The 57,671-nt window shown below is 65.0% G+C and carries 33 protein-coding genes (2 of these 33 cut by a window edge); 13 read left to right on the top strand and 20 right to left on the bottom strand.

Features of this window, described 5'->3' with window-relative positions:
- Together I6F12_RS06650 and rpiA are read right to left on the bottom strand one after the other, a co-directional pair.
- A protein-coding gene (locus I6F12_RS06650) for a DUF2059 domain-containing protein (protein WP_036022233.1) crosses the window boundary here: on the bottom strand, window positions 1-374 show its 5' portion. The gene continues 169 nt to the left of window position 1, outside the view; 374 of the gene's 543 nt are visible here — the first part of the coding sequence; its start codon is at window positions 372-374; the stop codon falls past the left edge of the window.
- Entirely contained in the window at window positions 371-1,102 is a 732-nt protein-coding gene (gene rpiA, locus I6F12_RS06645; RefSeq protein ID WP_036001558.1) for a ribose-5-phosphate isomerase RpiA, read from the bottom strand. The genes I6F12_RS06650 and rpiA overlap by 4 nt, the downstream gene beginning before the upstream one ends.
- Before the next feature lie 183 nt (window positions 1,103-1,285).
- Between rpiA and I6F12_RS06640 the strand changes: the two genes are divergently transcribed.
- The 5 genes from I6F12_RS06640 to I6F12_RS06620 all read left to right on the top strand — a co-directional run bounded on the left by I6F12_RS06640 (window position 1,286) and on the right by I6F12_RS06620 (window position 7,272).
- Complete coding sequence (locus I6F12_RS06640) at window positions 1,286-1,993, top strand: HAD family hydrolase (RefSeq protein ID WP_225155818.1); 708 nt, start codon at window positions 1,286-1,288, stop codon at window positions 1,991-1,993.
- Window positions 1,994-2,259: 266 nt separating this feature from the next.
- Entirely contained in the window at window positions 2,260-3,279 is a 1,020-nt protein-coding gene (moaA, locus tag I6F12_RS06635) for a GTP 3',8-cyclase MoaA (RefSeq protein WP_036001562.1), read from the top strand.
- A 169-nt stretch (window positions 3,280-3,448) separates the two neighbouring features.
- A complete protein-coding gene (locus I6F12_RS06630) occupies window positions 3,449-4,030 on the top strand; it encodes a TRAP transporter small permease subunit (RefSeq protein WP_036001566.1) in 582 nt (193 codons plus the stop codon).
- A 27-nt stretch (window positions 4,031-4,057) separates the two neighbouring features.
- Complete coding sequence (locus I6F12_RS06625) at window positions 4,058-5,713, top strand: TRAP transporter large permease subunit (protein WP_109144150.1); 1,656 nt, start codon at window positions 4,058-4,060, stop codon at window positions 5,711-5,713.
- 269 nt (window positions 5,714-5,982) lie between these two features.
- Window positions 5,983-7,272, top strand: a complete 1,290-nt coding sequence (locus I6F12_RS06620; RefSeq protein WP_225146540.1) for a M20/M25/M40 family metallo-hydrolase — start codon at window positions 5,983-5,985, stop codon at window positions 7,270-7,272.
- Window positions 7,273-7,362: 90 nt separating this feature from the next.
- Here the strand turns inward: I6F12_RS06620 and I6F12_RS06615 are convergent, their stop codons facing one another.
- The 4 genes from I6F12_RS06615 to I6F12_RS06600 all read right to left on the bottom strand — a co-directional run bounded on the left by I6F12_RS06615 (window position 7,363) and on the right by I6F12_RS06600 (window position 10,077).
- Complete coding sequence (locus I6F12_RS06615) at window positions 7,363-7,659, bottom strand: type II toxin-antitoxin system RelE/ParE family toxin (protein ID WP_036034500.1); 297 nt, start codon at window positions 7,657-7,659, stop codon at window positions 7,363-7,365.
- Window positions 7,649-7,924 (bottom strand): type II toxin-antitoxin system ParD family antitoxin, encoded by a 276-nt coding sequence (locus tag I6F12_RS06610; RefSeq protein ID WP_036022224.1) that lies wholly within the window; start codon window positions 7,922-7,924, stop codon window positions 7,649-7,651. The genes I6F12_RS06615 and I6F12_RS06610 overlap by 11 nt, the downstream gene beginning before the upstream one ends.
- 103 nt (window positions 7,925-8,027) lie before the next feature.
- Complete coding sequence (locus tag I6F12_RS06605; RefSeq protein WP_225146775.1) at window positions 8,028-9,317, bottom strand: ATP-binding protein; 1,290 nt, start codon at window positions 9,315-9,317, stop codon at window positions 8,028-8,030.
- 85 nt (window positions 9,318-9,402) lie between these two features.
- Window positions 9,403-10,077 (bottom strand): response regulator transcription factor, encoded by a 675-nt coding sequence (locus tag I6F12_RS06600; RefSeq protein ID WP_225146539.1) that lies wholly within the window; start codon window positions 10,075-10,077, stop codon window positions 9,403-9,405.
- A gap of 252 nt (window positions 10,078-10,329) precedes the next feature.
- Between I6F12_RS06600 and I6F12_RS06595 the strand changes: the two genes are divergently transcribed.
- Window positions 10,330-10,539 (top strand): hypothetical protein, encoded by a 210-nt coding sequence (locus I6F12_RS06595; RefSeq protein ID WP_036001583.1) that lies wholly within the window; start codon window positions 10,330-10,332, stop codon window positions 10,537-10,539.
- A 438-nt stretch (window positions 10,540-10,977) separates the two neighbouring features.
- On the opposite strand, the gene I6F12_RS06590 is transcribed toward I6F12_RS06595, so the two are convergent.
- The 4 genes from I6F12_RS06590 to I6F12_RS06575 all read right to left on the bottom strand — a co-directional run bounded on the left by I6F12_RS06590 (window position 10,978) and on the right by I6F12_RS06575 (window position 15,145).
- Window positions 10,978-12,066 (bottom strand): TRAP transporter substrate-binding protein, encoded by a 1,089-nt coding sequence (locus I6F12_RS06590; protein ID WP_225146538.1) that lies wholly within the window; start codon window positions 12,064-12,066, stop codon window positions 10,978-10,980.
- 155 nt (window positions 12,067-12,221) lie between these two features.
- A complete protein-coding gene (locus tag I6F12_RS06585) occupies window positions 12,222-13,310 on the bottom strand; it encodes a TRAP transporter substrate-binding protein (RefSeq protein WP_036001589.1) in 1,089 nt (362 codons plus the stop codon).
- A gap of 207 nt (window positions 13,311-13,517) precedes the next feature.
- Window positions 13,518-14,654 (bottom strand): Mrp/NBP35 family ATP-binding protein, encoded by a 1,137-nt coding sequence (locus tag I6F12_RS06580; protein WP_036001591.1) that lies wholly within the window; start codon window positions 14,652-14,654, stop codon window positions 13,518-13,520.
- Window positions 14,655-14,707: 53 nt separating this feature from the next.
- Window positions 14,708-15,145, bottom strand: coding sequence for a VOC family protein (locus tag I6F12_RS06575; RefSeq protein ID WP_036001594.1), 438 nt, complete (start codon window positions 15,143-15,145; stop codon window positions 14,708-14,710).
- A gap of 182 nt (window positions 15,146-15,327) precedes the next feature.
- On the opposite strand from I6F12_RS06575, the gene I6F12_RS06570 reads away from it, so the two are divergent.
- From I6F12_RS06570 to I6F12_RS06550, 5 genes are all read left to right on the top strand, one after another.
- Entirely contained in the window at window positions 15,328-16,200 is an 873-nt protein-coding gene (locus tag I6F12_RS06570; RefSeq protein ID WP_036001597.1) for an NAD(P)-dependent oxidoreductase, read from the top strand.
- A 126-nt stretch (window positions 16,201-16,326) separates the two neighbouring features.
- On the top strand, window positions 16,327-17,751 hold the full coding sequence (locus I6F12_RS06565; RefSeq protein ID WP_225126023.1) for a sodium:proton antiporter: 1,425 nt from the start codon (window positions 16,327-16,329) through the stop codon (window positions 17,749-17,751).
- A 162-nt stretch (window positions 17,752-17,913) separates the two neighbouring features.
- Window positions 17,914-19,509: a HAMP domain-containing sensor histidine kinase gene (locus I6F12_RS06560; protein WP_036001601.1), complete on the top strand. Its 1,596-nt coding sequence runs from the start codon at window positions 17,914-17,916 to the stop codon at window positions 19,507-19,509.
- A 44-nt stretch (window positions 19,510-19,553) separates the two neighbouring features.
- The gene (locus I6F12_RS06555) at window positions 19,554-19,757 is read left to right on the top strand and encodes a DUF1289 domain-containing protein (RefSeq protein ID WP_036022214.1); all 204 of its coding nucleotides are present in this window, start codon (window positions 19,554-19,556) and stop codon (window positions 19,755-19,757) included.
- Between the two features lie 28 nt (window positions 19,758-19,785).
- Window positions 19,786-20,340 (top strand): TIGR02281 family clan AA aspartic protease, encoded by a 555-nt coding sequence (locus I6F12_RS06550; RefSeq protein ID WP_036001607.1) that lies wholly within the window; start codon window positions 19,786-19,788, stop codon window positions 20,338-20,340.
- Window positions 20,341-20,445: 105 nt separating this feature from the next.
- On the opposite strand, the gene dusA is transcribed toward I6F12_RS06550, so the two are convergent.
- The 4 genes from dusA to I6F12_RS06530 form a co-directional block, all read right to left on the bottom strand.
- Window positions 20,446-21,432: a tRNA dihydrouridine(20/20a) synthase DusA gene (dusA, locus tag I6F12_RS06545; RefSeq protein WP_225126024.1), complete on the bottom strand. Its 987-nt coding sequence runs from the start codon at window positions 21,430-21,432 to the stop codon at window positions 20,446-20,448.
- A gap of 1,247 nt (window positions 21,433-22,679) precedes the next feature.
- Window positions 22,680-23,978 carry a lysine N(6)-hydroxylase/L-ornithine N(5)-oxygenase family protein gene (locus I6F12_RS06540; protein ID WP_036001610.1) on the bottom strand — a complete coding sequence of 433 codons (1,299 nt, stop codon included), beginning with the start codon at window positions 23,976-23,978 and terminating at the stop codon, window positions 22,680-22,682.
- Window positions 23,979-24,000: 22 nt separating this feature from the next.
- The gene (locus I6F12_RS06535; RefSeq protein ID WP_225112787.1) at window positions 24,001-25,062 is read right to left on the bottom strand and encodes a GNAT family N-acetyltransferase; all 1,062 of its coding nucleotides are present in this window, start codon (window positions 25,060-25,062) and stop codon (window positions 24,001-24,003) included.
- A 179-nt stretch (window positions 25,063-25,241) separates the two neighbouring features.
- Window positions 25,242-26,939 (bottom strand): cyclic peptide export ABC transporter, encoded by a 1,698-nt coding sequence (locus I6F12_RS06530; protein WP_225155817.1) that lies wholly within the window; start codon window positions 26,937-26,939, stop codon window positions 25,242-25,244.
- Window positions 26,940-27,161: 222 nt separating this feature from the next.
- Between I6F12_RS06530 and I6F12_RS06525 the strand changes: the two genes are divergently transcribed.
- Window positions 27,162-28,295, top strand: coding sequence for a siderophore-interacting protein (locus I6F12_RS06525; RefSeq protein ID WP_225155816.1), 1,134 nt, complete (start codon window positions 27,162-27,164; stop codon window positions 28,293-28,295).
- Complete coding sequence (locus I6F12_RS06520; RefSeq protein ID WP_225141397.1) at window positions 28,292-29,146, top strand: ATP-binding cassette domain-containing protein; 855 nt, start codon at window positions 28,292-28,294, stop codon at window positions 29,144-29,146. The genes I6F12_RS06525 and I6F12_RS06520 overlap by 4 nt, the downstream gene beginning before the upstream one ends.
- A gap of 6 nt (window positions 29,147-29,152) precedes the next feature.
- Here I6F12_RS06520 and fhuB read toward each other — a convergent pair whose 3' ends face one another.
- The 6 genes from fhuB to I6F12_RS06490 form a co-directional block, all read right to left on the bottom strand.
- Entirely contained in the window at window positions 29,153-31,159 is a 2,007-nt protein-coding gene (gene fhuB / locus I6F12_RS06515) for a Fe(3+)-hydroxamate ABC transporter permease FhuB (protein ID WP_225141395.1), read from the bottom strand.
- A complete protein-coding gene (locus I6F12_RS06510; RefSeq protein WP_225141393.1) occupies window positions 31,146-31,982 on the bottom strand; it encodes an ABC transporter substrate-binding protein in 837 nt (278 codons plus the stop codon). The genes fhuB and I6F12_RS06510 overlap by 14 nt, the downstream gene beginning before the upstream one ends.
- Window positions 31,983-32,159: 177 nt before the next feature.
- Window positions 32,160-33,140: an alpha/beta hydrolase gene (locus tag I6F12_RS06505; protein WP_225141381.1), complete on the bottom strand. Its 981-nt coding sequence runs from the start codon at window positions 33,138-33,140 to the stop codon at window positions 32,160-32,162.
- A 4-nt stretch (window positions 33,141-33,144) separates the two neighbouring features.
- Entirely contained in the window at window positions 33,145-49,584 is a 16,440-nt protein-coding gene (locus I6F12_RS06500; protein WP_225155815.1) for a non-ribosomal peptide synthase/polyketide synthase, read from the bottom strand.
- Window positions 49,577-56,110: a non-ribosomal peptide synthetase gene (locus I6F12_RS06495; RefSeq protein ID WP_225155814.1), complete on the bottom strand. Its 6,534-nt coding sequence runs from the start codon at window positions 56,108-56,110 to the stop codon at window positions 49,577-49,579. The genes I6F12_RS06500 and I6F12_RS06495 overlap by 8 nt, the downstream gene beginning before the upstream one ends.
- A gap of 2 nt (window positions 56,111-56,112) precedes the next feature.
- Window positions 56,113-57,671 carry the 3' end of a non-ribosomal peptide synthetase gene (locus tag I6F12_RS06490; RefSeq protein ID WP_225155813.1) on the bottom strand. The gene runs 8,173 nt beyond the window's last position, so only the last 1,559 of its 9,732 coding nucleotides appear in the window; its start codon lies beyond the right edge, outside the window; the stop codon is at window positions 56,113-56,115.

Genomic DNA, 57,671 nt, shown 5'->3' with positions numbered 1-57,671 from the left:
TTCAGCTCCTGCTCGGTGAACTCGCTGGCATAAATCTGCGCCATGCCTTCGCCGATCTCGCTCTGGCGGCCGTTGAGCTGCTGGGCCACGATCGGCGCGACCTCGTTGAGGTCCTTCTGGTAATTCAGGTTCTGCTGGATCAGCGCGCCCTTGGTCTTCTCGACCATGCCCGGCACGGCGCCCGCATACATCCCGGCGGCGTTCTTGATCTGCAGAATTTCCTTCGCTGCCGCAATCGCTGCGGGCGACGCCTTCGGCAGGGCCGGCGCCGCGGGAGCCTTCTGGCCCGCCTGCTGCGCGGCGACCGGGGCGGCCGAAAGGGCCAATCCCGCAGCGAGAGCCGCAGCCGGCAAGATTTTCAACACGTTCTTCATTCCTGGTCTCCTTTCGGCTTGCGCCGTTCAATCACGCGGATTCCGCCACCGCCCGCCAGAACGGCCGAGCTGGCCAAGCCGATGAACAGCCCGTGCTCGACCACACCGGGAATGGCGCTCAACGCCTTGGCGAGACCGGGGGGATCCGTAATACGTCCGAGCTGGGCATCGACGATCCAGTGGCCGCCATCGGTGACGAAAACGTGGCCGTCCTTGTCCCCGCCTTTGGCCTTGCGGACCGCCATTTGCCCGGAAACGCCGCATTCGGCAAATGCCTTTTCGATCGCGCGGCGCGTCGCACCGAGCCCGAACGGGATGACCTCGATCGGCAGCGGAAACTTGCCGAGCGTCGGCACCCATTTGCTGTCGTCGGCAATCACGATCATGCGGTCCGAGGCGGCCGCCACGATCTTCTCGCGCAACAGCGCGCCGCCACCGCCCTTGATCAGATTGAGCTCGGGATCGATCTCGTCGGCGCCGTCGATCGTGAGGTCGAGATGGTCGATCTCGTCCAGCGTCGTCAGCTTGACGCCGCAGCGTTCCGCATCGGCCCGCGTCGCCTCGGAGGTCGGCACGCCGATCACCTTGAGCCCGGCGGCAACGCGTTCGCCGAGCAGCTCGACGAAGTGCTTGGCGGTCGAGCCGGTGCCGAGCCCGAGCTGCATGCCGTCGCGCACCTCCTCCAGCGCACGCGCCGCAGCCTGCCGCTTCAACTGGTCCATGGTCACGTGTGCGCCTGCCTTGTGAAGTCTCGAACATGCGGCCGATTCCGGCCGGTTTCGGGCGCCTATGTAGCCTCGTTTTTCCCAGGAGAACAGGGCCTGGAACAGGGTCTGGGAACAGGCCTATAAGGTGATCTTATGGGCCCGCCCCTTGCGCGGATAGGACCAGGCCGGTAGCGCTTGGAAATCATGACCTTCTTCAAGACGACTTTCCCTCACACCATCGTCTTCGATCTCGACGGCACGCTTGTGGATACGGCACCCGACCTGATCACGGCCCTTAATTACGTGCTCGACCGCGAAGGCCTGCCGCCGGTGCCGATGGCCTCGGCCCGCAACATGATCGGCGCCGGTGCCCGCAAGCTGATCGAGCGGGGGCTGGAAGCGGAGGGCCGCACCGTCACGCCCGCGGACATGGACCGGATGACTGCGGATTTCATCGCGTACTATGCCGACCATATCGCGGTGGAATCTCGCCCCTTCGAGGGTCTCGAGGCCGCGCTCGACCAGTTTTCGGCGCAAGGCCACCGCCTCGCGGTCTGCACCAACAAGCTGGAATGGCTGTCGAAGCGCCTGCTGGACCAGCTCGACCTCAGCCGCCGCTTCGCGGCGATCTGCGGCGCGGACACTTTTGGCGTCCAGAAGCCCGATCCGACTATTTTTCGGGAGACGGTGGCCCGGGCCGGCGGCGACGTGAAGGCCAGCATCATGGTCGGCGATGCCGGAACCGATGTCGGTGTCGCCCGGCGGGCCGGCGTGCCCGTGATCGGGGTCAGCTTCGGCTACACCGACGTGCCGATCGCCGAGCTGAAGCCGGACCGCCTGATCCACCACATGCGCGACCTGCCGGCGGCCGCGATCAGCCTGATGACGGCAAGCAAAACAGCAACGCTTTGATAGGATTGCCATTTTCGCCGCCTCACATCCCGAATGGATGCATAGAGGGCTGACTTCACCGGCGCCGCGGGCGTTGCCGGCCGCACGCGGAACCCAGCTGCGAGCCGCACCGAACGAGCCGAAATCCCGCGCCAAGGGGGTCACATGCGTCAGTGCTGCACTCACGTATACCACCCGATTGTCCTTGCCGCGTCCGATGCTTAGATTGCGTCGACCGCACCGCTGCAGCAAAGGTGCGCCCGTCGCCATAAGTGAAGGCCTCTCGCATGACCGGATCCGCCGCATTGTCGACCCCGATGACCGATCCATTCGGGCGGACCATCACCTACTTGCGCGTCTCCGTCACCGACCGCTGCGACCTGCGCTGCTTCTACTGTATGTCCGAAGACATGACGTTCCTGCCCAAGGCGGACCTGCTGACGCTGGAGGAGCTCGATCGGCTCTGTACGGCCTTCATCGCCAAGGGCGTGAAGAAGCTGCGCCTCACCGGCGGCGAGCCCTTGGTCCGCCGCAATGTGATGTCGCTGGTGCGCTCGTTGTCGCGGCATCTGTCGAGCGGCGCGTTGAGCGAGCTGACGCTGACCACCAACGGCACCCAGCTTGCGAAGCACGCGCGGGAGCTCGCCGATTGCGGCGTCCGCCGCATCAACGTCTCGCTCGACACCCTCGATCCCAAGAAGTTTCGCGAGATCACCCGCTGGGGCGAGATCGACAAGGTGCTGGAGGGCATCGAGGCCGCGCGCGCCGCAGGGCTCGCCGTGAAGATCAACGCCGTGGCGCTGAAGAACCTCAACGAGGACGAGCTGCCTTCGCTGATGCGCTGGGCCCACGGCAAGGGCATGGGCCTGACGCTGATCGAGGTGATGCCGATGGGCGAGATCGGATCGGGCCGCATTGACCAATATCTGCCGCTGTCGCTGGTGCGCGCCCGCCTCGCCCAGCAGTTCACGCTGACGGATCTGGCCGAGAGCACCGGCGGTCCGGCCCGCTATGTCGGCGTCGCCGAGACCGGCGGCAAGCTCGGCTTCATCACGCCGATGACCCATAATTTCTGCGAATCCTGTAATCGGGTACGCATCACCTGCACCGGAACGCTGCACACCTGCCTCGGCCATGAGGATGCCTCCGATTTGCGCAAACCTCTGCGTGCATCGAGCGACGATCTATTGCTTGCGGATGCGATCGACCGCGCCATCGGGCTGAAGCCCAAGGGCCACGATTTCATCATCGACCGCCGCCACGACCGGCCCAGCGTCTCCAGGCACATGAGCGTCACCGGCGGCTAACTCCGTATAGTTGCGGCCCTATTCCCCTTAACTATCAACAAACTTCCGATTGACTGGCGGCACGCCCGCTGGTTTGGTGCGGCGGCCTCATGCCTGCGCGGCGAGATAAGCCACGCGCCATCTCGGCGCAGTCAAGACGGCCGGGGCACAATCGGGGGAGGACCTATCGTTGCAAGCGCTCCTTAAGCTGAGCAGCAGGATCGACGCGTTCACGCGCTGGACCGGCAAACGTATTGCGTGGCTGATCGTGCTCGCCGTTGTCATTTCGGCGGTCAACGCGATCATCCGCAAGACGTTCGACACCTCGTCCAATTCGTGGCTCGAGCTGCAATGGGTGCTGTTCAGCATCGTCTTCCTGCTCTGTTCGCCCTGGACGCTGCTCGACAATGAGCACATCCGCATCGACATCGTAAGCAACACGATGCCCAAGAAGGCGCGCAACGTCATCGACATCGTCGGTCACGTGTTCTTCCTCATTCCGATCTGCATCGTCATGATCGTCACGGGCGTGCCGTTCTTCCTGCGCTCCTTCCAGATCAACGAGCAATCCGGCAATGCCGGCGGCCTGCCGCAATGGCCCGCCAAAGCCCTGATCATGGTGGGGTTCGCCTTCCTTCTGGTCCAAGGCATTTCCGAGCTGATCAAGCGGATCGCGGTGATGCGCGGCTTGATACCGGACCCGCACGAATCGCAGGTGTCGGCGCTCGAAGCGGAAGTCGAGCATCTCGTTGAAGCGATCGAGAAGAAGTAGCCGTTGGCGACGGTGTAGGGGGAATCCATGACCGCATTCATCATCGCCAATATGGCGCCCATCATGTTCGTATCGCTGGTCGTCATGCTGCTGCTCGGCTATCCGGCGGCATTCTCGCTCGGCGCCGTCGGCCTGTTCTTCGCCATCATCGGCGTCGAGCTCGGCCAGTTTCACCCCGACTTCCTCCAGGCCTTGCCGGAGCGCGTCTATGGCGTGATGAACAACGACACGCTGCTCGCGATCCCCTTCTTCACCTTCATGGGATTGGTGCTGGAGCGGTCGGGCATGGCCGAGGACCTGCTCGACACGATCGGCCAGCTGTTCGGCACGATCCGCGGCGGCCTCGCCTATGCCGTGATCTTCGTCGGCGCGCTGCTCGCTGCGACCACCGGCGTGGTCGCGGCGTCCGTGATCTCGATGGGCCTGATCTCGCTGCCGATCATGCTGCGCTATGGCTATGATCGCCGCGTGGCCGCCGGTGTCATCGCCGCCTCCGGCACGCTCGCGCAAATCATTCCGCCCTCCCTCGTCCTGATCGTGATGGCCGACCAGCTCGGCAAGTCCGTCGGCGACATGTACGAAGGCGCCTTCATCCCGGGCCTCGTGCTTGCCGCCCTCTACGCCGGATACGCTTTCCTCGTCAGCATGATCTGGCCGAAGGCGGCGCCCGGCCTGCCGAAGGACGCCATCGGCTTCCGCGAGGAGAATGGCGATCGCGGCCTGGTCTCGCTCGGTGTGCTGTTTCTCGCCAGCTGCGCATTCGGATGGCTCATGATGCGCAATTCCAGCACTCGTGGCGCCGATTACGTGGTGCTCAGCATGTTCTACGGCATCATCTTCGCATTCGCCGTCGCCGTGCTGAACTGGGTGGTGGATAAGCTGACCGGATTCCGTTTCCTCTCGAAGATGGCGCAGCAGACCACCTTCGTGATGGTGCCGCCGCTGTTCCTGATCTTCCTGGTGCTGGGCACGATCTTCATCGGCATCGCCACGCCGACCGAAGGCGGTGCGATGGGTGCCGCCGGCGCCCTCATTCTCGGTGCCGTGAAGCGGCGGCTGAGCTGGGACCTGATCCGGCAGGCCACGGAATCGACCGCCAAGCTGTCGGCCTTCGTCGTGTTCATCCTGGTCGGCGCCCGCATCTTTTCGCTCACCTTTTACGGGGTCAACGGTCACGTCTGGGTCGAGCACCTGCTCACATCGCTGCCGGGCGGCCAGATCGGCTTCCTGATCTTCGTCAACGCGCTCGTATTCGTACTGGCCTTCTTCCTCGACTTCTTCGAGCTGGCCTTCATCGTGATCCCGCTACTGGGACCGGCCGCCGAGAAGCTCGGCATCGACCTGATCTGGTTCGGCGTCATTCTCGGCGTCAATATGCAGACCTCGTTCATGCACCCGCCGTTCGGATTCGCGCTGTTCTATCTCCGGTCCGTCGCGCCGAAGGAGCGATACACCGATCGGGTCACCGGCAAGCGGATGGACCCCGTCACCACCGGCCAGATCTATTGGGGTGCGGTGCCCTTCGTCGTCATCCAGATCATCATGGTCGGCCTCGTGATCGCGTTCCCGTCGATGGTGATGCACTACAAGGGCGTGCAGACGAACATCGATCCCAGCACGATCAAGATCGAGGTGCCGCAGATCGAGCTGCCTCCGCTGGATCTCGGCCCTCCGCAGAAGTAGTGCGACAACTGGTTCTAGCAGCGAGCGCCCACACCCTCTTCCCTTCTCCCCTTGTGGGAGAAGGTGGCGCGAACGCAGTTCGCGCCGGATGAGGGGTTTCTCTCCGCGCATTTTACTCGCCGTCGGACTCGCGGAGACAACCCCTCACCCGGCTTCGCTATCGCGAAGCCGCCCTCTCCCACCAGGGGAGAGGGTGCAGCACGGCCGCGTGACAAGCGCCGCGAACACAGGCATATCGGCTCCTTCTTCAACCGAAGGACTGTCCGCTCATGCCCCGATCGCACCTCGCTTCCACGTTCTTTGGAACGTTGATCGCCTCACTCTGGCTGGCATCTGCCGCAACGCTGGTGCACGCCGAGCCGGTCGCCAACGTCCATGCGCTGGCGCAGAAGGAACAGCAGCCGCTGCTCGACACGCTGCGCGATCTCGTCAACATCGAATCCGGCAGCAAGGACATCGAAGGCCTGAACCAGATCGCCGAGCGCATTGCCGGTCAGCTCAAGCAACTCGGCGGCACGGTGGAGATCCTGCAGCCGACTGACATCTATCGCCTCGACGACACCCCCGAAAAGATCGGGCCGGCCGTACACGCCGTGTTCAAGGGCACGGGGTCCAAGAAGATCATGCTGATTGCCCACATGGACACGGTGTACCTGAAGGGCATGCTGAAGGACCAGCCGTTCCGCATCGACGGCGACAAGGCCTACGGGCTCGGCATTGCCGACGACAAGCAGGGCATCGCGCTCATTCTCCATACCGTAGCATTGCTGCAGAAGCTGAACTTCAGGGATTACGGCACGCTCACAGTGCTCACGAACGGCGACGAGGAGATCTCCTCGCCCGGCTGGCGCAGCACCATCACCAAGCTCGCATCGGATCAGGACGTGGTGTTCTCGTTCGAAGGCGGCGGCGCCGACGGCACGCTGCGCCTCGCCACCAGCGGCATCGGCTCGGCCTATCTTACCGTGCATGGCAGATCGTCACATGCCGGCGCACGGCCCGAAGGCGGCGTGAATGCGCTGTACGAGCTCTCGCACCAGGTGCTGCAGATGAAGGACTTGTCCAAGCCCGAGCAGGGCCTGAAGCTGAATTGGACGGTGTCCAAGTCCGGAACCAACCGCAATGTGATCCCTGCCGAGGCGACGGCCCAGGCCGACGCGCGCGCCCTCAAGGTGTCCGACTTCGACGAGTTGCAGAAGGCGCTGCAGGACAAGATCAAAAATCGCCTGCTGCCCGATTCCAGAGTCGAGCTGAAGTTCGAGGTGCGGCGCCCGCCGCTCGAACCCAGTGAGGCCTCGCGCCGGGTGGCGGCCTATGGCAAGACGATCTATGGGGAGATCGGACTATCCCTCAAGGTCGACGAGAAGGCCATCGGCGGCGGCACCGACGCGGCTTTCGCCGCACTGCAATCCAAAGGAGCCGTGGTGGAAGGCATGGGCCTGTCGGCCTTCGGCGCGCACTCCAACGATGCCGAATATGTGCAGGTGGGCAGCATCGTGCCGCGGCTGTATCTGACGACACGCATGATCATGGACCTGTCCACCGGCAAGCTGAAATAGCGGCTCGGTCGCCGCGTTTCACTTTCAGGCTTGCCGCCCTCCACGGCGAACGAGACCGAGCGAAGCTGTTCCGTCAGGAACAGGAAGCGTTCAGAGATCGTCTTCGAAATGACGTCCGGCATATGCGATTGTGACGATCTCGACCTCTGTCTTCAGGACACGGAACGCGATCGTCACGCGCCGCTCGAATCCGACGGTACGCAGACCTGGAAGAAGATCGTCGCGACTGGTCCCACGTTTGGGAAAGGTGGCGAGAGCCATGCATGCCTTCTCGATACGGTCGATATAGCCGCCTGCAATTCGGTAGCCGGCACGTTCTGCGATGTACTCGTAAAGGCCGACCAGATCGGCCTCCGCCTCCGGTCGGAATACGACCTTAAGTGCCACGCTTGGCTGCCTTCACGTTTCTGGCGTGACGAGTCCGCAGGCGTTTGAAAACGTCGCTCGCAGCAACGCTTGGGCGAGGATCCTGGACCGAAGCTTGGACCTTGGCGGCCAGATATTCGTCAAGCGCGGCATCCTGACGATCGAGGGCGCGGAGGGCCGAGCGCATGACTTCGCTGGCAGAGGCATATTCGCCTGACTTCAGGCGGGCTTCCAGGCTCGCGCGCTGCGGGCCAAGAGTCACGGTGATCGGCTTGCTGGTCCGCATGTGGTTCCCCTTCAGTGCTCTACAACGCAAGATATGACAGTGTCATACATACCTCAAGCGCCATCCGGGCCTCCCTGCTCCGCGCACGGGAAAAGGTGCATTGTCATTGCCGGGCCAGTTCCTCCCCCATCGTGACCTTGTCCGCCAGCCGAAACCGCAGCGTGAACTCCGCACCGCCGCCGGGCAGGTTCTCCACCGACACCGTGGCGGCGTGATCATCCGCCACGGCGCGCACGATCGAGAGCCCCAGCCCCGCGCCGTCACTGCGCCGGCGGTCGGCGCGCCAGAAGCGCTGGAAGATCAGCTCGCGCTCAGCCTCCGCGATCCCCGGGCCGGAATCGCGCACCTGCACCGAACCGTCCTCCCCCACCTCGACCTCGACGGTGGTGCCCTCCGCCGTGAACTTGATGGCGTTTTCGGCAAGATTGAACACCGCGCGCTGCAGCATCTCCGAATTGCCGTGGATCAGGACCGGTGCTTCGGTGCCCTTCAGCGCGATGTCCTTGCGTTGCGCGATCGCGAACGGAGCGATCGAGCCGACCACCTCGGCACAGACGGCGCGCAAATCCGCGGTCTCGCCGGGATCGAGCACCAGGGTGTCGAGCTCGGCGATCTCAAGCAGTTGGGCGACGATCCGGCTCATCGCCTCGATGTCGGCATGCAGCGCCCGCCGTTCCGCGCCGTCGCCGAGCGTCTCGATCCGCGTGCGCAGGATCGCCAGCGGCGTGCGCAATTGATGCGCGGCATCCGCCGTGAACTGCCGCTGCACGCGAAAGCCGGCCTCGAGGCGGTCGAGCGCCTGGTTCACGGCGGTGACCAGCGGCACGATCTCGCGCGGAATCTGCTCGGTCGGCAGGCGAATGTCGGTGCGTGCAGGGCCGATGTTGCTGGCCTCCTGGGAGGCCTTCCACAACGGCGCGATCGCGCGGCGGAAGATGATGATGTCGATGGCAAGCAGGACCAGGAGGATCGGGACGGTGATCCACCCGACCCGCCGAAAAAAGTTCGAGACGATATCGTCGATGATGACGTCCCGGTGGGCCAGATCCTCGGCAACCTGGATGCGCACCGTCTTGCCGGCAACGTCTCGCGTGACGCTGGCGCCGGAGACGGTGTCGGAGAAACGGGAGGGCGCCGTCGCGGCGGAACGCCGGTGGGAGGAGAACAGCAACCTTCCGTCGGCATCGCGAATGTCGAACTGGTAGCGGCCGTAGGCGTCCGAATAAAGCCCCTTGAGGCTGTCGGGCAGGTTGAAGGTCAACGTGCCGTCCGGCTGCGCGACGATGCGCTCCGCCAGCACCTCGGCCTGCGCGCGCATGGCATCGCGATGCAGCTGGTCGATCTCGGAGTTGAGCAGCCAGAACAACACCAGCGGCAGGAAGATCGCGACCATCGCGACCGCGACGATGTGCAGAAACACGATGCGCGAGATCAGCGATTTGAAGGTCAGCGATCCGGCACGGCCCGCGGCGGGCACGCTATTTCTCCTCGGTCATGAGATAGCCGACGCCACGGATCGTATGGATCACGACCTTGGCGCCGTGTTCAGTCAGCTGCTTGCGCAGCCGCGACACGTAGACCTCGATCGCATTGGAGGCGACGTCGCCTTCGAGACCGAAGATGTGGTCCTCGACGTTCTTCTTCGGTACCACCCGCCCCTGCCGGCGCAGCAGGATCTCGAGCACCGAGGTCTCGCGCGCGGAGATGATCCGCGGCTGGTCGTCGACGAAGATCTGCCGGCTCTCGGTGTCGTAGACGAGGTTGGCGAGAGTGAGCGAGCGGCCGAGCAACTGGCCGGGGCGGCGCAGGATGGCCTCCAGCCGCGCCACCAGCTCCTCCATCGCGAACGGTTTTGCCAAATAGTCGTCGGCGCCGCTGCGCAGGCCGGTGACGCGGTCCTGCAAGCCGCCGCGCGCGGTCAGCACCAGCACCGGCAGCGGCTCCATCTTGAGGCGCAGCTCGCGCAGCACCGACAGGCCGTCGCCGTCGGGCAGGCCGAGGTCGAGGATCATCGCGGCATAGTTCACGCAGCTCACCGCCTCGCGCGCCTCGGCCGCGCTGCCCACGATGTCGCTCTCATAGCCGGCTGCGGCCAGCCCACCGGCCACGAGCCGCGACAGCTCGGCATTGTCCTCGACGATCAGAAGCCGCATCGCATATCCGCTGGACGTTCCTGATACCGCACCGCTCGCGCCGCATCTGCGCTCTTTTCCAGCATTCGGGGCGCCGCGGCCAGCGAAAAAGCGCCGAATAGCCTCTCCTTGTCAGGTCAGTGTAAGCCAGCGCTGCGCATGAACCCGGTCATCGACCACATGATCATCGCCGGCCGAAGATTGACCCACGGAACATTCGTTTTGGCGTGTCGTTAAATCCAAGCGCTCAGGATGAGCGCCTGGAGGAGCCCGATGTCGTATTTTCCATCTGGCGAAGACCAAGCCTTCCGCATTTGCAAGGTGCTCGCCGACGTCTTCTGCGCGATCCTGCTCGGCACCTTTTCGATCGTGTTCTTCGGCTGGATCGGCGGAATTGTCGCCTTCGTCATTCTCGAAGCTGCCCTGCTCGGGCTCGACTGGCTCATGCCAAGCGCAAGAGACGCAGCAGGCGTCGTTCGCTAGCCGCGCTTCCGATGCTCGGCAGCCGACCGATGGTCCGCCTCTGGCGGCAAATAAGCTCGGCTGCTACGACTCAGCTTGCCCCAACGCGCGGACCTTTCCATTACGACGCGCGCCGGCACTAACGGAAAAGGACATCGACCAGGCCTTGCGCAGCGCTCTTTGAGTTTCATCGGGATCGAAGCGCATCGGGGGCATCGTTCAGCGCCACGATTTCGGATCGGGCGATGATGCATGTCTACCACTGTTTTGCCCGACGGGTCAAAAATTTCGGTAATTTCGCAATCGCTCGTGGTAACGAAGTCAAGTCATTGATGTCGCTGCCCCGGTCTACTGTGCATGGGGTTGTTTTCGATGTTTTGGTTGGACGCCCTCCCAACAGTAGCGACAACGCCCCGGAGTCTTTCGCTCCGGGGCGTGCCGCATTCGATCGGGACGCGATCAGCTCTGCGAGCGCCGCGCCATGAAGATGTCGTAGCCGACCTCGGCCACCTGGAACCAGGAATAGCCGTCGCTCGTGAACTTGGCGAGCGAGTCGTTCACCTTCTTGAAGTTCGGATTGGTCGCAGCGACTTCGGCGTGCAGCTCCTTGGCCGCCTTGTAGCAGGCATCCATGATCGCGGGCGAGAAGGCGTGCAGCTTGGTGCCGCCGGCGAGCAGCTTCCTCAGCGCCAGCGGATTGGCGTTGTCGTAGCGCGCCATCATGTAATTGTTGGCGTAGTGGCCGGCCTGCTCCAGCACGCTCTGGTAATATTTCGGCAGCGCGTTCCACTTGTCGAGGTTGACGAAAGCCATCAGCATCGGACCGCCTTCCCACCAGCCGGGATAGTAGTAGTGCGGCGCGATCTTGTAGAAGCCGAGCTTCTCGTCGTCATAAGGCCCGACCCATTCGGCGGCGTCGATCGTGCCCTTCTCCAGCGCCGGATAGATGTCACCGCCGGCGAGCTGCTGCGGCACCACGCCGAGCTTCTGGAGCACGCGGCCGGTGAAGCCGCCGATGCGGAACTTCATGCCCTTGAGATCGTCGGGCGTGTTGACCTCTTTCCTGAACCAGCCGCCCATCTGGCAACCGGTATTGCCCGCGAGCAGCGAGATGACGTTGTAGCCCTTGTAGAACTCGTTGAGCACATCGCGGCCGCCGCCGAGCATGTACCAGGCCTGATTGATGCGCATGTTGGGACCGAACGGCACGGCCGATCCGAAGGTGAAGGTCGGGTCCTTGCCGAAATAATAATAGGACGCGGTATGGCCGATCTCGCAGGTGCCGTTCTGCACGGCGTCGAGCACCTGCAGGCCCGGCACGATCTCGCCGGCCGCGAAGATCTGGATCTGGAATTTGTTGTCGGTCGCCTCGGCGACCATCTTGCACATCATCTCGGCGCCGCCAAACAGCGTGTCGAGCGATTTCGGCCAGCTCGTCGGCATGCGCCATTTGATTTCCGGCATCGACTGCGCGATCGCGGGAGCCGCGAGCGTGGCGGCGCCGGCCGCGCCAAGTCCTGTGACCTTGATGAAGTCTCTTCTCTTCATGATTTCCTACCCTGATGGATCTGATTGTGGAGCCTTCTTTGCGAGGCTTGCCGACAGCATGGAACATCACGGGACCGAATGCCATCCCGATCGCAAAGAAAAAGCCCGGCCTCCTGGGGAGGCCGGGCTAGTGGTCTTACGACCTAAGCCGGAGATCAGCCGCGGGTGCGCGAGCGGATCATGAAGCTGTCGTAGGTATATTCGGCAACCTGCCACCACAGATATTCGTCGGAGCGGTAGGCCTGCATGGAATCGATGGCCTTCTTGAAGTCGGCGTTCTTGCCGGAGACCTCGGCCCACAGCTCGTTGGTCGCCTTGAGGCAGGCTTCCAGCACCTCGTTGGTGAACGGACGAAGCTGGGTGCCGCCGGCGACCAGGCGCTTCAGCGCCGCCGGGTTCTGCATGTCGTAGCGCGCGGCCATCCAGCTGTTGGCGTTCGCCGTCGCGTTGGTGAGGATCGCCTGGTAGCTCTTCGGCAGCGCATTGAACTTTTCCAGGTTGGCGAAGGCGTGGACGGTCGGACCGCCCTCCCAGAAGCCCGGATAATAGTAGTACTTGGCGACCTTGGCGAAGCCGAGCTTCTCGTCATCGTAGGGGCCGACCCACTCGGCGGCGTCGATGGTGCCCTTCTCCAGCGCGGGATAGATGTCGCCGCCGGCGAGCTGCTGCGGCACGACGCCGACCTTCTGCAGCACCTGGCCGGCGATGCCGCCGATGCGCATCTTGAGGCCAGAGAGGTCGGCAACGGTCTTGATCTCCTTGCGGAACCAGCCGCCCATCTGGGTACCGGTGTTGCCGCAGGGGAAGCCGATCACGTTCGACTTCTTGAAGAACTCGTTCGCGAGCTCGTTGCCGCCGCCCTGATACAGCCACGAATTCTGCTGGCGCGCATTGAGGCCGAACGGCACCGAGGCGAAGATCGCGAAGGTGGGGTCCTTGCCGACGTAATAGTACGAGACGGTGTGGCACATATCGACCGTGCCGTTCGAGGTCGCATCGAGCGCCTGGAGGCCGGGGACGATTTCGCCGGCGGCGAACACCTGAATCTGGAACTTGTTGTCAGTCATCTCGGCGACGTACTTCGCCACCTGCTCGGCGCCGCCATAGATGGTGTCGAGCGACTTCGGGAAGCTCGAAGTCAGGCGCCACTTCACCTCGGGCGAGGACTGTGCGATCGCCGGCGAGGCCACCGCGGTCGCCGCCGCGCCTGCTGCCGACACTTTGAGAAAATCACGACGCTTCATCTTCAGGTCTCTCCTTGCTGGGGCGTTTCCCCTTGACTTCTCTTCTTGCCGCCGCTCGTTCCGGCGACGCGTTGAGGTCGCGTCGAACCGAAGGGGCTTGACTGCGGGGGGCCTTTAACACGGCCAGCCCGGTTTCGGAACGCGACAATGACATGACGGGGCTCTACGAAAGTCGCATGCCCCGGAGCCTGCCGCGGTGCCCCCCATTCAGGCCGCGGCGATGACACCCTTGAGCTGGTCCCGGACCTGGCCGGCAATGGCGCGGTAGATCGCCGCATGAGGGCCGTCCGGCTCGCTGTCGACCACGGGATTGCCGGCGTCCGAGGTGGCGCGAATCGCCATGTGCAGGGGGATCTCGCCCAGGAATGGGACGCCGAGCTTCTCGGCCTCGTGCCGCGCCCCGCCATGGCCGAAAATATCCGACTTGGTGCCGCAATGCGGACATTGGAAGTAGCTCATATTCTCGACGATGCCGAGCACGGGCACGTTGACCTTCTTGAACATGGCAAGCCCCCGCCGCGCATCGATCAGGGACAGGTCCTGCGGGGTCGAGACGATCACGGCGCCCTTGAGCGGCACGTTCTGCGCCAGCGTGAGCTGGGCATCGCCGGTGCCCGGCGGCATGTCGACGACCAGCACGTCGAGCTTGCCCCATTCGACGTCGCGCAGCATCTGCGTCACCGCCGACATCACCATCGGACCGCGCCAGATCATCGCGGTCTCCTCCTCGACCAGGAAGCCGATCGACATGATGGCGAGCCCGAAGCGCCGAAGCGGAATCATCTTGCGCTCGTCGTTCAGCTCCGGCTTGTCGCGCAGGCCCGTCAGGCGCGGCACCGAGGGGCCGTAGATATCGGCGTCGAGCAGCCCGACCTTGAGGCCGAGGTCGCGCAGGCCGAGCGCCAGATTGAGCGCCGTGGTCGACTTTCCGACGCCGCCCTTGCCGGAGGCGACCGCAATTACGGCGGCAACGCCGGGAATTTCCGATTGCCGCGCCATCGGCGACCCCCCGCCCTGGGGCGGCTTGTGGGCATGGGCCGGCTGCACGCCGGGCGTGCCGCGGCTCGGCTGCGGGGGTGGCGGCGGCGCGGAGCCCGGCTTGCGCTCGGCGGTCAGCGCCACCATGACGGTGGTGACACCGGGAATGCTTCGCACGGCGGCTTCCGCTTCGGCCCGGACGGATTCCCAGGCTCTTGCCTCGGCGGCGTCGACATTGATCGAGAAGAATACCTTGCCGTCGGAGGCGCTGATCGCGCTCAGCACATTGGCATGGGGGAGTGCGACCCCGCGGGGCGACTGGACCCTGGCGAGGCTATCGAGAACCTGTTGCTGCGTCACGCTCAAAGCGCATCTCCTGCAGTTGAGGATGCCCCATTAGAGCGGAAACGCCCAAAAGGCTACTGTCTGCCGATATCGTCCGCCTTTTCGGCCGGCGCCGCCCCCTGCTCCAGGGCAGCCTCGTAGTTCAGCTCGATCATGACCCCGTTGGGGTCGTGGACGAAGATCTGCCAGAGATCGCCACCGGGCACCTGGCGGGCCTCGAACTTGATCTTCTTTGACGCCAGCCGCTGTTTCATACCGTCAAAGCCGCGACTGGCGAAGGCGACATGGTGGACAACGCCGGAATCCGGCTTTTGTGGCTCGTCGGTCGGGGAAATGTCGACGAGGTGAACCACCGGCCTGCCCTCGCTGTACATCCAGGCGCCCGGGAAGGCGAAGTTCGGCCGCGCGCCTTTTTCCAGGCCCAGCACGTCCTCGTAGAAGCGGACGGTCTCGGCCAGATTCCGGGTCCGGATGTTGAAATGATCGAGGACGCCTACGCTCACGCCGCCCATGCTCTCGCTCCCTTGTTTTGAAGTCCTTGGGTCGCCACCCTAGCACGGCAGGCCGCCAAACGAAGCCGTTGCCCTCTGGCCTCAAGGGTTTATGGTGCGCCTCCGGTCCGCCCTCACCGCGGAACCCAGGCATCCCTCGCTTGGCAAGAACCGTAAACCCGAACTACGGACAAGGTACCACTATGGCTAAAGTCGCTTTCCTCGGTCTTGGCGTGATGGGCTTCCCCATGGCCGGACACCTCGTGAAAAAAGGGGGCCATGAGGTCACCGTCTACAACCGCACCGCGGCGAAGGCGAAGGAATGGGCGGACAAGTTCGGCGGCAAGACCGCGCCGACCCCGAAGGCCGCCGCCGAGGGTCAGGATTTCGTGATGTGCTGCGTCGGCAACGACAACGATCTGCGCGCGGTCACGATCGGCCCCGACGGCGCCTTCGCCGGCATGAAGAAGGGTGCGACCTTCGTCGACCACACCACTGCCTCCGCCGAGGTCGCCCGTGAGCTCGACGCGGCCGCGACCAAGGCCGGCTTCAAATTCGTCGACGCCCCCGTGTCCGGCGGCCAGGCCGGCGCCGAGAACGGCGTGCTGACGGTGATGTGCGGCGGCGCGCAGGACGCCTATTCCGGCGCCGAGCCGATCATCACGGGCGCCTATGCGCGGATGTGCAAGCTGCTCGGGCCCGCCGGAAGCGGCCAGCTGACCAAGATGGTCAACCAGATCTGCATCGCCGGTCTGGTGCAGGGCCTCTCCGAGGGCATCCATTTCGCCAAGAAGAGCGGCCTCGACGTCGCCGCTGTGATCGAGACCATCTCGAAAGGGGCCGCCCAGTCCTGGCAAATGGAGAACCGCTACAAGACCATGAACGAGGACAAGTACGATTTCGGCTTCGCGGTCGAATGGATGCGCAAGGACCTCTCGATCGCGCTGGCCGAAGCCCGCCGCAACGGCGCCAATCTGCCGGTGACCGCGCTCGTCGATCAGTTTTATTCCGAGGTCGAGAAGATGGGCGGCAAGCGCTGGGATACGTCGAGCCTGCTCGCACGCCTGCAACGCTGACGCTCTGTTGCGGCCTGGTTCGGCGTAGCCGGCTTTGAACGTCGTCGCGACATCCGTCGCGACGGCGTTCCGTAAAGCGCGCCGACCGAAACAATCATAGACTTCCGGGGGGAAGCCTTGCCTAACGTGATCGCCGCCGTCCTTGCTGTTGTTGCGCGCCTGTTCCCGGTCGCGCTCCTGGCCCTGCTGGCATCACCTTCGCAGGCGCTTGCCGCATCGCTCGATGGTGCCAGCATTGGCCCGCAATGGGCACTTCCATTCGCGGGGATGCTGCTCTCGATCGCCATATTTCCGCTCGCCGCGCCTCACTTCTGGGAGCATCACCAAGGCAAGATTGCCGCGATGTGGGCCACCCTGATCGCGCTGCCGCTTGCAATCTGGTACGGCCCGCTTCCAACCGTCCAAGCGCTCGTTCATACGGCGCTGCTCGAATACGTCCCGTTCATTCTGCTGCTCCTCGCCCTGTTTACCGTCGCCGGCGGAATCGTGGTGCGCGGCAATCTTCACGGCTCCCCCGTCCTGAATACGCTGCTGCTCGCTCTCGGCACTCTGATCGCGAGCGTCATCGGCACGACCGGCGCCTCAATGGTCATGATCCGACCGGTGATCCGCGCCAATGACGATCGGCGGCACAACGCGCACGTCGTGATCTTCTTCATCTTTCTGGTGTCCAACATCGGCGGTTCGCTCTCCCCCCTGGGAGATCCCCCGTTGTTTCTGGGGTTCCTGCGCGGCGTGGATTTTTTCTGGACGACGACACACCTGCTTCCCCAGACCACGTTCGCGGCCTGGATTCTGCTCGCCCTGTTCTTTTGCATCGATACTTATCTCTATCGCAAGGAAGGCCGCGTCAAACCGGACCCAACTCCGGACAATCCCTTGCGGATCAGCGGCGGCCTCAACTTCGCTTTGATGGGAGTCATCATCGCTGCGATCCTCTTGAGTGCCAAGCTCGACCTCGGCGGATTTGAAGTTCTCGGCACGCATCTCCAGGTGCAGAATCTCCTGCGCGATGCCGTGATGATCGGAGTCGTGTTCGCATCTCTCGCCGTCACCTCGAAGGAGGACCACGACGCGAACGGCTTCTCTTGGGGCCCGATGATCGAAGTGGCAAAGCTGTTTGCCGCGATCTTCATCACCATCATTCCCGTGCTCGCGATTCTCAACGCCGGCAAATCCGGCGCGTTTGCCTCCGTCGTAAACATGGTCACCAACGCAGACGGCACGCCGAACAATGCTGCATATTTCTGGTTGACCGGCCTGCTCTCATCCTTTCTCGACAATGCGCCGACCTATCTGGTCTTCTTTGAACTTGCCGGAGGCGACGCCAAGCATCTGATGACGAACGGCGCCTTGACCCTTGCCGCGATTTCCGCCGGTGCGGTGTTCATGGGCGCAAACTCCTACATCGGCAACGCGCCCAATTTCATGGTGTACGCAATTGCCCGAGCGAGTGGTGTCGCAATGCCCGGCTTCTTCGGATACATGGCCTGGACCTCCGTCCTGCTGCTGCCGGTCTTCGGGTTGGTCACGCTCGTTTTCTTCAGATGATTGAAGCGCGGGTTGATGAAAGCGGCCGCCCGGACTGCGTATGAATTAACGTTCGGTTAACGTAATTCTTTAGCTCCTTAAGTCAGCTCTTAAGGATTTCTTGCCAGAGATAGACAATGCAGAAAGCCCGCGTCCGGCGTGGGCAGGAATCCGTGTTGCTTGATGAGTAACCCCGCTGAAAAGCCCGAGGTCGTGCAGCTTCCGGCCGAGCCGGTGAGCGCGCCATCGGCGAGCAGCCGAAGGGCTGCGGCGCAGCGGGTGCGCGAGGCGCGCGACAAGTTAACGTCGACCAGTGGAACCCGGCCGGCTTTCGACGCCGAGATGCTGCGGCAATACGCCCAGACCCGGCTGTCCGCCTCCTATGTCGTGATGCTCCTGGTGGTGGCGACCGGCGTGCTGTTCGGGCTATGGATGCAGCCGATCCCGGCCGCGGCCTGGACCGCGGGCATGCTCTGCATCCACAGCGCCATGATCCGCAGCTGCCGGCGCTTCCTGACCGAGCCCGCCTCTCCGGCCGCGACACGCGCATGGCGGACGCGCTTCGTCGTGCTCGACCTGCTCTATGGCCTGTGCTGGATGGCGATCCTGATCCATCCCGTGCTCGACATGGTCACCGAAACGCTGATGATGTTCTTGATGCTGCTGGTGATCGCAGTATCGAGCATGCTCGCGGCCAATCTGCCGATCGCAGCCCTCGCCGCCACGGCGCCGGTCGCGGTTGCGATGGCGCTGAGCTTCGTGACGACCGGATCGCTGGACAATTACATCCTGGCAGCGCTGTCGCTCGCCGCCGAAGGCTATTTCGTGCTGCTGGCGCACCGCCTGCACTCCTCCACCTTCGCCACGCTGGAAGCACGTGCGGAAAAGGACGCGCTGATCGGCGAGCTGGAGCAGGCCAAGGCAATCTCGGACGAAGCGCGCCACCGCGCCGAAGCCGCCAACGTCGCCAAGTCGCGCTTCCTCGCGCAGATGAGCCACGAGCTGCGGACGCCGCTGAACGCCATCCTCGGCTTCTCAGAGGTCATGAAGAGCGAGATTTTCGGCGCGCATGCGGTACCGGTCTACAAGGAATATTCCGCCGACATCCATAATTCCGGCGTGCACCTGCTCAACCTGATCAACGAGATCCTCGATCTGTCACGGATCGAAGCCGGCCGTTACGAGCTCAACGAGGAGGCGGTGTCCCTGGTCGGCATCGTCGCCGATTGCCATCATCTGATGAAGCTGCGTGCCTCGAGCCGCGGCATCACCATCCACGAAGTGTTCGAGCAGGCGATGCCGCGGCTCTGGGCCGACGAGCGCGCGATCCGCCAGGTCGTGCTCAACCTGCTCTCCAACTCGATCAAGTTCACCCCGCAGGGCGGCGAGATCTGGCTCAAGGCCGGCTGGACCGCCTCCGGCGGACAATATCTCTCGGTGAGGGATTCCGGCTCCGGCATACCCGAGGACGAGATCCCGGTCGTGCTCGCCTCGTTCGGCCAGGGCTCCAATTCGATCAAGTCGGCTGAACAGGGCGCCGGCCTCGGCCTGCCGATCGCCAAGAACCTGATCGACCTGCACGGTGGCACGTTCACGTTGAAATCGAAGCTGCGCATCGGCACCGAGGTGATCGTCACATTCCCGCCGGAGCGCGTGATGAGCGCGCTTGCCCCACTCTCGGACGATTCTCCACCGCTCCAGCCGGAGAGCTCCGTCGTGCCGGACGAGAAACGTCGGCCGCGGCACAAGCCGATCATGAGTGCCGGCACAGGCTCTTAACGAGATGCTTGCAGACATGCCCGATCATCCCTCACTATGTCCGTATGAGCAAAGAAACGCCGTGCGTCGCCGTGTGCATGATCGATCCCAAGACCAAGCTGTGCTTCGGCTGCGGCCGCACCTTGCCGGAGATCGCACGCTGGCACGCCATGGAGAGCGCGGACCGGCGCGCGATCATGGCCCTCTTGCCGGAGCGCATGACGGAAGCCGGACTAGTGCCGATCGCTGGATCCCCAAAGCACGTCTGATCCGCCTGCGTGCCCTTGGAGGCGCGCGATGATCCGCTTCCTGCTCGTCCTGATCATGCTCGCCGGCACGGCAGGTGCCGTCGTCGCCTATGGCGATCCCGACCAGATCGCGCGCGCCAGCCACAAGGTCTCGCATATTTTTCGCGCACAAGCCGCCTCCCCGGCGCCGGCCGTGCAGATCCCGCGTGGCCAGGGCGGCGAATTCACGCTGCGCGCGAAGATCAACGGCGTCACTGCGCCGATGGTGATCGATACCGGCGCGACGTCGGTGGTGCTGACCTGGGAAACCGCAAGGGCGATCGGGCTGCCGCTCGAGATGCTTGAATACGACGTCGATCTCGAGACCGCAGGCGGCCACACCAAGGCAGCGCGGCTCACGCTCGACCGTCTCGCCGTCGGCAAGCTGGTCGAGAAGTCGGTGCCGGCCCTCGTCGTGCAGCGCGGCCAGATGAAGACCAATCTGCTCGGCATGAGCTTCCTCGACCGGCTGGAAAGCTGGGGCGTGCGCGCCGACACGCTGATGCTGACAGGGTATCCGGAGCAGCAGCGCAGTCCCCGCCGCGCGCGTACGGCGGTCGACTAAAGCGCGATGCGATTAGGATGAATCGTCTCGCGCTTTAGGCTGTTGTTTGAACATGATCTTTTCGGAAAACCGCTGCGCACTTTTCCGGATCATGCTCCCGCTCATTCAGGCCGCCTCAGCCGGCGCGCGGGCCCCGACACACGTAATCGCCTCGCGCAGCACGTCGAGACCGGCGCCGGGCTTCACACCCTGCTCGGCCAGATGCCGGCGGAACGCACGCGCGCCGGGCACAGCATGAAATGCGCCGACGAAATGCCGCGTGATCGCGTGCAGCCGCGTGCCGTGCGCGAGCTGCTCTTCGATGTAGGGCATCATCGCCTCGAGCGCGTCCTGCATGGTGGCGTGCGGCGCCGGCCCTCCAAAGATTTCGTGGTCGACCGCGAGCAGCCGCCACGGCTCCTGATAGGCGGCGCGGCCGAGCATCACGCCGTCGACATGGGCAAGATGCGCCTTTGCCTCGTCGATGCTCCGAACGCCGCCGTTGATGATGACGGGCACATCGGGCATCGCGCGCTTGAGCCGGTAGACGCGATCATAGTCGAGCGGCGGGATATCGCGGTTCTCCTTCGGCGACAGGCCGTTGAGCCAGGCCTTGCGGGCGTGCACGATCAACGCATCGCTGCCCGCGGCGACCACCGCACGCGCGAGCGCATCGAGCGCGACCTCCGGATCCTGATCATCGATGCCGATGCGGCACTTCACCGTGACGGGAACGGCGACCACGCGCTTCATCGCGTCGACGCACCTCGCCACCAGCTCCGGCTCGGCCATTAGACAGGCGCCGAAACGGCCATCCTTCACACGATCGGACGGGCAGCCGACATTGAGATTGATCTCGTCATAACCGAAGTCCTCGCCGATCCGTGCCGCCGCCGCGAGCTCGCGCGGATCCGATCCGCCGAGCTGAAGCGCCACGGGGTGCTCGACCGCGTCGAACCCAAGCAGCCGCACCCGGTCGCCGTGAATGATCGCGCCGGTCGTCAGCATCTCGGTATAGAGCAATCCCCGCCGCGTCAGGTGACGGTGGAACACCCGGCAATGCCGGTCGGTCCAATCCATCATGGGGGCCACGGAAAAGCGATGAGACAACATATGGATCATATAGACTTTCGAGCCCCCGACGGGAATAGCGGATTTCATGACCGAGCCGGGTCCGATGACACGCTCTGCGAGCCAATCGGCGCGGGGAAGGCCGGCGCCAGACCAGACGGCAAGCGGTTCGCGGCAGCACGGCGCGGCGCCGCGCTCGAACGCGTACACGTCGAACGCGACCAGTCCGCTGCCAGCGAGTAGCGCGCGAAGAGCATGCTCACTCACGTGGGCCGTCGGAAGATTTGCCTTGATCTCCCGGTGCACATGTCGTGGACACGCCCCCTAACCAACATGAGAGATCGAAAGCGGAATCAAGCGCGCTATTGCAGCGCAGGCTGCTCCAATCACGTCGCCATGCAGCAAATCTGTGCAGCGTGGTTGCGCCTGATCAGATCAGGCTTCGCCACTCGGCCGTCGTTACCTTGCTTGTCGCGGGCCGCGAGGATTGGCGTACGCCGCGGCGCTACACCAAGCTCAAGCAGCAGCTCGCCCGAGCACTCGGGCGAGCTCGCTGGCTTCGACAGGGAGCGCCGGTCCAATGCACAAGCTCGTGAGACAGCGTCTGAAAACAATCGACCTGCTTTGCGCCCACGCATGTACCGCCTTAGCCACCAGCCGCCCGCGTGAAACGCGAGGGCAACGCCGATAAGGGGAGAGAACGAACGTTTCCTTTCCGAACGGAAGAACGTCGGAACGCAAAGCGGCAGATGACGCTATCGAGACTCTCATTCACGTCGCGCATGCGGTGTCCGTGAAAGGCCATCCAGTTCTCGATGCGACGCATGCCTGAACGTCCCAAGCCCGGCTGCGCCAGGAGCTCGGCCTTGGTGTGAAGCGACGCAATCTCGAGGAGGTAGTGCATGCGCGTCACGGGCTCTCTGCCAACCAACGCCGCAAGCGGACTGTGAACCAGAATGCCTGCAATTCGCTCAGGGAGAAGGCTTTGCCCCTGCTTGGGAACGAGAGCTTTCCTCACGGTCAATTCCAGCTAGACTTTCAGAAATTCCAAGATCGTTCTAAGAACTCCTCTAGCAAAGCCAATCGGCGTTGTCTCACACGTACACGCTGCGGTTGATCTCGATTAGACAGGTTCTAGATCGGGGAACCCCAAAGCGACAGCGGAACACGCCTGCAGGGTGACCGCGAGAACGCCGGCTATTGTGTAATGAGAACGGGACGATTCGTGATGCGTTTCAATCTCCATCCGCGCAAGGCTTTTGGAGCTGCGATCTCTCCCGGATCGTGTTCTAGGCGATGAGTTCCCGGCGCGAGATTGTCGAGAGCAGAGACTCCGCAATCTCCTGCGACCGCACGGCAATCACCGAAAGCAGCGTGTCGCTCAGACCGTGAGAGGATTCCGAATAGCCCTGGAGGTGGATCTGCGGCCGGAACGCCGGATTGATCACGAGCCGGTAGTTGCGATCCAGCGCCGCATCGCGAATGTAGCGGCGGATCGGTTCGAGAAACCCGTGCGGCGTCTCCCTGTCGTATCCCGTCGCCAGCACGACCACGTCATAAGTCGAACGACGGTTTTCGCCGCGGAACTTGTCAATCACGCCGATCTCGATGCCGTCCGGTCCCGCATCCACATTGGAAATCTCGCTGCGGGGACGCAACATGACCCTTGTGTCGCCACCGACGCGCTGCTGGTAGAGCAGCCGATAAAGCTGGTCCAGCAGGTCGGCATCGACGACGGCGTAGTTGGTGTTCCGGAAGTTGCGGACGATCGCATCCCGCCGCTCGGCAGGCTGCGCGTAGACGAAGTCCGTATAGTCGGGGTTGAAGATCTCGTTGACGAAGGGACTGCTGTCGGACGGCTTGAGAGCATGGCCGCGGAAGATCAGATCGATATGCGCTTCGGGACATCGGCCATGAAGATCGACCGTTACCTCGGTCGCGCTCTGTCCGCCACCGACGACGGCCACACGCACGGACCGGCCGCGCGGGACAACGCGCTCGATCAGGTCGAGATAGCGGCTGGAATGCAGCAGCCTGCGATCGTCGGTAGCCTTGGCAAACACCTGCGGAACATAGGGCTGGCCTCCAACCGCGACCACGAGATTTCGCGCCAGCCGCACGGTCTCCCCGCCGGCGAGCGAGCGCGAATGCACCCGCAACGACGTCACCGTCTGCCCGGCCGTCACCGGCTCGACGGCGACGATGGTCTCGCCGTAAGCGGCCTGCGACTTGAAATGGCTCGCCACCCACTGCAGGTAATCGTTGAACTCGACCCTGCTCGGATAGAACGTCCGGCAGTTGATGAAATCCAGTAGGCGGCCGCGCTTATGCAGGTAGTTCACGAAGGTGAAGGGACTGGTCGGATCGCGCAAGGAGACCAGATCTTTGAGAAACGATATCTGCATGTCGCTGCCCGGAAGCAGCATGCCGCCATGCCAGGTGAAGTGCGGCTGCTTCTCCACGAACAGCGGCGTGCATTTCAGCCGTGATCGCTTCGCGCATTCGTCCAATGCGATGGCGAGCGCGAGATTGGAAGGCCCGAATCCGACGCCAATGACGTCGTGCTCGATCGCAAGTTGATGGGACATGAAGCCGCGCTCCGCTTGCGCTTTAAGACGAGACCGTTGGGCCGGCGGCTGCCGGAAGCCAAAGCCGATCGCCGAAGAAGCGCTCGCGCAACAGCATGACCAGGGTCGCGCGCTTATGGGGAAAGTTGAAGTTCTTGATCCTTGCGAATCCCGAGCGCTCGAGATTGCGAAGCTGCTGCGCATGCGCCGCCGCCGGCTCCCCGACGATCCGCTGCGTGCGGCAATCTTCGAGAAACATGTAGTGCATCAGAGACGGCAGCCACGCGCTGATGTAACGACCGCCGCGAAAAGCGTCCTCGCCCACGATCACGTGCCATCCCCGGTCATAGTCGTCGGCATCATAGAACGGCGCAATGCGATTTTCCTTGGCCCAATAGAGCTCGAAATAGCCGAACGGCTGCTCGCCGAAGCAGCCGATCAACGGCAGCATATGAGGATCGGCCAGAATGCCGGCCAGATATCGCCGATGCTTGTCGAGATCGCCCGCCTCGTTCCAGAATGCATCGACGCGAGGATCGTTCATCCAGCGGTGCAACAAATGGAGGTCATTCTCGAGATCGGCCACGCGAAACGAGATGACCTCCGACAGCCAGGGAATGAAACGACCGTACACCTTTCCCGCCGGCTTTGCGGCGCGGCGCGGATGGCGCTTGCCGTCCGTCATGACGTGGAGTTGCGGCAATGGCGGTCGCCCGGGGTTGACCAGCCAGTTGTCCCGCCGCTGCATCACCAGTTCGGGCAGCAGCACCAGTCGCCCCTCGGACATGATGGCAAGACCACTCTCGGTCAGCTCTCGTGCAAGCGGCGCTCTTCCAGCGAAGTCCAGAACAAGTCGATCGGCGCCAGGTCGCCAGGCAAACAGCGCCTCGGCGGACGCCGACACCGCCCGTGCCGCAACCTCGCGGTCGTCCGAGGCATTCAGGATATCGAGGTGATCGACGCGCTCGCGCAGACGCAGTTCCAACGCGGTCACATCGGCGGCGACGACGCGAAGGCGATCGCCCTCCTGGAAAACGGTCTGAGCGGAATATGGGCCGACCGGGAACGCACGAGGTCCGGTCCCGGAATCCGAAGCCTTGTTCATCCGGCCCTCGCATCTCGATCATCGCTGAGGCGTGGTGTAGATCACTCGCCTACAGGCTGACAAGGAATGCACGCACACGTAGATTAGATTCTCTACAAATCTGACGGCCTGTCGCAAAACGGGATCGCATGTTGTCGTTTGCGTGCGACAAATAGCACCAGCGGCTCGCTACATTGTGTCTAAAGCGGCGCATCGGTTGGAACTGCGGAAGGCCCAGCGACGTTGCTGGCCCTTGCCTCGCTTGCGACGATCTTGCCGTCGCGCAGCCGCACCAGATGATCCGCAATCCCGAAATAGCGATCATCGTGTGAAATCACGATGATGGTCTTTCCCAGACGCTTCAGATCGGGCAGCAGCTCCGTATAGAAGATGTGCCGGAACGCCGGATCCTGATCCGCGGCCCATTCGTCAAACACGAGCACGGGTCTTTCCTCCAGCCATGCATTCATCAGCGCCAATCGCTTGCGCTGTCCGGTCGACAGGTCCGTCGTCGTGAACACGCCGTTCTCGACCGAGACCTTGTGCGCGACCTCCAGCCGCTGGAGATAGCGTTCCGCCACATCAGGAACCACGCCCTCTCCACGAATGAGATCCTCAAACAGATAATAGTCGGAGAAGATGGTCGTGAAGAGCTGGCGGTAATCGTCGCGTGTCTCCGTCAGGACCGGCGAACCGTCGCGCAGCACGGCGCCGCCATGCGGAGCATAAAGGCCCAGCAACAACTTGATCAGGGTCGTCTTTCCACTGCCGTTCTGCCCCACGATGAAGACGATGTCGCCTTGCCGAACGAACAGATCAACCGGCCCGAGGACAAAGGGATCGCTGCCCGGCACGGCGCGAAAAGCATAGGTTACGCCGCGGAGCTCGATGGATTCGATGGCGGTCTTGCCGGGTGCAGCGGGCGCACTGGCCAGCAGATCGTGCTCGGGGCTCGAGAACTGCCCCGAGAGCTCCGCAATGCGGCGCATCGCGACCTGGGCACGGCCGAGCGCCGGCAGGATGCCGATGACCTGGTCAATAGGCCCGCGCATAAAGAGCAGCACCAGCACGAACCCGCTGGACACCGCAGCGGGACTGTCGGGCCACAGGAACGGTCGCAAGGTCAGCGCCACGCCGATCACGACGAAGAACAGCATCGTCCCGAACGCCCGCGCCGTCACGAACAGATTGATCGACCTGATCTGCACCGAGCTGATCCGGTCGACGGTCTGCTGGAGCTGCTCGACATAGACGCGCCGACGGCGCACCCGATTGAGGCGCAACTCCTTGGCACCTTCGGCGATCGCGCGATATTGCTTGTGCAGCTGATCTTCGGCCTCTCGCGCGGTGCTGAAGCCGCGAACACCGCGCGTCCTCGCATATCCATGCGCCAGCGATCCCAGCACGATGACGACTCCCGTGATCAGGAAAAGCTGCCAAGACAGCACCGCCAGGTAAACCATGCAGCCGAGCGCGATCACGAGCGACACGAAAAAGGACGAAAAGAAGAACGCGAAATCGCTGATCGTGTCGACGTCCTGCGTGAGAACCGGGATCAGGCGATGCGTCCGGTAGATTTCGAGCTGATCGATCGGCGCAGCCAGGATTTTGGCGGCGAGCGACTTACGAAGCTCGGCGATGATCCGCTGTCCGACAAAATTGGCGCTGATGTCGGCGCCAATGGAACCGATCAGGATCAGAAGGCACAGGCTAGCGAAGGCGAAAAACAGCGTTACCACGTCGGCCTGCGTGGCATAAAGCCCATGATTCACGACCGCGAGCAACGCCGCGACGGAGGCACCGCCGACCACTCCGAGAACGCTGCCGCCGAGCACGAGTGGCCAGTAGGGCCGCAGGAGCTGCAGGATCTGCGTCGTCAGGCCGCTTCGTGAGTTCATGATGAGAGCCGCGCTGGAGGAGACCTGAAGCGAACCTATATGGCCGGACAAGCCGTGCCGAAGTGATGCGAATACATGATGGCAGCACCGCAACTCCAGCGGTTATTTTCGCTGCTCTTTCGATGGATTCTAATTTGGGATCGGCAATGCCTTTAATATGATGCGGGTAGTATCGCTTTTGCATCGCAGCCGGCGAGCGAGCAGGATTTTTGATCCAGAGCCGTGCCAGGCCGCGACATCCGGACATTTGAAGCGCTTGCAGGCTGGCATCGGACAGGCCGGTGGAGAATGAGTTTGGACTTGCTGATCTCCGAAACCCGCATCGCGCTTACCGACGCCGCCGGCCTCGCCGCGCGGATGATCGATCATCTGGCCGAGCATGACATCGCCTTCGAGGACCGGGACGGTCTCATGGTGGCGAAACTGCCGTTCGGCACCAGTTTCCTCGCCGTCGAGGCCGAAGCGCTCAAGATCCGCGTCGAGGCCAACGACAAGGGCAATCTGGAAATGCTGCGCTCGGTCGTCGCCTCGCATGTGATCGAGTTCGCGGGCGACATTGCCCCAACCATCATTTGGTCAGGTCACGAATCCAACGGCGGCACGCTGGCCAATTTCCGTGAAGTGCGGCTGAAGGCCGCGATCACCCTGACGCCGCACATGCGGCGGCTGACCTTCACGGGCGACGATCTCGCCCGTTTCGCGAATGACGACGATCTGCACGTGCGGCTGTACTTCCCGCCCGAGGGCCTCGCCAAGCCCGAATGGCCGTGGCCCGCGCCCGACGGACGCATCCTGTGGCCCGAGCCCGACCGCAGGCCCGTCACCCGCTATTACACGATCCGCCGCATCGACTTGCAGAGCCGCGAGATCGACATCGACTTCGTGGTCCATGATCATGCCGGGCCGGGCTCGGCGTTCGCCGTGAACGCGACGGCCGGCGCCATCTGCGGCATGGCCGGCCCGCTCGGCCGGGGCATTCGTCCGGCGCGCTGGGTGCTGCTGGCGGGCGACGAAACCGCCCTGCCCGCCATCGCGCGAATTCTGGAGACGCTGCCCGCGACGGCGACGGGTGAGGCCTTTATCGAGGTCGCGGATCGGCGCGAGGAAGTTCCGCTGGTCGCCCCGGCCGGGGTAGCAATCCGCTGGTTGCATCGCGAGGGCCGTCCAGCCGGGACGACGCAGCTCCTGGTCGACGCCGTCAAGGCGGTGCGATGGCCGCACCATCAGGACGTCTTCGCCTGGATCGCGTGTGAGGCGCAGGCGCTGAAGGCCCTGCGCAACCATCTGCGCGATGAGCGAAAGCTTTCCCGCGACCAAGTTCTGGCCGTCGCCTATTGGAGCCTGCGCCAACCATGACGATCCAACACGCGCAGACGAGCGAAAGAACGCTCGCCTTGCCAACCGACGTCACGCAGGCCTCGCTGGAAGCGCCCGCGCCCTTGTTCCAGCTCGACCAGGTCGGCTTCGCAGTGGCCGGGCGCGCGCTGCTCGAACCGCTGACGCTATCCTTTCCCGCACGCAGCGTCGTCGGGCTGATCGGCCATAATGGCTCCGGCAAATCGACCTTGCTGAAATTATTGTCGCGCCAGCAGCCAAGCTCGTCGGGAACGATCCGTTTCGAAGGCCGCGCACTGCGCGCCTGGAGCGATCGGGACTATGCCCGCAAGGTCGCCTACCTGCCGCAGCAGACGCCGCCCGCCGCGGGCATGCTGGTCAAGGAGCTGGTCGCACTCGGACGCTATCCCTGGCACGGCGCGCTCGGACGGTTCGGTGACATCGACCGCGAGAAGGTCGCAAACGCCATGGCGTTGACCCATATCGAACCCTTTGCGGATCGCCTGGTCGATACGTTGTCCGGCGGCGAGCGCCAGCGGGCGTGGATCGCCATGCTGGTTGCGCAGGATGCCGAGTGCCTGCTGCTCGACGAGCCGACCTCGGCGCTCGACATCGCTCATCAGATCGAAGTGCTGTCGCTGGTCAGGCAGCTCGCCCGCGAGCGCAATCTCGGCGTGGTCGTGGTGCTCCACGACGTCAACATGGCCGCCCGCTTCTGCGACGAGATCATCGCGCTGCATTCCGGGAAGCTGATCGCGCGCGGCACACCGGACAAGATCATGACGCCGGCCGAGCTCGAAACCATCTACGGCATCCCCATGGGCGTGATGCCGTCGCCGGACCATGGCCATCTCATCAGCTTCGCGCGGTGAGCGCCGTCAACCGCGCTGCGGGCGCAGCAGCCAGATGAGATAGGGTCCGGCAAGCATCATGGCGAAGATGCCGGCGGGCATCTGGAACGGGAAGATCACCATGCGTCCGGCCCAATCCGCCGTCACCATCAGGATCGCCCCGATCAACGCGGCCAGCGCCGCCTGATGCAGCGCGCGCTGCGCCCCCATCATCCGTGCCATATGCGGCGCGATGAAGCCGACCAGGCTCAGAAGACCAACCATCAGCGTGGCCGTCGCCGTCAGCAACGCCGTCAGCAGCATGATGATGACGCGGCTCCGCGTCAGCGAGATGCCGATCGAACGCGAGGTCGCAGGTCCGAGCGGCAGGATATCAAGCCAGCGGGACAGCATTGGCACCATGATCAGCAGAACGAGCGCCGCGGCGGCGAGGATTGCGGCCTCGGCCGGGCCGATCTGGTAGAGCGAGCCTGTCAGCAGCGACAGCAGCGTGCCGATGCGGGGATCGCCTGTCGCCAGCGCCATGGCAATGATCGCGCCGAATGCCGCGCTCATGGCGACGCCTGCCAGCAGCACGCGCTCCGGACTGAACTCGGACCGCCGGCTGAACAGCAGCACCAGCGCCAGCACAATGAAGGCGCCGATCCCGGCCGCTGCAATCTGCTCCAGCCGGGTGTGGGCGGGAAAGAGATAGAGCAGAACGATCACGCCCATCGCGGCGCCATAGCTGATGCCCATGACCTCCGGCGCGGCCATCGGGTTTCCGGTCATCCGCTGCAGCAGCGTGCCGGCGACCGCCAGCGTCGCGCCCGCGGCCAGCGCCGACACCACGCGCGGCCAGCGCCACGGCCAGAATTCCTGCAAGCCCGACAGGCCGCTCCAGCGCCAGCCGTCGGAGCCGACGCCGAGGGCCAGCGCGATCCAGACGGCGAGCAGCAGCAAGACTAAGGCCAAAAGGATCACGCACCAGGGATGATCGAGCCGCGCCGGAGCGGATGGCGTGAGGTTTCCCATCGGCATGGTGGCTCGCAGCCGTGGCAGCAGCACGAGCAACATTGGCGCGCCGATCAGGGCCGTCACCGCACCGGCCGGCATTTCGCGATAGCCGGGCGGGATCAGAAGCACGAGCTGATCCGTCAGCCACAGCAGCAGGGCGCCGCAAAGTGGCGCCCAGATCAGCCGGTCGCGAAAGCGGCGCGCGCCTGACAGCATGACGATGGCCGGCGCGGACAAACCGACAAATCCCATGACGCCGACCACGCTGACGACCGACGCGCTGAGCGCGATCGCGATGACGAGCGCGAAGACCCGGGCCCTCGTCAATCCGAGGCCGAGATTGCGCGCGGTCTCGTCGTCGAAGCCGAGCAGGGTCAGCGGACGAACCATCGCCGCGATCAGCACGATCGAAATCAGCAGCCGCGGCGCCAGGAAGGTGACGTTGCTCCAATCCTGCTGATTGAGGAAGCCGGCGCCCCAGATGAACAGACCGATCAGATATTCGTGGTTGAGCAGCACCAGCGCCTGGGTGGTCACCGCACAGTAGTAGCTGACGATCAATCCAGCGAGCACCAGGACGACGGGCGACAGCGCACGCTTCCAGGTCAGCCCGAACACGCACAGGAACGCAGCGAACCCGCCGCACAGCGCAATCCACTCGCGGCCGAAGGCCAGCAGCGACGGCGCCCACAGGGTCGTCACGGCCAGCGCAAGATAGGCGCCGTTCAGGACGCCGATGGTGCTCGGCTCCGCAAGCGGATTGCGCAACACCTGCTGAGAGACCGTGCCGGCAAGACCGAGGGCTGCGCCGGCCAGCAGCGCCACTGCGATGCGCGGAAACACGGTGTAGTGCACCAGCATCTGCTGGGGATCGGTGACCTCGGGCCGCCACAACACCGGCAGCCAGGCGCCTGCGGGCAGATATCCGGACAGGTTCCGCCAGGTCAGCGCGGCCGCGGCTGCCAGCAGCAAGCCGATCAGCACCGCCGGATGCATCTCCAAGCCGGACCGGGCCGGCAGTGCCTCAACCTTGCTCATGGCTTTCCCGCGGCAGACGTTCGGCGAGAAGGCGGGCGAAACGTTCGGCCGCCGGCACGCCGCCATAGAAGAACTGGTTACCCAGGACCGTCAGCCGATGCGACCGAAGAGACGGCAGGGTTTGAAGCACAGGGCTTGCCTTCAGCAGCGCTTCGACATCGGCGACCCGCGAGGTCATCAACACCAGCCGCGCGTCCGGAACCGCGGCGAGCACTTCGAGCCCAACACTGGTATGGCCCCATGGGCCGCTCTGTCCCGTCCAGGCATTCTTCAATCCGCACCGATCGAGCACCTCCTGATAGAGGCTGTTCGGTCCGAACACGAGCGCGCGGTTGCGCGCGATCTCGCTGACGAGATAGAGCGGCTTGCCGCCGCGACCCTGGAGCCGCTCACGATAGCCGGCCATGGCGACGTCGAAACGGGCGAAATAGGCTTCGCACGCCGACTGCACTCCGAGACGTTTGGCAAGCTCCAGCGTCGAATGGCGCGCCGTGTCGAGAGGATGCCCGCCGGGTCTGAAGATCGTAAACGTTTCGACCGGCGCGATCAGCTTGAGCCGGGGGACGGCGGCCGCAATGCTGGGGTCGATGACGATGATGTCGGGCGCGAAGCTCTGCAGCAGTTCGAGATTTGGCTCCGAACGCAGACCAATTTCCTGAACCGCGGACGGAACGGGCGGCTCGACGACGAGCCGGCCATAGCGCTCGATCTCCGGAATCACCAGCGGCACAACGCCGAGCGCCAGGATCGTCTGGGCACAGGCCCAGCCGAGCGCGGCAATTCGGAGCCCAGATTGCGGTCCACTGGTTTGGGCAAATGCCATTGGCCATCTACCCGCAATGGCCGTGCCTCCGATCGCTGCGCCCACGCCGAGGAGCGCACGGCGGGACAGCCTATGGTCTGGAATAGTCGTGCTCATGGGATCCGTTCAGGCGCCTCTCGCACAGAAGCGCGAGAGATGATGATCATGACATACTCTCGTTCACGCTGCATTGCCATATCAGGCCGCCTTTTCACCAGCGGCGAGAAAGGCCTTGGCCAGCGCCCGCCCGATCGTCGCCCTCGCCTGCAAGGCATCGGCCACGACATTCCCCATGCGCAGGAATTCATGGATCATGCCGGGATAAACGTGCAGATCGACGGGAACGCCGGCCGCCGCCAAGCGGGCTGCATAATCGTGCCCCTCGTCCACCAGGGGATCGAACTCGGCGAGGACGATGCATGCGGGAGCAAGGCCCGACAAATCATCCGCTGCGAGCGGCGCAAAACGCCAATCGTCGCGATCCGACTCGTCGCGGAGATATTGCCGGAAGAACCAATCGACGGTGCTACGCTCCAGAAGATGGCCGGTACCGTAGCGCTCGTAGGATGCGGAGCTTTGTCGGGAGCTGAGACCGGGATAAGCGAGAACCTGAAGCACCGGCGGCGGAAGGACCGTGTTTGTCCTCGCTTCGATCGCGAGCGCGGCGGCAAGCGTTCCGCCGGCGCTGTCGCCGCCGACGGCGACCCGGCGGGGATCGAGCCCGATCGCGCGGCCCTCGAGGCCGATCCAGGTCAGCGCATCGACTGCATCCTCGAAAGCGGTCGGAAACTTGTGCTCCGGTGCGAGCCTGTAGCCGACCGACAGCACGGCCGCACCGCTGTCCTCGGCGAGGCCGCGGCACAATGGCTGATGCGAATCGAGGCTGCCGACGACGAAGCCGCCGCCGTGCATGTAAAGAAGAACAGGAATGGGAGTGCGTTCGCTCGGCTGCGCGCTCGCATAGAGCCGCGCCTCGATGATCGCGCCATCCCGCACCGGCAGCGACAAACGCCGCTCGTAGGCGAGCGCCGGCGGATCGACGTCGAGCAGCGGCGAGGACGCATCGAAATCGGCCCGCGCCTGCGCAGCAGTCAATTGCGGAAACGGAACGCGCGCGCCGCTTTCGGTGCCGGCCTGCACCATCTCGAGCAATGCCGCGATATCTGGATCAAGACTCAAAGACTTACTCCGCTGGCTCCGGGACCGTATCCTGCGCGATCGTCGACGCCTCCGCCGGCACGAGCAGACCGCAGATCTCATCGAGCAGGCCGGCATCCCTCAGGATCGTGAAATGGTTGTCGCCGACGAAGCCGCGATCGACCGCCTTCGGCATCTGCGATTCCAGCCGATCACGCTGTGCCAGACGGGTCGAGGTCCACCAGCAGAGCGGCGTGGCTTCCAGGCCCCGCGGCAGCGCTGTGTTCTGCGCCAGCCTGTTGAGGTGCCGTCCGACTGCGAATGCAGCGGACAAATCATCGGCGCCGAGCGAGGCGTCGTTCGCTCTCACGCTCCTGCTCTGCTCCACAACAGAGGCGACCAGATCGCGGATGCGCTCCGGCGTCTCCGGCAAATCAGCGCGTTTCGCTGCCTCGACCTGCGCCTTGATGCGAGAGGCCGCAGCGCTCGGAAGAACCGCCGACAGCAATCCTGCGAGATCGTCGGCCCAGTGTGCCATCGACTCCTGCCGGTTCGGTCCGTCCGGCTGCCGCAGCACGAAGCTGTCGACCAGCGCGAGACGATCGACGCGCTCACCGCCGCGTTCGAGCTCGGCCGCGACGAGACCGACCAGCAGTCCTCCCAAGGACCAGCCGACCAGGCTATAGGGACCGCGCGGCTGCATCCGCCTGATCTCGGCCGCGTAGTCCACGGCCATGGCTTCGAGGGAGGCGTCGGTCCACGAGGGATCGACCAGCATTCTCGATTGCAGCCCGATCAGCTGCCGGTGCCCTTCGAGGCGGCGCGCCAGCGGCCCGTAGTCGAACACTGTGCCGAAGCCGCCATGCACAGCGAAGACCGGGTTCACGCCGCGAACCGCGGCATTCAGCGGCAGCAGCGCCGATGGCGCGGATGCGACGGCGGACGCCGCGGTGGCGCTGCCGGCGAGCAAGGCGCGGATCGTCGGCTTCTGAAGCAGATCGCGCAGCTTGATCTCGATCCCGAACGTCTTGTCCTGACGGACCCGCGCCACGACCTTGAGGCACAGGATTGAATTGCCGCCAAGCTCGAAGAAATTGTCGGTGACGCCGACCTGCGGCACCTCCAGGATCTCGGACCACAGGCGCGCCATTGCAATCTCTGCCGGGGTTCGCGGGGGGACGAAGCTCCGCATCGACGCATCGGGAGCCGGCAATGCACGCCGGTCGATCTTGCCGCTCGACAATGTCGGCAACCGCTCCAGCACCACGATCCGAGCCGGCACCATATAGGCCGGCAGGACGAGCTTCAGGAAACCGGTCAAGCGCTCGACCAGCGTCTCGGCCGCATCAGGCGCGGCGTCATCTGCCGCCTTCGGCGCGACATAGGCAATGAGCTGATTTCCGGCTGCACCCGGCACCGCCACCACCGCGGCCTGCGCGATTGCCTCGTGACGGAGCAGTGAGGTCTGGATCTCTCCGAGCTCGATCCGGAAACCGTTGACCTTGACCTGGTCATCGCTGCGGCCGAGATATTCGACGGTGCCGTCCTCGCGCCATCGCGCCAGATCGCCGGTGCGGTACAGCCGCGCTCCCGGGGCCGACGAGAATGGGTCAGGCACGAAGCGCTCTGCGGTCATACCGGCCTTGCCGTGATAGCACCGTGCCAGCCCAAAGCCGCCGAGATAAAGCTCGCCGGCGACGCCGGCGGGAATAATGTCGAGCGCGGCATCGAGAATGTAGGCACGGCGATCTCCGACCGGCACGCCGATCGGCGCGTAGGGCGTGTCGCATTCCGACGCGCCATCGACTTTCCAGACCAGCGGCGTGACGACGGTTTCGGTCGGACCATAACCATTGATCAGAATGCGTGGCTTGAGAACGCGCCTGACCTTGTCGAAGCCCGCCTTCGGCATCGCCTCGCCGCCGAACGAGTAGAGCTTGACCGGCGGTGGATTGCCGCTCTGCTCGACGCAATCGGCGACCTGCTGGAGGTAGGCCGGCGGCAATCCGATATGGCTGACGCGATGGGCGTGCAGGTTCTCGACGGTCTGTTCCGGCGTCCACAATTCGGCGTCACGCATCAACAGCCGTGCGCCATGCGACAGAACTGTGAGCCAGCGCTCATGAGCGCCGTCGAAGGCCAGCGATAGGAAATGCAGCTCGCAGGAGCTTTCGTCGATCTCGTAGAGGCTGCCCGTGACGCGACAGTGCATCGCCAGCGGACCGTGGGCGACAGCGACGCCCTTCGGCGTCCCCGTCGAGCCCGAGGTGTAAATCAAATAGGCAAGGTTTTCCGGATGCAGTTCGGGCTGCGGCGGATGGTCCGGTCCCGCGTCGAACTCGAACGAAGACAAGGAAATTCGCTCCATGCCGTCCGGGCTGCCCTCGATTTCGAGCGGACCCGTCAACAGGAACGCGATTGCGGCATCGCGCATGACGAACGCGCGCCGCTCCGAGGGCAGCTCGGGATCGAGTGGAACGTAGGCCCCACCCGCCTTGAGCACGGCCAGCAGCGCAATCATCGTGGCAGCAGTTCGCTCGACCACCACGCCGACGCGCTGCTCGGGCTTGAGCCCCCGGGCGATCAGGTGATGCGCCAGGCGGTTGGCCCTGCGCTCGAGGTCTCCGAACGAGAGCACCGAGCTGCCGATGGTCAGCGCCGTCCGCTCCGGATGACGATGCGCATGGCTGCTGATCGCCTCATGTACCAGCGGCAGCGGAGCGCTCGACGTCGCGTGGCGGTTGCAACGATCCGCAAGAGCGGCGTCGAGCTCTGTGACGGGATGGATGCTGCCAAGCACGACCGTGGCATCCCGCGTCAGCTCCGCCAGCAAGAGCTCGAACTGCGCCTTGATCTGGGTCGCCTGCACCGCGGTGAAATGGCTCGGCATATAGGTGTATTCGACCTGAAGCGTGTCTTCGACCAGCACCGAGAGGTCCATCGGATAGTTCGTCACGTCGACATTCTTCAGACCGCTGAACTGCAACCCGCCTGCACCGCGGTGCATGCTGCGTTCGATCGGATAATTCTCGAAGACGATGATGCTGTCGAACATGGTCTGACCCGCGCGGCCGGCCCAGCCCTGGATGTCATAGAGCGGCGTGTGCTCGTATTCCCGGATCGCCGAATTGCGGTCCTGCAGCGCGCGGAGCCATTCACCGATCGGGCTTTCGGGCGGAATCGTATCGATCACGGGCAGCGTGTTGATGAAGAGCCCGAGCATCTGCTGCGATCCGTCGAGACCGGCCGGACGACCGGCCACGGTTCCGCCGAATGTGACTGTGTTCTGGCCCGTATAGCGTTGCAGCAGCAGCGCCCACACGCCCTGGACGACGGTATTCAGCGTGATCCGTTCGCGGCGCGCGAACGCCTTCAGCTCCGCGGTCGCGGCCTCTCCGAGACGCGTGTAACAGCGTTCGTGGCCGGATGCCTGATGGCGGCGCGCGCCGAAGGCGTCGGCGAGCTGCGTTGGCTGATCAAAGCTCCTGAGTTGTTCACGCCAGAAAGCTTCGGCAGCCTTGGCGTCCTGCGCCTGCAGCCAGGCGATATAGTCGCGGTAGCGCGTCGCGTTCGCGGCAGCAGCGCCGCCGTAATAGCACTCCAGGACTTCTCCGACGAACCTTGCCGAGCTCCAGCCGTCCATCAGGATGTGATGATAGGTCCAGATCAGCCGATACAGGTGGTCCTGGAGGCGCAACAGCCGCACCCGCTGGAGCGGCGGCCTCTGGAGATCGAACTCGGCGGCGCGCTCATCGGCAAGAGCCGCCGCAATTCTTTCATCACTGATCGCCTGCCCTCGCCAGTCCTGCTGTGCGAACGGCACGATGGCGTCGCGATAGACGGCTTGCAGCGGGGAGCCGGAGAGCTCACGCCAGAGGAAGCCGGTCCGCAGCATCTGATGACGCGCGCTCACCTCGCGCCACGCTGTGCCGAGCCGTTCCGGGTCGAGGCCCCGGATCTCGACACTGACCTGGTTGACATAAACGCCGCTGCCAGCATCGCGCAGGCTGTGAAACAGCATGCCCTGCTGCATCGGCGACAGCGGATAGACGTCCTCGACGCGGCTCCAGTCCAGACCGAGCCGTTCGAGCTGCTCACTGGAGAGTCCCGCCAGCGAGCCACGCTCCGATGCGGGGTCTTCCTTATCGGGCTCGACATCTCGGGACGACGCAATCAGCAGCTCGATGGTTTGATGCCGGAACACGTCGCGCGGCTCGATGAGCACGCCTTCGCGCCGCGCGCGGCTCACCATCTGCAGCGAGATGATGGAATCACCACCGAGCTCGAAAAAATTATCGGTGACGCCGATGTTGGGCTGGCGCAGCAGATCGGCCCAGATCGCGGCCAATGTGACCTCCGCCGGCGTGCGCGGCGCCACATGCTGGGCGGACTCCGCGAGCTGATCCGGCGCCGGCAATGCCTTGCGGTCGATCTTGCCGTTCGGCGTCAGCGGCAGGCGCTCCAGCACCACGATCCGCGCCGGGACCATGTAGTCGGGCAGCACCGGGGACAGCGCCGTTTTGAGCGCCGCCCCATCCAGCGCTTCGCCGCTGACATAGCCGACCAGCTGGCGGCCGGTGCCGGCCTCGCGCGCCACCACGACGGCGGCGCGAACGCCCGGCTGCGCCTGCAGCCGTACCTCGATCTCGCCGAGCTCGATGCGGAAGCCGCGGATCTTCACCTGGTAATCGGCACGGCCGACATAATCGAGCACGCCGTCGGACCGCCACCGCGCCACGTCGCCGGTACGGTACAGCCGTGCGCCCGGCGGACCGAACGGATCGGGGATGAAGCGCTCCGCCGTCAGGGCGCCGCGCTGCCAATAGCCGCGGGCGAGCCCGCTCCCGCCGATATAGAGCTCGCCGGCAACGCCGACCGGCGCGAGGTTGAGGTCACCGTCGAGAACGTAGAGCGTGGTGTTGCCGATCGGGCGGCCGAGCAGCGGACGATCGTCCACCGCATCGAGCCGATGGCGCGCCGACCACACCGTGGTCTCGGTCGGACCGTACAGGTTCCAGACTTCGCCGGCTTGCGCCACCAGCCGCCGCGCCAGATCCGGCGGCAGCGCCTCGCCGCCGCACAGCACCCGGCAGCTCGCCGGCAGCGCAGGGCCGTCATGATCGAGCAGCATGCGCCAGGTCGACGGCGTTGCCTGGATCAGGGAGACGCCATGCCGCTCCACGATCGCCTTGAGCCCGGCGGGATCATGCGCGGCCGCGCGATCCGCCAGCACGACGCAGGCGCCGATCGTCAGCGGCAGCCAGAGCTCCAGGACTGCGATGTCAAAGGACAGCGAGGTCAGGCCAAGCACCCGGTCGGCGGCCGTCATGCCGGGCTGCTCCGCCATGGTCGCGAGGAAGTTTGTCACGGCGTCGTGGCGAACCATCACGCCCTTGGGCAGACCGGTCGAGCCCGAAGTGTAGATCACATAGGCGAGGCTCTCACCGTGAACGGCGACATCGAGATTGGCGGCATCGCTGCCCTCGCCGTCCTGTCCATCAACGAGCCAGGCTTCTGCGCCAGTCTCCGCCAGTATGTCTGCGAACTGATCGTGCAATCCCTGTTGCGTCAGCACCAGCGCCGCGCCGCTGTCGCGCAGCATGTGCGCCAGCCGCTCCGGCGGGTAATCCGGATCGAGCGGCAGATAGGCCCCGCCGGCCTTCAGCACCGCCAACAGCGCGACCAGCATCCCGACGCCGCGGTCGAGCGCCAGCCCGACCACGATTTCGGTCCCGACGCCGTGATCCCGCAATCGTCGCGCCAGCCGGTTGGCGCGTGCATTCAGCGCAGCGTAACTCAGCCCCACCTCGCCGAACACCAGCGCGATCGCCTGCGGCGACTTCCGGACCTGTGCCTCGAACTGCGCAATGATCCCTTCGCGCGGTTCATCCCGGCGCGTATCGTTCGCCCGTGCAAGCAGGACGTCATCCGCGGGGTCGCGGGCCGCGATCATCCCGACCGGTCGATCGGCATCCATGCTCAGCGCCTCGATCAGCCGCACAAAGGTTCGCTGCAGCCGTGCGATCTGGGCCTCGTCGAAATATTTGCGCTGATAGTTGAGAACGAGGCGCAGGCGCTCATCGACGCCGATGCTGGCGAACAAGGGATAATTGCTGGTCTCGACAATCCAGGTCTCGCCGACCTGGATCTGCCGGTTCTGTCCGATCAGCGCGCGGTCGACCGGGTAGTTCTCGAACACCAGGATGCTGTCGAACAACGGCCGTCCGGGACGCCCTGCCAGCCGTTGGATCTCATAGAGCGGCGTGGCGCCGAATTCGCGCAGGGCCAGATTGCGATCCTGCAATTCGCGCAGCCATGCACCGACGGCCTGCTGCGGGCTGACGCCGTCGATCACGGGCAACGTGTTGATGAACAGGCCGACCATCTCTTCGGCGCCGGCGAGCTCGGGCGGCCTGCCCGACACGGTGACACCGAAGCAAACCGTCCCCTGCCCGGTATGCTGCCGCAGCAACTGCGCCCATGCCGCCTGCACCAGCGTGTTCATCGTGATCCGCTCGCGCGCCGCAAATTCCTGCAACCGTCCGGTCATGGCAGGATCCAGCTCCAGCGCAAGCATGCCATGGCCGGACGTTTCCACGTCCCCCCCTTCGGCCAGGCTGCCTGCGAGGAAGCTCGGCTCGACCAGCCCAGCCGTCGCATTGCGCCAGAACGCCGCCGATGCGTCGCTGTCGCGGCTCTTCAGCCACGCGATGTAGTCGCGATAGCGGTGCCGCAACGGCGGCAGGCGCCCCTCGCCGTTATGTTGCATCACTTCGGCGATGAACCGCGCCGAGCTCCACCCATCGAGCAGAATGTGATGATGCGTCCAGATCAGCCAATGCCTGTCGTTGCCGAGCCGGATCAACCGAACGCGCTGCAAGGGCGGCCGCGACAGGTCAAAGCCGGCGGCCTGCTCCTGCCGCGAAACGTCGGCCAGCGCCGCATCCAGTTGCGCCTGGTCCCACGTCGCACTCCGTGCTCGCCAGTCATCCTCGATAAAGGGCACTTCAGCCCGCCGATAGACGACCTGTTGCGGTGCGCCGGGCAAGTCGCGCCAAATGAATCCCGTCCGCAGCACCGCGTGACGATCGCTGGCTGCCTGCCAGGCGCGGCGCAGCTTTCCGGCTTCCAGCCCACGGATCTCCGCCGCGACCTGGTTGACGTAGAGCCCGCTCTCGCCGTCATGCATCGCATGGAACAACATGCCTTGCTGCATCGGCGACAATGGATAGATGTCCTCGATCTCGCGCCAATCAAGCGCAAGCCTGTCGAGCTCGGTCTGACCCAGCCCCGACAACGCCACGTCCGATGGTGTCAGACCGCAAGCGCCGCCGGTGCAGTGATCGACCAGCTCGCGCAACGCAGCCTCGTACAACGCGGCCAGCCGCTCGACCGTCTCGCGCCGATAGCGCTTGCGGCCGAACCCGAACGATAGAAACAACCGACCATCGCGCACCGTGCCGTTCACGGTCAGCCAGCGTCGCAGCGGGCTCGATGCATCCCGCGATCGGCCGGCGCTTTCCGCTGCCATCTTGAACAGCGCCGCCTCGTCGCCTCCGTCGATCTGGCCGAGATAATTGAACGCAATCTTCGGCTCGCCGGCATGCGATAGCGCCAAACGTTGTTCTTCGGAGCCAAGATAGCGCAATACGCCGTAGCCCAGCCCGCGGCCGGGAATGACGCGAAGCTCCTCCTTCACGGTCTTGATCAATGACGAAGGATCTTCCGAGCCACCGGCCAACCGCACGGGAAAAGCCGTCGTAAACCAGCCGACCGTGCGCGAGAGGTCGAGATCGCCAGCGAGAGGCTCGCGGCCATGCCCCTCCAGCTCGACGAGAACGTCGTCCTGCCCACTCCACTGCCAGACGGCGCGTGCAAGGCCGGCAAGAAGGAGATCATTGATCTGCGTACGATAAGCCGCTGGCGCATCCGTCAGCAGGCGCCGCGTCCATTCACTTTCGAATGACAGCAGGACCTCATCGGCATCGGCGATGCGATCGTTGCCCGCGTGGTCCTCGTCGCAGGGAACGTCCGCATTTGCACAGCGGCTGGTCCAGTAGGGTAACTCCGTCGCCAGTTCTGGCGAGGTCGCGTAAGCCCGCAAGCGCTGACCCCACAGCGCGTGAGCATGAGTCTTGGGCGGAAGCGCGGCCGCGGCGTCACCCTTCGCAAGCTGCCTGTAAGCGGACGCGACGTCCTCCAGCAGAATGCGCCATGACATCCCGTCGACCACGAGATGGTGGATCACGATCAGAAAACGCTGGCTGCCATCAGCGACATCGATGCCGACGGCCCGTAACAGCTCCCCGCCGGAGATCGACAGGCTTGCTTGCGCCGACGATGCCAGCGCCGTCACGGCATCGCGGCCGGCCGCCTGCCGGACCCAGAGCAGTTCCTCCGCGCCAACAGCAGCGCCGTGCTCGGCATACCAGCTTCCTTGCTTCTGCTCGAAGCGCAGGCGTAGCGCATCATGATGATCGACCACGGCGGCGAGCGCGCGCCGCATCACGTTCCAGTCGAGGCGCTCTCGCGGATGCAAGAGCACAGCCTGGTTCCAATGATCCCGATTCTCCATGTCCTCAGCAAAGAAGCGGGACTGAATCGGCAAGAGCGGATGCGGGCCGATGACCTGCCCCTGATCGGCGAGCGTCCCCGTGCGCTGCTCGGTCCGCGCCGCGCGCGCCAGAGCTTCGAGCGTCTGATGCTGGAATACGTCGCGGGGCTCGATCAGGTATCCGGCGCGCCGGGCGCGGCTCACCATCTGGAGCGAGATGATGGAATCGCCCCCGAGCTCGAAGAAATTGTCGGTGAGGCCGACGGCCGGCCGGCCGAGCAGCTCGGCCCAGATCGCCGCAAAGGCGATCTCCGCAGGCGTGCGTGGCGCCTGATGATCCGCATGGCCATGGGCCATGTCGGGCGCCGGCAGCGCCTGGCGATCAACCTTGCCGCTCGGCATCAAGGGCAGCCGCTCCAGCACGGCAATTCTCGGCGGCACCATGTAATCCGGCAGGACGGCCGACAGCGCTGTCCGCAGCGCAGCCTCTTCCAACTCCGCCGTGCCGCTGACGTAGCCAACGAGCTGCCGGCCGGCGCCGACCTCTCGCGCCACCACCACGGCGGAGCGAACGCCGGGCTGCTCGAGCAGCCGCGCCTCGATCTCGCCGAGCTCGATGCGGAAGCCGCGGATCTTGACCTGGTGATCCGCGCGTCCGACATAGTCGATCGCGCCATCAGCGCGCCAGCGCGCCAGGTCTCCCGACCGATAGAGCCGCTCGCCTTGCTCCCCGAAGGGATCGGGAATGAAGCGCTCCGCCGTCAGCTTCTCGCGCCGCCAATAGCCCCGCGCCAAACCGGCCCCGCCGATGAACAACTCGCCGGTCACGCCTGCCGGAACCATGTTCAGATCGGCGTCGAGGATGCGGATCGTCACGCCGGGAATGGGCTGGCCGATCGGCACGCGCGTCCCATCCTCGTCGCGACAGGTCCAATACGTGGCGTTGATGAGAGCCTCGGTCGGACCGTAGCGATTGTCGAACCGCACATGGGGGAACGCCGCACGCACACGCGTCATGAGATCGAGTGACAGCGCCTCGCCGCCAGCAAACAGGCGCCTCAGCGAGGTGCAGCGCGGCGCGCCGGGCTCGGTCACGAAATGCTCGAGCATCTGCGGCACGAAGTGGAGCGTCGTCACGTCGTGGGCGATGACGGCGTCCACCAGGAGTCGCGGCTCGCGATGCGCGCCTGGAGCCGCGATCACGAGCCGCGCGCCGGTTGCGAGCGGCCACAATATCTCCCAAACCGAGACGTCGAAGCTGAACGGGGTCTTGTGCAGCAAGGTCTCGGCAGGATCGAGACGATACTCCGCCTGCATCCAGTCAAGCCGCGCCGCCAGCGCGCGATGCGAGCAGGCCACGCCCTTGGGTACGCCGGTCGAGCCGGACGTGTACATCACATAAGCCAGGCTGTCCGGATGAAGCGCCGCACCGGGATTGCCGGCATGGGCTTCGATCCGAGCTTCAGCCTCGCCGTCGATTGTCCAGGCCTCGACGTCCGCATCCGTGATCACAGACGCCAGATGCGGAAGCAGCCGCTCCTGGATCAGCACCAGCGCCGTTCCGCTATCACGCAGCATGTGGAGCAGGCGATCGGACGGGTAGTCGGGATCGAGCGGCAGATAGGCGCCTTCGGCCTTCAGCACGGCCAGGACGCCGACGATCAGCTCGATGCTGCGCTCGAGCGCCAAGCCGACCAGCCGGTCGCGACTGATCCCGTGCTCCCGCAACCGCCATGCCAGGCGATTGGCACGCGCGTTCAGCTCGCCATAGCTGATCTGCCGTTCACCGAAGATCAACGCGATCGACGATGGCGAAGCCGCGGCCCGGCCTTCGATCTGCGCGACGATAGTGTCGCCAAGCTTCGGTGCCCGCTCGGCGCTGCCGCCCCAGCCGAGCAATCTCTGCTCCTCATCGGCATCGAGGCTGTCCAGCGCGCCCAGCGGCCGCGAGGCGTCCGCCACGATCCTGGCCAGCAGTTGCGACAGCGAGGCTTGCAGATATCTGATATGATCGTGGTCGAGGCGGCTGCGATCGTAGCGAAAGCCCAGATTGATGCCGTCGGGCTTGGCGAAGACCGCCACCGTCAGCGCATAGTTGGTGATCGAGACCTGCTCGACCCGGCCGAACCGGCGTCCGCTTTCGCTCTCGCCTCGCAGCGCCTGATCGATCGGATAGTTCTCGAACACGAGGATGTTGTCGAACAACGCGCATCCGGAACGGCCGGCAAGACGCTGGATTTCGTACAGCGGCATCCAGCCGTGATCGCGCAGATCCGTGTTGCGCGCCTGGAGATCGCGCAGCCACGCTCCGATCTCGGTTTGCGGGCTTGCCTGATCGACGACGGGCAGCGTGTTGATGAACAGGCCGACCATCTCCTCGGCCCCGCTGATCTCCGCCGGCCGGCCCGAGACCGTCGCACCGAAACAGACCGCGCGCTGACCGGTGTGGCGGCGCAACAGCTGCGCCCAAGCGCCTTGCACCAGCGTGTTCAGCGTGACGCGCTCGCGCCGCGCAAAGGCTTGCAGGCTTGCCGTCAGGTCGGCCGTGAGCAGCAGGTCCGACGAGCCATGGCCGGAAGCACCGTTGGCCGCAGGTCGTCCCAGCGTGTCCGCTAGGAAGCTGGGCTCGTCCAATTCGGCCAAGGCCGATCGCCAGAACGACGCGGACGCGTCGCGGTCCTGCCTTTGCAGCCACGCGATGTAGTCGCGGTAGCGGCCCTTCACGGCCGATAGTCGCGCACCGCGTTCGTGCTGCAGGATCTCGGCCATCAGACGCGCGGCGCTCCAGCCGTCGAGCAGGATATGGTGGTGGGTCCAGATCAGCCAGTGGCGCGCCTCGTCGAGCCGGATCAGCCGGACCCGCTGCAATGGCGCCTGAGACAGATCGAATGCTCTGGTACGTTCGGCTTGCGCAATACCCGCGAGCGCAACCCGCAGCTCCTCCTCTTCCATGGCGACCGCCCGCGAGCGCCAGTCTTCTTCCTCGAATGGCAAAGGCGCAGAGCGATAGACCACCTGCTGCGCGGCCCCCGACAGCTCGCGCCACGCAAATCCGGTTCGCAACACGGCGTGGCGCGAGCTGATCTCGTGCCAGGCTGCGCGCAGCCTGCCGGCCTCGAGACCACGGACCTCCAGGCCGATCTGGTTGACGTAATTGCCGCTCTCGCCATCACGAAGGGCATGGAACAGCATGCCCTGCTGCATGGGCGACAGCGGATAGATGTCCTCGATCTCGCGGCAGTCGATCGTCGCGACCAGCGCGTCGAGATCAGCCTGCTTGAGGTTCGACAAGGCGAAGTCCGACGGCGTGATGCCGCGGGCGCCGCCCGTGCAATGCGCGACGAGTTCGCGCAAGGAAGCCGCGTAATGCTCGGCGAGACGTTCGATCGTTGCGCGCCGGTAACGCCTGCGGCCATAGCTGAACGACAGGCGCAGCTGTCCTTCCCCGACTTGACCGTTGATGCTGACCCAGCGACCAAGCGGCGCGCTGTCGCTGCGCATGGGCCCGGAGCTCTCGGGCGCGAGGCGGAACGGGGCACTCTCTCCCATGCTGGAATCGAACTGGCCGAGATAGTTGAAGACGATGCGCGGCTCAGGGCGTGTCGCCAGGGCGCTCCGCTGCGCCTCGGTGCCGAGATGGCGCAGGATGCCGTACCCCAGCCCGCGGTTGGGAACGGCCCGAAGCTCCTCCTTGATGGATTTGATCAGAGAGGCATCGTCCTCGGAGCTACCCGACAGCCGCACCGGAAAAGCAGTGGTGAACCAGCCGATGGTGCGGGACACATCGGCGCCCGCAAAGACGTCCTCGCGGCCATGGCCTTCGAGCTCGACGACGACGTCCTCGATCCCGCCCCAGCGCGACACGGCTCGCGCAAGTGCCGCCAGCAGGAGATCATTGACCTGGGTGCGGTAGGCGGACGGGGCTTCCTTCAGCAGCCGCGTGGTCAATCCGGCGTCGAACGCCAGCAGGACCTCCTCGCCGTCTGCAACCCGGTCGACCCCGCCATGATCGTCATCGCAGGGAAACGCCGCATGCGATCCCCGCTCCAGCCAATAGTCGAGCTCGGCTGCCAGCTCGTCGGTTGCAGCATAGGCCTGCAATCGCGCGCCCCAGGATGCATAAGAGTCGCTCCTCGCCAGTGCGACTGAAGCCGCGCCCTGGCGGAGCTGATCGTACGCCGTCGCAAAGTCTTCGAGCAGCACACGCCATGACACGCCGTCGATGACGAGATGATGCACCACCACCAGAAGCCGCTGGCTGCCGTCCGCGAGATCCATGCCGACCACACGCAACAGCGGCCCGGCCAGCGACAGGCTGGCCTGAGCTTGTGAGGCGACCTTCGTGACTGCGGCGGCATCCTGGAGGTCACCAAGAATCCACAGCAGCTCGGACGTTGGCGGTGTAGCGCCGTAGGTCGCGCGCCAACCGCCATCAATCTCCTCGAAGCGCAGGCGCAGGGCCGCATGATGCGCGACAAGAGCGGCAAGCGTGAGCTCGACGAGCTTCCAGTCGAGCCGCGACTTCGGCATCAGCAGGACGGCCTGATTCCAGTGATGACGGTCCCCTGCATCCTCACTGAGGAACCGCAACTGGATCGGCAGCAGCAGGTGCTCGCGGCCGTCGAGATCGATCTCAGCGGCGACGATCTCCGCTCTGTCTTCACTCCGCGCCACGCGCGCCAGATCCTGCAAGGTCTGATGCCGGAAGACGTCACGCGGCTCGATCAGCAGGCCCGCCTGGCGCGCGCGACCGACCAGCTGCAGCGAGATGATGGAATCGCCGCCGAGCTCGAAGAAATTGTCGGTGGCGCCGATGGCGGGCTGGCCGAGCAGCTCGGCCCAGATCGCAGCGAGCACCGTCTCGGCTGCGGAGCGCGGCGCGACATGCGCGGTGGTTGCGGCCGGCATCTCAGGCGCCGGCAGGGCGTCGCGATCAACCTTGCCGTGCGCGGTGAGCGGCAGCCGGTCCAATCGCACGATGCGGGCCGGCACCATGTAGTCGGGCAGCTCATCCGAGAGCGCCGCACGCATCGCCGCTTCGTCGAACGGCCCATCGCCGGCGACATAGCCGACCAGCTGACGGCTGACGCTGGCTTCAAGGGCAACGACCACGGCCGACCGCACGCCGGCCTGCCGCATCAGCCATGCCTCGATCTCGCCGAGCTCGATCCGGAAGCCGCGGATCTTCACCTGATGATCGGTCCGGCCCACATATTCGATGACGCCATCGGCGCGCCACCGCGCCAGATCGCCGGTGCGATACAGCCGCGCGCCCGGCGCGCCAAACGGATCAGGGACGAAGCGGTCGGCCGTCAGCTCGGCGCGCTGCCAGTAACCGCGCGCCAAGCCCTCGCCGCCGATGAACAGTTCACCGGTCACGCCGACCGGGACGATGTTGAAATCATTGTCCAGGATGTACGCCGAGCGGCGGCCCACCGGGCGACCGATCGGGGCATAATTGCCGTCGATCTCCTCGCTCGCATCGACCTTCCAGACCAGCGGCGTGACCACGGTTTCGGTCGGCCCGTAGCCGTTGATCAATGCCCGCGGCTTGAGCGCGCGCTTGACTTTGTCGAAGCCGGCCTTTGGCATCGCCTCGCCGCCGAACGAGTACAGCTCGACTGGCGGCGGATCGCCACGCCACATCGCGAAATCAGCGAGCTGTTGCAGGTAGGCGGGCGGGAATCCGGCATTGGTGACGCGCTGCCGGCGCAGAACCTCGATAGTCTGTTCGGCGGACCACAGGTCCGCATCCCGCATCACGAGCGCCGCGCCGCAGGTCAGTGCGGTCCAGAGCCGCTCATGGGCGCCATCAAAGGTGAAGGACAGGAAGTGCAGCTCGCGCGAGTGCCGATCCATGTCGTAGAGCCCGGCCGTCACCTCGCAGTGCATGGCGAACGGACCGTGTTCGACCGCGACGCCCTTGGGGATGCCGGTGGAGCCGGAGGTGTAGATCACATAGGCAAGGCTGGTTGGCACCACCGCGATCTCGGGATCGCTTTCGCTCTCCTTGGCGAGATCGATCGCACCGAGCGGAACGACCTCGACGCCAGCCGGCGGCGGCGTCAACGCCGACCCATCCGCGTCAATCAGCACGACGCGCGCACCGGCATCGCGGAGGGTGCCGATCTGGCGTCTCGCCGGATGTTCGGGATCGAGCGGCAGATAGGCTGCACCCGTCTTCAAGATGGCGAGCAGCGCCGCAACGAGGTGTGGCGAACGCCGTGCCGAGACGCCGACAAGGTCGTCGCGCCCGACACCGAGGCGGATCAGGTGGTGAGCAAGCCGGTTGGCGCGGCGGTTGAGCTCGGCATAGCTGATTTCACCGTCGCCGAAGACCAGCGCCGGCGCGTCGGGCGTTTCGGCAGCCAGCCGTGCAACCGTCCGATGCACCGGTGTGAACGACGAGCTTGCCGTTTCGTCGGCGGCGCGATTCCATTGCCGCAACTGCCCCAGTTCCTGTTCGGACAGCAACGCCACATCGGCGATCCCTTGCGCGTCGTCGGCGACCATGGCCTTCAGGGTCGTGGCCCAATGCGCGGCAAGACGCTCGATCGTCGCCGCCTCGAACAGCGCCGTCGCATAGGTAAAGACGGCGCGGATTTCGCCTGACAGCCCCTCGTCGGTATCGAGCGCGAGGTCGAACTTGACGGCATCGACCTCTGTTTCGATTGTCTCGATCTGGAGGCCGGTCCCATTGGGCGGATTGCTGGAGACCCGACGGCGCTGGTGATTGTAGAGGACCTGGAACAGTGGATTCTGACTCAGGCTGCGCGTGGGCTGAAGGATTTCGAGCAGACGTTCGAACGGCAGGTCCTGGTTTTCCTGTGCCTCGACAGTGGCCGCATGAACCGCCGCAATGAAGTCCCTGATCGCCGCGCGGCCGTCGATCTGCGTGCGAAGCACCTGGGTATTGACGAACAGACCGATCACGCCGCGCGCTTCGCCGCGATGCCTGTTGGCGACGGGCACGCCGATGTTGATGTCGGACTGCCCGGTGTAGCGATAGAGCAGCAGCTTGAAGCTCGCCAGCAGGACGGCGAACAGGGTCGTACGATGCCGCCGCGCGAGTCCGCGCAAGCCATCGGCTAGCGCCCGGTCGAGCGGGATACGAAGTGCCGATCCCGCCAGATCCGGGACCGCCGGGCGCGGCCGGTCGATCGGCAGCTGGAGCACCGCCGGATCGGCGAGACGTCTGGTCCAGTAGCCGACCTGCCGTTCGCCATCGACCGCACTCATCCAGAGCCGCTGCCATTCGGCGTAGTCGGCGTAGTCAATCTCCGGCTCCGGCAGCGCCGGTTCTTCACCGCAAGCGAATGCCGCGTACAGTTTCCAGAACTCGTCAACCAGCACGCCCATCGACCAGCCGTCGGCCACGATATGGTGCAGGCTGACGACGAGGAAGTGATCGCCCTCGTCCAGCGTCAGCAGCGTCGCGCGCATAAGCGGGCCGGCCTCGAGATCGAACGGCAGCGAGGCCTCCTGCCGCGCAAGCTCGCGCGCCTGCCGTTCGCGGTCGTCGCCATCGAGGGCCAGGTGCCGCAATGCGGCCGGCTGCGGAACCTGGATGACTTGTTCGGCCTGCTCCCCTTCCTGCCGAAAGACGGTGCGAAGCGCGCTGTGGCGGGCGACAAGCATATCGAACGCCTGTTGCAATGCGCGTGGTTGCAGCTGGCCGCGCACGCGCACCGTCGCTGATATGTTGTAGGCCGCGCTGGACGGATCCATCCGCCACAGGAACCAGAGGCGCGCTTGCGCAAAGGACAGCGGCGCCCGCTTTCGCCCCTGGCGCACGATCGGCAGCATGGCGAGGTTGACGCCCTTCGCCGCGAGCTGCGACACGAACGCGTGCTGCTTGCCGGAATCGAGACGCATCAAGCGCCGTGAAATGTCGCGCAGCTGCTGCTTTTGCGTGGTTGCCGTGTCACTCATGGGACAGTTCGACTTCCTTCAACAGGTCGAGCATCGCTACGATGTCGTCGCTTCGCTTGTCGATCTCGCTCTCCAGGCCCAGCGCAGCAGCCATGGTTTCAACGGTCGTCAATTCAAACAGACGATTGAGCGGCAGGTCGTGGCCGAGATCCCGCTTGATGCGGCTGACGAGCTGGACCGCGATCAAGGAATCGCCGCCGAGCTCGAAGAAATTGTCGGTGACACCGATATTGGGCTGGCGCAGCAGATCGGCCCAGATCGCGGCCAATGTGACCTCCGCCGGCGTGCGCGGCGCGATGCGTTCTGACTCCGCGAGCTGATCCGGCGCCGGCAATGCCTTGCGGTCGATCTTGCCGTTCGGCGTCAGCGGCAGACGCTCCAGCACCACGATCCGCGCCGGGACCATGTGGTCGGGCAGCACCGGGGACAGCGCCGTTTTGAGCGCCGCCCCATCCAGCGCTTCGCCGCTGACATAGCCGACCAGCTGGCGGCCGGTGCCGGCCTCGCGCGCCACCACCACGGCCGCGCGGACGCCCGGCTGCGCCTGCAGCCGCGCCTCGATCTCGCCGAGCTCGATGCGGAAGCCGCGGATCTTCACCTGGTAATCGGCACGGCCGACATAATCGAGCACGCCGTCGGATCGCCACCGCGCCACATCGCCGGTGCGGTACAGCCGCGCCCCCGGCGGACCGAACGGATCAGGGATGAAGCGCTCCGCCGTCAGGCCGCCGCGCTGCCAATAGCCGCGGGCGAGCCCGCTCCCGCCGATATAGAGCTCGCCGGCGACGCCGACCGGCGCGAGGTTGAGGTCACCGTCGAGAACGTAAAGCGTGGTGTTGCCGATCGGGCGGCCCAGCAGCGGACGATCATCCATCGCATCGAGCCGATGGCGCGCCGACCACACCGTGGTCTCGGTCGGACCGTACAGGTTCCAGACTTCGCCGGCTTGCGCCACCAGCCGCCGCGCCAGATCCGGCGGCAGCGCCTCGCCGCCGCACAGCACCCGGCAGCTCGCCGGCAGCGCAGGGCCGTCATGATCGAGCAGCATCCGCCAGGTCGACGGCGTTGCCTGGATCAGGGACACGCCATGCCGCTCCACGATCGCCTTGAGCTTGGCGGGATCATGCGCGGCCGCGCGATCCGCCAGCACGACGCAGGCGCCAATCGTCAGCGGCAGCCAGAGCTCAAGCACTGCGATGTCAAAGGACAGCGAGGTCAGGCCAAGCACCCGGTCGGCGGCCGTCATGCCGGGCTGCTCCGCCATGGTCGCGAGGAAGTTCGTCACCGCGTCATGACGGACCATCACGCCCTTGGGCAGGCCGGTCGAGCCCGAGGTGTAGATCACATAGGTGAGGCTCTCGGCGTGAACGGTGACATCGAGATTGGCGGCATCGCCGCCCTCGCCGTCCGCAGCGTCGAGCATCCAGGCCTCGGCGCCGGTCTCCGCCAGCACGGCGGCGAACTGATCGCGCAACTCCGTCTGCGTCAGCACCAGCGCCGCGCCGCTGTCGCGCAGCATATGCGCCAGCCGCTCCGGCGGGTAATCCGGATCGAGCGGCAAATAGGCCCCGCCGGCTTTTAGCACCGCCAGCAGCGCGACCAGCATCTCGACGCCGCGGTCGAGCGCCAGCCCGACCACGATTTCGGTCCCGACGCCGTGATCCCGCAATCGTCGCGCCAGCCGGTTGGCGCGCGCATTCAGCGCGGCATAGCTCAGCTCCGCCTCGCCGAACACCAGCGCGATCGCCTCAGGTGACTTCCGGACCTGTGCTTCAAATTGCTCGATCAACGACTGTCGCCGATCATGCGCCTGCGTCCGGTTCCACGTCTCCAGCAACAGCTGCCGCTCGTCGGGGGGCAAAATGTCGAGCTGCCGGACCGGCGCACGCGGCGCGCGATCCAGCGCATCGGCCAATTGATCGAGTGCCTGCTGCATCATGGCGCAAATGCGATCGGCCGAGAACGGATGGACGATCTGGGCGGTCAGGCCAAGCGCTTGGCCATAATCCTCGACCGCCAGCATCAGGGGATAATTGGTGCGCTCTTCACCACCGAGCCATTCGATGCCGGAGTGCTCTCTGCCGGCAGCCAAATCGGCCGGCATCGCATTGTGCCGGTAGTTCAGGATCGCGCTAAACAGCGGCGCGGGCGCCGCGACGCCGCTGTATCGCTGCGCAAGCGCCAGCGAGGCGTGCTCGTGCGCCATCAGCTCGGTCAGCCGACGATGCGCATCACGGACGCTGTCCTCGACCGCTGTGTCGTCGAGGTCGAGCCGCAGCGGCAAGGTGTTGATGAACAGGCCCATGGTGCGATCGCCGCCGGCGCCGGCCTGCATGCGACCGAACAAAACAGTCCCGAACACCACCTGCTCGCGCCCACTGGTTCGCCCCACCACCTGCCCCCAGGCGAGATGGCAAAGGCTGGCCAGGCTGACGCCCAACCGCCGCGCCTGCACACGAAGCCTTGCGTTCAAGCTCTCGGGCAGCATCAGCCGGGTTTCGGCAATACCGGCACCATCGCCGTGCACCCGATCCAGGCCGAACGGCGTGGAGGGCTCGTCGATGTCGGCGAGCATGCCGCGGAAGAAGCGCTCATGCTCCTTGGTCGCCGCCGATCCGCGCGCCTGTGCCACCAGATTCCGGAACGGATAAGGCGGCGGCAATTCGTGGCTCCGCCCGGACAGGATCTTCCCGACCTCGTCGTGCATCACTTCGAGCGTGGAGTGGTCGCCAATCAAATGATGCAGCAGGACCAAAAGCAGCCAGCGCTCTCCACCCGGATCGGCCGCGACCGCAAATCGCAAAAGCGGCGGCCGTCCGAGATCGATCCGATGCAAACGCGGATCGAATCGTCGCGCGAGCTGCTCATCCCCAGGGCCTTCGCCATCCAGCACGACCTCGTCGACGACCAAGGACGCCTGCCGCCAAACCACCTGTGCCGGCGTGGACAGTCCGCTCCACACGATAGACGTTCGCAGAATGTCGTGGCGCGCGATCACCTGGCGGACCGCGTCGAGATAGCGATCGAGCAGGTCGCGGCTGGCAAATGCCATCCGGCCCACCAGCAGATAAGGATCGCCCTCCTTCGACAGCAGGTGGTGGAAGAGAATGCCATCCTGAAGTGGCGAGAGGCCGTAGACGTCCTGGATGTTGGCGACGCCGCCAGGAACGTCGGCCACGATGCTGTCGATGTCGGATTGCGTTAACGTGATCAGCGGCAACAATTCCGGTGTGATCGCCGTCGTCTGCCGGGTGATCTGATTGACCGGAACGTCGGCTTCTACGCCGCCATCGAGGCTGGCGGCAAATTCCGCCAGCAGCGGCTTCGCGAACAGCATGCGCGCATCCGCCCTCAGCGCATGCCGCTGCAATCGCTCCAGCATGCGCACTGCGAGCAGCGAGTGGCCGCCGAGCTCGAAGAAGTGGTCACTGCGTCCGATCCGATCGACGCCCAAGAGCTCGGCCCAGATATCTGCGACAACCTGTTCGACCTCGCCTCGCGGCGGTTCGAAACGGCGCCGCGCATATGCATCGTTCTCCGGCGCCGGCAGCGCCTTGCGGTCCACCTTGCCATTCGGCGTGAGCGGGAGTGCATCGAGACTTACGAACGCTGACGGCACCATGTAGTCCGGCAGACACGCACGCAGGTGATCGCGCAACGCGCTGGCAAGCTCTCCGCCATCGCGCCTTACGCCCCCCCTAGCGGCCACATAGGCGACCAGCCGCATGTCGCCGCCATGATTGCGCTGCACCAGCACGATTGAATCGGCAACGTCGGCGTGCTCGTTGAGCCGAAACTCGATCTCACCGAGCTCGATGCGAAAGCCGCGGATCTTGACCTGGTGGTCGTTGCGGCCGAGAAACACAATGTTGCCGTCCGGGAGATAGCGGCCGAGATCGCCGGTGCGGTACATGCGCGCTTCCGCATCGCCGCTGAAGGGATCGCGCACGAAGCGCTCTGCCGTCAGATCGGCGCGATTGAGATAACCGCGCGCGACTCCGACCCCGCCGATGTAGATTTCGCCGACGGCACCGAGCGGAACGGGCGCACCGAACCGGTCCAGGAGATAGATCCGCGCATTCGGCAGCGGACGACCGATCGGAGCCGCGTCGTCGTCAAAGTCCCGATGCCGCAACCAGCTCGTTGCGCAGACCGTTGCTTCCGTCGGCCCGTAACCGTTGAAGGCGGCGATGTCAGCAGGCAATCCCTTGACCAGCTCGGCCTTGGGCAATTCACCGGCAAGAACGAGGACCCGCAACGAGGCGAGCCGTTCGAGATCGGTCCGCCCGTGCAGCATCGCCGGCGGGAGGGTCGCATGCGTGATCGCATTGTCCGCGAGATAGCCGAACAATGCCGCGGTGTCCTGATGCTCGCGCGTGCCGGCCAGAAACAGCGCGGCGCCCGAGCACAGGGCCATGACGATTTCCCAGATGCTGGCATCGAAACTGAGCGAGGCAAACTGCACGACGCGACTGCTCGAATTGATGTTGAACAATGCCCGCTGCGCCAACGCCAAATTCACCAGGCCACGGTGCTCGACCATCACCCCCTTCGGCCGACCGGTCGAGCCGGACGTGTAGATGATGTAGGCGAGGCTTCGCGCAGTCAGGCCTTCGAGGAGAACACTCGGATCCGACGTCGCCAGCCCTGCGTCTGCGTCGGGGTCGACCATCTCGCAGGTCCCATCTGGAATGATCGCGCGTCCTGTGGCGTCTGCGATCAGCAGGCGCGGCCTGGCATCGTCGACAATCTGACGTAGCCGCTCCGCAGGATAAGCGGGATCGAGCGGCAGATAGGCGCCGCCCGCCTTCAGCACGGCCAGCAGGCTCACCACCATTGCGATGCCCCGCGGCAGGCAGATCGCAACGGGCTGATCCGGCACCACTCCCAAGGTGATCAAGTGCCGCGCAAGCCTGTTCGCCCGCGCATCGAGCTCGCTATAGCTCAGACGAACGTCCTCGTATGCCAGCGCAATGGCGTCCGGCGCCCTTCTCACCTGCTCCGCAAACAGATCTTGAATGCACCTTTCGGAGGGAAACGGCGTGGCCGTCTCGTTCCAAGTGTCGAGAACGCGCCTGCGCTCATCGGCACCAATGATATCGATCCGGTCGACCTCATGGTCCGCATCGGAGATCATCGCCCGCAGCACGGTCAACAGATAGCCCCGATGGCGCGTGATCGTCGCTTCGTCGAATAGCGACGTCGCATAATTCAGGGAGCCGACAATGCGCCCGTCCATCTCGCCGAGATTGAGCTCGAGATCGAACTTGACCTGTTGCAGCGGAATATCAGCGACCTCGGCTTTGAGGCCGGGCAACTCGAGAGGCCCCCTCTCGTTGTTTTGCCAGGCGAACACGGCCTGGAAGACCGGTGTCTGCTCCGGCCGTCGCAGCGGTTGGACGATCTCGACGACCTGCTCGAACGGTAGGTCCTGATGATCCTGCGCCGCGAGCGCCGCCGCGCGCACGCGGCGGAGCAGTTCGGCCACGCTGGGCTCCGCCGAGAGATCAACGCGGACAGCCAGCATGTTGACGAAGAATCCGATCAGGCCCTCGATCTCCGGCCTATTTCGGTTGGCCGTCGGAGTCCCGATGACGATATCGGTCTGCGAGGAGAGTCTCGACAACACCACTGCCCAGGCCGCCAGCACCGTCATGAAAGCACTGGCGCCATGCGACTGACTCAGTCGCCTGATGCCGGAGGCCAGCTCCACATCGATCTCGATCGGCAGGGACGCCCCGGCGAGCGACCTGATTGGCGGACGCGGCCGATCCGTCGGCAATTCAAGCACGGCAGGAGCGTCCGCGAGTGCTTCTCGCCAATAGTCGACCTGCCGCTGCAAGCGTTCGCCCGACAGCCATTGCCGCTGCCAGACGGCATAGTCCGGATACTGGATTGCCAATGGCGGCAGAGGATCGTCCTTGCCGGCGGCGAATGCCCGGTAGAGAGCGCCGAGCTCGCGCACCAGAACGCCGATCGACCAGCCATCGGAGACGATGTGATGCTGGGTGAACAAGAAGAGATGCTCTCCCTCCGCCATCCGGATCAGGCGACCGCGGACCAACGGTCCTGCGGCGAGATCGAACGGCGTCGCGGCCTCCTCGCGGCGGAGGCGCGCCAGCTCCTGCTCGCGATCGTCCCGGCTACTCAGATCATGTTCGAGCAGCGGCACACGCGCATCCGTGGGCAGCAGCACCACGCGCGGCTGTTCGTCCACTACGCGAAAGACGCTGCGCAGCGCTTCGTGGCGCGCGAACACACGGTCGATGCTGCGACGCAAGGCTTCGAGATCGAGCTCGCCCGTAAGCCGCAATGCTCCGCGAATGTGATAGCTGGAATTCGTACCATCGAGCTGCGCCAGCAGCCAGAGCCGCTGCTGCGCAAAGGACATTTCCAACGATCCGCTCCGCGCCACCACCGGAATGGCACTGGCGTCACTCCGGCCACGATTCCTGGCCAGCGCGACGAGCTTTCTCATCTGCTGGGGATCCAGATCGCGTAAGCTCGGCTTTGCCGTGTCAGCCATGCTCACTGCTCCGTTCCCACCAGTTCCTGGAGCTCTTCGGCATCGAATTCTTGCTCGATGAGCCTGATCGACACGACCCGGGCAAATGAGGCAAGATCGGGATGAGCGAACAGATCCGAGACCGCGATTGACACGCCGATCTCCTGCGACACCCGGCTCAGCACCCGCACTGCGAGCAAGGAATGTCCGCCGAGCTCGAAGAAGTGATCGTTGCGTCCGACCTGATCGACGTCGAGCAGCTCCGCCCAGATCCCGGCCAGCGCCAGCTCGATCTCGTCCTCGGGTGCCTCGTAGGTGCGACTCGCCAACGCATCCTCGCCCGGCGCCGGCAGTGCACGCCGATCGATCTTACCGTTAGCGGTGAGCGGCAACTGCTCCAGCACCGTCACCGACGACGGCACCATGTAGTCAGGCAGAACGGCGGACAGTGCATCGCGCAAGGCGCGGCCGTCGAGCGACGGCCCGCCACTCGCATAGGCGAACAATTGGCGCCCGGTCCGGCCTTCGCCCGCCACAACGGCCGCCGCACGCACGCCACGCTGCTCGAGCAGACGCGCCTCGATCTCTCCGAGCTCGATACGGAAGCCGCGGATCTTCACCTGCTGGTCGGCGCGGCCGACATATTCAATCACGCCGTCGTTGCGCCAGCGCGCGAGATCGCCGGTGCGATAGAGGCGCGTGCCATCGTCGCTGAACGGATCGGGGACGAACCGCTCCGCGGTCAGTGCAGCCCGGTTCAGATAGCCGCGGGCCTGGCCAACACCACCGATGAACAGCTCGCCGGTGACGCCGGCGGGAACGATATTGAGGTCGGAATCGAGAATGTGCGCCGACCTCGCACCAACGGGCCGTCCGATCGGTGCGGGCTGGTGAGGTGTCAACGCGGCGGCGTCGACGATCCACGCCGTCGGCGCGATCACCGTCTCGGTCGGGCCGTAGGCGTTGACCAGAAGATCGATAATGAAAGCTTCTCGAAATGCCCTGACCCCGGTATCGGACCAGGCTTCGCCGCCGACGATACAGGCCCTGATCGCCAGCCTGCGCCCACCCTGCCGCAATGCCGCGCTCAATTGATCCGCATAGGCCGGCGGCAGGAAGATCGAGGTCACCGCATTGCGGGTCATCTCGCTGACGAGATCGTCAATCAGGAGACCGGGCTTCGAAGGCAGGACGAGCGAACCGCCCGTCATCAGCGGCACCAGCCATCGCTCGTGGGCGATGTCGAAATTGATCGATGCCGTCTGGAACTCGCGGTCACGCGAGGTCATGCGGTACAGCCGGCCGATGGCTTCGCAATGCATCGCCAGCGGTCCGCGCGCAACCGCCACGCCTTTCGGCGCGCCGGTCGACCCGGACGTGTAGATGACATAGGCCAGGCTGTCCGGATGGATTTCGATGTCGAGGTTCCCGCCGTCCTCGCCGGCGCGCGGCGATGGCTCGTCGATGCAGAGCGCCTCGACCCCGGCTTCGCGCAGCACCGGTGCAAGCGGCTCGAGCAGCGCGCCTTGCGTCAGGACCAGCGCCGCGCCGCCGTCACGCAGCATGTAGGCAAGCCGCTCGG

The organism is Bradyrhizobium sp. IC4059, assembly GCF_020193615.1.
In the GTDB taxonomy this organism is placed as follows: domain Bacteria; phylum Pseudomonadota; class Alphaproteobacteria; order Rhizobiales; family Xanthobacteraceae; genus Bradyrhizobium; species Bradyrhizobium yuanmingense.
Note: the sequence above shows the minus strand (reverse complement) of the source record. Positions and strands in the feature narration are given on the sequence as shown.

Coding starts and splice junctions, on each gene's coding strand:
- I6F12_RS06620 (WP_225146540.1), top strand. CDS start 5,983: ATGCCCCGATCGCACCTCGCTTCCACGTTCTTTGGAACGTTGATCGCC.
- I6F12_RS06555 (WP_036022214.1), top strand. CDS start 19,554: ATGAGCAAAGAAACGCCGTGCGTCGCCGTGTGCATGATCGATCCCAAG.
- I6F12_RS06605 (WP_225146775.1), bottom strand. CDS start 9,317: ATGGTCGCGATCTTCCTGCCGCTGGTGTTGTTCTGGCTGCTCAACTCC.
- I6F12_RS06550 (WP_036001607.1), top strand. CDS start 19,786: ATGATCCGCTTCCTGCTCGTCCTGATCATGCTCGCCGGCACGGCAGGT.
- I6F12_RS06640 (WP_225155818.1), top strand. CDS start 1,286: ATGACCTTCTTCAAGACGACTTTCCCTCACACCATCGTCTTCGATCTC.
- dusA (WP_225126024.1), bottom strand. CDS start 21,432: ATGTTGTCTCATCGCTTTTCCGTGGCCCCCATGATGGATTGGACCGAC.
- I6F12_RS06590 (WP_225146538.1), bottom strand. CDS start 12,066: ATGAAGAGAAGAGACTTCATCAAGGTCACAGGACTTGGCGCGGCCGGC.
- I6F12_RS06610 (WP_036022224.1), bottom strand. CDS start 7,924: ATGCGGACCAGCAAGCCGATCACCGTGACTCTTGGCCCGCAGCGCGCG.
- fhuB (WP_225141395.1), bottom strand. CDS start 31,159: ATGAGCAAGGTTGAGGCACTGCCGGCCCGGTCCGGCTTGGAGATGCAT.
- I6F12_RS06540 (WP_036001610.1), bottom strand. CDS start 23,978: ATGTCCCATCAACTTGCGATCGAGCACGACGTCATTGGCGTCGGATTC.
- I6F12_RS06530 (WP_225155817.1), bottom strand. CDS start 26,939: ATGAACTCACGAAGCGGCCTGACGACGCAGATCCTGCAGCTCCTGCGG.
- I6F12_RS06585 (WP_036001589.1), bottom strand. CDS start 13,310: ATGAAGCGTCGTGATTTTCTCAAAGTGTCGGCAGCAGGCGCGGCGGCG.
- I6F12_RS06575 (WP_036001594.1), bottom strand. CDS start 15,145: ATGGGCGGCGTGAGCGTAGGCGTCCTCGATCATTTCAACATCCGGACC.
- I6F12_RS06560 (WP_036001601.1), top strand. CDS start 17,914: ATGAGTAACCCCGCTGAAAAGCCCGAGGTCGTGCAGCTTCCGGCCGAG.
- I6F12_RS06600 (WP_225146539.1), bottom strand. CDS start 10,077: ATGCGGCTTCTGATCGTCGAGGACAATGCCGAGCTGTCGCGGCTCGTG.
- I6F12_RS06500 (WP_225155815.1), bottom strand. CDS start 49,584: ATGAGTGACACGGCAACCACGCAAAAGCAGCAGCTGCGCGACATTTCA.
- I6F12_RS06510 (WP_225141393.1), bottom strand. CDS start 31,982: ATGGCATTTGCCCAAACCAGTGGACCGCAATCTGGGCTCCGAATTGCC.
- I6F12_RS06625 (WP_109144150.1), top strand. CDS start 4,058: ATGACCGCATTCATCATCGCCAATATGGCGCCCATCATGTTCGTATCG.
- I6F12_RS06495 (WP_225155814.1), bottom strand. CDS start 56,110: ATGGCTGACACGGCAAAGCCGAGCTTACGCGATCTGGATCCCCAGCAG.
- I6F12_RS06535 (WP_225112787.1), bottom strand. CDS start 25,062: ATGAACAAGGCTTCGGATTCCGGGACCGGACCTCGTGCGTTCCCGGTC.
- I6F12_RS06520 (WP_225141397.1), top strand. CDS start 28,292: ATGACGATCCAACACGCGCAGACGAGCGAAAGAACGCTCGCCTTGCCA.
- I6F12_RS06570 (WP_036001597.1), top strand. CDS start 15,328: ATGGCTAAAGTCGCTTTCCTCGGTCTTGGCGTGATGGGCTTCCCCATG.
- I6F12_RS06595 (WP_036001583.1), top strand. CDS start 10,330: ATGTCGTATTTTCCATCTGGCGAAGACCAAGCCTTCCGCATTTGCAAG.
- moaA (WP_036001562.1), top strand. CDS start 2,260: ATGACCGGATCCGCCGCATTGTCGACCCCGATGACCGATCCATTCGGG.